The sequence below is a fragment of the Staphylococcus arlettae genome (genome assembly GCF_002902345.1).
GTDB classification, from domain to species: domain Bacteria; phylum Bacillota; class Bacilli; order Staphylococcales; family Staphylococcaceae; genus Staphylococcus; species Staphylococcus arlettae.
Genome location: NZ_PPQB01000005.1, coordinates 561,597 through 603,803, shown reverse-complemented (window position 1 = coordinate 603,803; position 42,207 = coordinate 561,597). Strand labels below are relative to the sequence as shown.

The 42,207-nt window shown below is 33.6% G+C and carries 36 protein-coding genes; 35 read left to right on the top strand and 1 reads right to left on the bottom strand.

The window, feature by feature from the left end; genetic code table 11:
* The first annotated feature begins 81 nt into the window (after positions 1-81).
* From xerC to CD036_RS02945, 19 genes are all read left to right on the top strand, one after another.
* The gene (gene xerC / locus CD036_RS03035) at positions 82-972 is read left to right on the top strand and encodes a tyrosine recombinase XerC (protein ID WP_002510978.1); all 891 of its coding nucleotides are present in this window, start codon (positions 82-84) and stop codon (positions 970-972) included.
* Between the two features lie 2 nt (positions 973-974).
* On the top strand, positions 975-1,517 hold the full coding sequence (gene hslV / locus CD036_RS03030) for an ATP-dependent protease subunit HslV (protein ID WP_002510979.1): 543 nt from the start codon (positions 975-977) through the stop codon (positions 1,515-1,517).
* 116 nt (positions 1,518-1,633) lie between these two features.
* Positions 1,634-3,037 (top strand): ATP-dependent protease ATPase subunit HslU, encoded by a 1,404-nt coding sequence (gene hslU, locus CD036_RS03025; protein WP_103387951.1) that lies wholly within the window; start codon positions 1,634-1,636, stop codon positions 3,035-3,037.
* A gap of 25 nt (positions 3,038-3,062) precedes the next feature.
* A complete protein-coding gene (gene codY / locus CD036_RS03020; protein ID WP_103387950.1) occupies positions 3,063-3,836 on the top strand; it encodes a GTP-sensing pleiotropic transcriptional regulator CodY in 774 nt (257 codons plus the stop codon).
* Positions 3,837-4,055: 219 nt separating this feature from the next.
* A complete protein-coding gene (gene rpsB / locus CD036_RS03015; protein WP_021458857.1) occupies positions 4,056-4,847 on the top strand; it encodes a 30S ribosomal protein S2 in 792 nt (263 codons plus the stop codon).
* A gap of 92 nt (positions 4,848-4,939) precedes the next feature.
* The gene (gene tsf / locus CD036_RS03010; protein WP_002510982.1) at positions 4,940-5,818 is read left to right on the top strand and encodes a translation elongation factor Ts; all 879 of its coding nucleotides are present in this window, start codon (positions 4,940-4,942) and stop codon (positions 5,816-5,818) included.
* A 135-nt stretch (positions 5,819-5,953) separates the two neighbouring features.
* Positions 5,954-6,676 carry a UMP kinase gene (gene pyrH, locus CD036_RS03005; RefSeq protein ID WP_002510983.1) on the top strand — a complete coding sequence of 241 codons (723 nt, stop codon included), beginning with the start codon at positions 5,954-5,956 and terminating at the stop codon, positions 6,674-6,676.
* Positions 6,677-6,691: 15 nt separating this feature from the next.
* Positions 6,692-7,246 carry a ribosome recycling factor gene (gene frr, locus CD036_RS03000; RefSeq protein WP_103387949.1) on the top strand — a complete coding sequence of 185 codons (555 nt, stop codon included), beginning with the start codon at positions 6,692-6,694 and terminating at the stop codon, positions 7,244-7,246.
* Between the two features lie 253 nt (positions 7,247-7,499).
* Positions 7,500-8,264, top strand: coding sequence for an undecaprenyl pyrophosphate synthase (uppS, locus tag CD036_RS02995; RefSeq protein WP_103387948.1), 765 nt, complete (start codon positions 7,500-7,502; stop codon positions 8,262-8,264).
* A 16-nt stretch (positions 8,265-8,280) separates the two neighbouring features.
* Positions 8,281-9,063, top strand: a complete 783-nt coding sequence (locus CD036_RS02990) for a phosphatidate cytidylyltransferase (protein WP_031266489.1) — start codon at positions 8,281-8,283, stop codon at positions 9,061-9,063.
* Between the two features lie 341 nt (positions 9,064-9,404).
* The gene (gene rseP, locus CD036_RS02985; RefSeq protein ID WP_021458855.1) at positions 9,405-10,691 is read left to right on the top strand and encodes an RIP metalloprotease RseP; all 1,287 of its coding nucleotides are present in this window, start codon (positions 9,405-9,407) and stop codon (positions 10,689-10,691) included.
* Positions 10,692-10,710: 19 nt separating this feature from the next.
* A complete protein-coding gene (locus CD036_RS02980) occupies positions 10,711-12,414 on the top strand; it encodes a proline--tRNA ligase (protein ID WP_002510988.1) in 1,704 nt (567 codons plus the stop codon).
* 167 nt (positions 12,415-12,581) lie between these two features.
* On the top strand, positions 12,582-16,898 hold the full coding sequence (locus CD036_RS02975; protein ID WP_103387947.1) for a PolC-type DNA polymerase III: 4,317 nt from the start codon (positions 12,582-12,584) through the stop codon (positions 16,896-16,898).
* 215 nt (positions 16,899-17,113) lie between these two features.
* Complete coding sequence (rimP, locus tag CD036_RS02970; RefSeq protein ID WP_103387946.1) at positions 17,114-17,581, top strand: ribosome maturation factor RimP; 468 nt, start codon at positions 17,114-17,116, stop codon at positions 17,579-17,581.
* A 19-nt stretch (positions 17,582-17,600) separates the two neighbouring features.
* On the top strand, positions 17,601-18,779 hold the full coding sequence (gene nusA / locus CD036_RS02965; protein WP_103387945.1) for a transcription termination factor NusA: 1,179 nt from the start codon (positions 17,601-17,603) through the stop codon (positions 18,777-18,779).
* Positions 18,780-18,795: 16 nt separating this feature from the next.
* Positions 18,796-19,080: an RNase P modulator RnpM gene (gene rnpM, locus CD036_RS02960; protein WP_002510991.1), complete on the top strand. Its 285-nt coding sequence runs from the start codon at positions 18,796-18,798 to the stop codon at positions 19,078-19,080.
* On the top strand, positions 19,077-19,394 hold the full coding sequence (locus CD036_RS02955; RefSeq protein WP_002510992.1) for a L7Ae/L30e/S12e/Gadd45 family ribosomal protein: 318 nt from the start codon (positions 19,077-19,079) through the stop codon (positions 19,392-19,394). Before rnpM ends, CD036_RS02955 begins: the two co-directional genes overlap by 4 nt.
* 4 nt (positions 19,395-19,398) lie before the next feature.
* Positions 19,399-21,489 (top strand): translation initiation factor IF-2, encoded by a 2,091-nt coding sequence (infB, locus tag CD036_RS02950; protein ID WP_002510993.1) that lies wholly within the window; start codon positions 19,399-19,401, stop codon positions 21,487-21,489.
* A gap of 140 nt (positions 21,490-21,629) precedes the next feature.
* Entirely contained in the window at positions 21,630-22,607 is a 978-nt protein-coding gene (locus CD036_RS02945; RefSeq protein WP_103387944.1) for a hypothetical protein, read from the top strand.
* A 45-nt stretch (positions 22,608-22,652) separates the two neighbouring features.
* Here the strand turns inward: CD036_RS02945 and CD036_RS02940 are convergent, their stop codons facing one another.
* A complete protein-coding gene (locus CD036_RS02940; protein WP_103387943.1) occupies positions 22,653-23,522 on the bottom strand; it encodes a hypothetical protein in 870 nt (289 codons plus the stop codon).
* 414 nt (positions 23,523-23,936) lie between these two features.
* On the opposite strand from CD036_RS02940, the gene rbfA reads away from it, so the two are divergent.
* The 16 genes from rbfA to recA all read left to right on the top strand — a co-directional run bounded on the left by rbfA (position 23,937) and on the right by recA (position 42,015).
* Complete coding sequence (rbfA, locus tag CD036_RS02935; RefSeq protein ID WP_172604821.1) at positions 23,937-24,305, top strand: 30S ribosome-binding factor RbfA; 369 nt, start codon at positions 23,937-23,939, stop codon at positions 24,303-24,305.
* Positions 24,306-24,399: 94 nt separating this feature from the next.
* On the top strand, positions 24,400-25,317 hold the full coding sequence (truB, locus tag CD036_RS02930; RefSeq protein ID WP_021458848.1) for a tRNA pseudouridine(55) synthase TruB: 918 nt from the start codon (positions 24,400-24,402) through the stop codon (positions 25,315-25,317).
* Between the two features lie 13 nt (positions 25,318-25,330).
* A complete protein-coding gene (locus tag CD036_RS02925) occupies positions 25,331-26,302 on the top strand; it encodes a bifunctional riboflavin kinase/FAD synthetase (RefSeq protein ID WP_002510998.1) in 972 nt (323 codons plus the stop codon).
* A gap of 106 nt (positions 26,303-26,408) precedes the next feature.
* Positions 26,409-26,678, top strand: coding sequence for a 30S ribosomal protein S15 (rpsO, locus tag CD036_RS02920; protein ID WP_002510999.1), 270 nt, complete (start codon positions 26,409-26,411; stop codon positions 26,676-26,678).
* A 184-nt stretch (positions 26,679-26,862) separates the two neighbouring features.
* Positions 26,863-28,962, top strand: coding sequence for a polyribonucleotide nucleotidyltransferase (gene pnp, locus CD036_RS02915; RefSeq protein WP_002511000.1), 2,100 nt, complete (start codon positions 26,863-26,865; stop codon positions 28,960-28,962).
* 225 nt (positions 28,963-29,187) lie between these two features.
* Positions 29,188-30,861: a ribonuclease J2 gene (gene rnjB, locus CD036_RS02905; protein ID WP_002511001.1), complete on the top strand. Its 1,674-nt coding sequence runs from the start codon at positions 29,188-29,190 to the stop codon at positions 30,859-30,861.
* Between the two features lie 229 nt (positions 30,862-31,090).
* Positions 31,091-33,502: a DNA translocase FtsK gene (locus CD036_RS02900; RefSeq protein WP_002511002.1), complete on the top strand. Its 2,412-nt coding sequence runs from the start codon at positions 31,091-31,093 to the stop codon at positions 33,500-33,502.
* 2 nt (positions 33,503-33,504) lie between these two features.
* Positions 33,505-34,218 (top strand): GntR family transcriptional regulator, encoded by a 714-nt coding sequence (locus CD036_RS02895; protein WP_002511003.1) that lies wholly within the window; start codon positions 33,505-33,507, stop codon positions 34,216-34,218.
* Positions 34,219-34,244: 26 nt separating this feature from the next.
* A complete protein-coding gene (gene yfmF / locus CD036_RS02890) occupies positions 34,245-35,510 on the top strand; it encodes an EF-P 5-aminopentanol modification-associated protein YfmF (RefSeq protein WP_002511004.1) in 1,266 nt (421 codons plus the stop codon).
* Positions 35,510-36,796: an EF-P 5-aminopentanol modification-associated protein YfmH gene (gene yfmH / locus CD036_RS02885; protein WP_021458845.1), complete on the top strand. Its 1,287-nt coding sequence runs from the start codon at positions 35,510-35,512 to the stop codon at positions 36,794-36,796. Before yfmF ends, yfmH begins: the two co-directional genes overlap by 1 nt.
* Before the next feature lie 3 nt (positions 36,797-36,799).
* Complete coding sequence (gene ymfI / locus CD036_RS02880; RefSeq protein ID WP_002511006.1) at positions 36,800-37,504, top strand: elongation factor P 5-aminopentanone reductase; 705 nt, start codon at positions 36,800-36,802, stop codon at positions 37,502-37,504.
* 137 nt (positions 37,505-37,641) lie between these two features.
* Complete coding sequence (locus tag CD036_RS02875) at positions 37,642-38,472, top strand: DUF3388 domain-containing protein (RefSeq protein ID WP_002511007.1); 831 nt, start codon at positions 37,642-37,644, stop codon at positions 38,470-38,472.
* A gap of 33 nt (positions 38,473-38,505) precedes the next feature.
* Positions 38,506-38,898: a helix-turn-helix domain-containing protein gene (locus CD036_RS02870; RefSeq protein ID WP_002511008.1), complete on the top strand. Its 393-nt coding sequence runs from the start codon at positions 38,506-38,508 to the stop codon at positions 38,896-38,898.
* A gap of 44 nt (positions 38,899-38,942) precedes the next feature.
* A complete protein-coding gene (pgsA, locus tag CD036_RS02865; protein ID WP_002511009.1) occupies positions 38,943-39,521 on the top strand; it encodes a CDP-diacylglycerol--glycerol-3-phosphate 3-phosphatidyltransferase in 579 nt (192 codons plus the stop codon).
* 139 nt (positions 39,522-39,660) lie between these two features.
* Entirely contained in the window at positions 39,661-40,809 is a 1,149-nt protein-coding gene (locus CD036_RS02860; RefSeq protein ID WP_002511010.1) for a CinA family nicotinamide mononucleotide deamidase-related protein, read from the top strand.
* Positions 40,810-40,962: 153 nt separating this feature from the next.
* Positions 40,963-42,015 (top strand): recombinase RecA, encoded by a 1,053-nt coding sequence (recA, locus tag CD036_RS02855; protein WP_002511011.1) that lies wholly within the window; start codon positions 40,963-40,965, stop codon positions 42,013-42,015.
* Positions 42,016-42,207 lie beyond the last annotated feature (192 nt).

The following is a 42,207-nucleotide window of genomic DNA, read 5'->3' as shown; positions in this document are numbered from 1 at the left end:
ATATTAGACACAATTTAATAGTTATTTTTAGCAGTCCCCTCCAACAATATGCTACAATGCTACATGATGGAGGGGTTTTTATTGGAAACAATTCAAGAAGCGTATCTTTATATGTTAAAAGTAGAACGTCAATTTTCCGAACATACACTAAAGTCATATTATGACGATATTGTGCAATTCAATTCATTTTTAGAGCAAGAATATTTGAATTTAAATACGTTTGAATATAAAGACGCAAGAAACTTTTTAAGTTTTTTATATTCAAAAAACTTGAAAAGAACTACAGTTTCGCGTAAAATTTCAACGCTGAGAAGTTTTTATGAATACTGGATGACACAAGATGAGACAGTTGTGAATCCATTTGTTCAGCTTGTACACCCTAAAAAAGAACAATATTTACCCCACTTTTTTTATGAAGAAGAAATGGAAGCATTATTTCAAACCGTTTCGACTGATGTTAAAAAAGGTATGAGAGACAGGGTGATATTAGAATTACTATATGCCACAGGTATTCGTGTATCAGAATTGGTAAATATTAAAATACAAGACTTAGATATGCAGACACCAGGAGTTAAGGTGTTAGGAAAAGGTCATAAAGAACGATTTGTACCTTTTGGTGAGTTTTGTAGACAAAGTATTGAAGTTTACTTGCAGGAATTTAAACCTAAACTAAATAGTAATCATGACTTTTTATTAGTTAATATGAATGGGGCACCTATTACTGAGCGTGGTGTACGTTATGTATTAAATGATGTGGTAAAAAGAACGGCAGGAGTTACAGAAATACATCCCCACAAATTACGTCATACATTCGCGACGCATATGCTTAATCAAGGTGCTGATTTGAGAACTGTACAATCGTTATTAGGACATGTAAACCTGTCAACGACGGGACGATATACTCACGTATCTAATGAGCAATTAAAGAAAGTATATTTAAATGCACATCCACGTGCAAAAAAGGAGAGTTAACAATGAGCACTTCATTACATGCAACAACAATTTATGCTGTGCAACACAATGGTCATTCTGCTATGGCCGGAGATGGACAAGTGACTTTGGGAGAACAAGTAATTATGAAGCAAACTGCTAGAAAAGTAAGAAGATTATACGATGGTAAAGTTCTTGCTGGTTTTGCTGGTAGTGTGGCAGATGCTTTTACATTATTTGAAAAATTTGAGACTAAACTCCAACAATTTAGTGGTAATTTAGAACGTGCTGCTGTGGAATTAGCTCAAGAGTGGCGTGGAGATAAACAATTGAGACAATTAGAAGCTATGTTAATCGTCATGGATAAAACTTCTATTCTTGTTGTGAGTGGTACTGGTGAAGTTATTGCTCCAGATGACGATTTAATCGCAATTGGCTCAGGTGGGAATTATGCTTTGAGTGCGGGAAGAGCTTTAAAACGCCATGCAACTCATATGTCAGCTAAGGAAATGGCCTATGAAAGTCTAAAAGTTGCATCTGACATTTGTGTATTTACGAATGACCAAATTATAGTAGAAGAATTATAGTCATAGTTGTTTAACGTAAAAAAAATCAGAATTACATGAAATTTGAAATTAATTCTAAAGTAATTCGTTGTTATAACATCAATTTTTGTGTTTAGAAGATGGAGGGAATCATTACTATGGATGATAATGGAATTAAATTAACGCCGAAAGATATAGTATCAAAATTAGATGAATATATTGTCGGTCAACATGATGCCAAACGAAAAGTAGCCATAGCATTGCGCAATCGTTATAGAAGGAGCTTGCTTTCAGACGAGGAAAAACAAGAAATTGCACCTAAAAATATTTTAATGATTGGACCAACAGGTGTTGGGAAAACAGAAATTGCCCGTCGAATGGCTAAAATTGTAGGCGCACCTTTTATTAAAGTTGAAGCAACAAAATTCACAGAAGTAGGTTATGTTGGTCGTGATGTTGAAAGTATGGTTAGAGATTTAGTTGATGTTGCTATTCGTTTAGTTAAAGAACAAAAGAAATTATTAGTTAAAGACGAAGCTGAACAAAAAGCTAATGATAAACTAGTGAAACTGCTTGTTCCGAGTATGAAGAAGAAAGCAAGTCAAACATCTAATCCGTTAGAATCACTATTTGGTGGTGCCATGTCAAACTTTGGTCAAAATAACGAAGAAGAAGAGGAACCACCTACAGAAGAAATTAAAACTAAAAGATCTGAAATTAAAAGTGAACTGTTGAAAGGTAAACTTGAAGAAGAAAAAGTTAGAATTAAAGTTGAACAAGATCCAGGTGCCATGGGTATGCTTGGTACTAACCAAAATCAGCAAATGCAAGATATGATGAATCAACTTATGCCTAAGAAAAAAGTAGAACGAGAAGTTCCGGTTAAAACAGCACGTAAAATTCTTGCAGATGAATTTGCAGATGAGCTCATTGACCAAGAAACTGCGAATCAAGAAGCGATTAATTTAGCAGAACAAATGGGTATCATTTTTATTGATGAAATCGATAAAGTGGCAACAAGTAACCAAAATTCTGGTCAAGATGTTTCACGTCAAGGTGTACAACGCGATATTTTACCGATTGTTGAGGGTGGCATGGTTCAAACTAAATATGGTACTGTAAGCACGGAGCATATGCTGTTTATAGGTGCCGGAGCCTTTCACGTATCTAAACCAAGTGATTTAATTCCTGAATTACAAGGTAGATTTCCAATTCGTGTTGAATTAGAGAGTTTATCAGTATCTGACTTTGTGAGCATATTAACTGAGCCTAAGTTATCACTTATCAAACAGTATGAAGCATTATTACAAACAGAAGATGTGACAGTGAATTTCACAACAGATGCAGTTCAACGATTAGCGGAAATTGCTTATCAAGTAAATCAAGATACAGATAATATTGGAGCTAGACGTTTACACACTATCTTAGAAAAAATGTTAGAAGATTTATCGTATGAAGCACCAAATATGCCAAACGCTGTTGTAGATATTACACCACAATATGTAGACGATAAATTAAAATCTATTTCAACTAATAAAGATTTAAGTGCATTTATTTTATAATTCAAATTAAAAAGGAGCAGCAATAATGAGTCTATTATTAAAAACAAGAGAGCTTAATACACTTTTACAAAAGCATAAAGGTATTGCAGTTGATTTTAAGGATATGGCGCAAACAATTAGTAGCGTTACAGTGACAAATGTATTTATCGTATCTAGAAAAGGGAAAATATTAGGATCAAGTTTAAATGAACTATTAAAAAACGAACGTATTATTCAAATGCTTGAAAATCGTCACATCCCTACAGAGTATACAGACAAATTAATGGATGTAAAAGAAACTCAATCTAATATCGATATTGCTAACGTATTAACAGTATTCCCACCAGAAAACCAAGAGTTATTTGCACAAAGTAAAACAACTATTTTCCCAATCTTAGGTGGGGGAGAACGTTTAGGTACACTTGTACTTGGACGTGTACAAGATGACTTCTCAGAAAATGATTTAGTCTTAGGTGAATATGCAGCGACAGTAATCGGTATGGAAATTCTACGTGAAAAACATAACGAAGTAGAACAAGAAGCTAGAGACAAAGCTGCAATTAATATGGCGATAAATTCTTTATCTTACTCAGAGAGTGAAGCTATCGATCATATCTTTGAAGAGCTTGGAGGCAAAGAAGGATTATTAATCGCTTCTAAAGTAGCTGATCGTGTAGGTATTACTAGATCAGTAATTGTAAATGCGTTAAGAAAACTTGAAAGTGCCGGAGTTATAGAGTCTCGTTCTTTAGGAATGAAAGGGACATTTATCAAAGTTAAGAAAGAAAAGTTCTTAGATGAACTATCGCGCTTTAAATAATTAAGACTAAAAACGACGTAATATTTTACAATGCGTCGTTTTTAATTTGAAAATCTTTAATATTATTTTATTGCTTTATATATTTTCTTATGATATATTTAATAACGGCTAAAGAGCCAATACGCACATAAACAGTAGAAGTATAAAGGGTGCGCTGTTAATACGTCGTGTTTATACGAGCTGTTTATGGAGGTAAAAACCAATAGGAGGATTTTAATTATGGCAGTAATTTCAATGAAACAATTACTAGAAGCAGGTGTTCATTTCGGTCATCAAACACGCCGTTGGAACCCTAAAATGAAAAGATACATTTTCACTGAAAGAAATGGTATCTACATTATCGATTTACAAAAAACAGTGAAAAAAGTTGAAGAAGCTTATAACTTCATCAAGCAAATCTCTGAAGATGGTGGACGTGTACTATTTGTTGGTACTAAAAAACAAGCACAAGAATCAGTTAAAGCTGAAGCAGAACGTGCTGGTCAATTTTACGTAAACCAAAGATGGTTAGGTGGTATTTTAACTAACTATAAAACAATTTCTAAACGTATCAAACGTATTTCTGAAATTGAAAAAATGGAAGAAGATGGCTTGTTCGAAGTATTACCTAAAAAAGAAGTAGTAGAACTTAAAAAAGAATATGACCGCTTAAACAAATTCTTAGGTGGTATTCGTGATATGAAATCTATGCCTCAAGCATTATTTGTTGTTGACCCTCGTAAAGAGCGTAACGCAATTGCTGAAGCACGTAAACTTAACATCCCAATCGTAGGTATCGTGGATACAAACTGTGATCCTGACGAAATCGATTACGTTATCCCAGCAAACGATGATGCTATCCGTGCCGTTAAATTATTAACTGGTAAAATGGCAGATGCAGTCTTAGAAGGTCAACAAGGTGTATCTAATGAAGAAGTAGCAGCTGAACAAAATATTGATTTAGAAGAATCAAAAGAAGAAGCTACTGAATCAGCATCAACTGAAGAAGACACTTCTGTTGAATCAAACTAAGAATAATGTAAAATGGGTGATAAGATAATGAAGCTTATCACCTTTTTTTAAAAATAAATATTATAATTCATGAAATAATGGAGGAATTCGAAATGGCAATTTCAGCTAAACTTGTTAAAGAATTACGTGAAAAAACTGGCGCTGGTATGATGGACTGTAAAAAAGCGTTAACTGAAACTGATGGAGATATTGATAAAGCAATTGATTACTTACGTGAAAAAGGTATCTCTAAAGCAGCTAAAAAAGCTGATCGTATCGCAGCAGAAGGCTTAGTACATGTAGAAGTTAAAGGAAACGATGCAGCAATCGTTGAAATTAACTCAGAAACTGACTTTGTTGCTCGTAACGAAGGTTTCCAAGCATTAGTTAAAGAAGTTGCTACACAAGTACTTGAAACAAAAGTTGATTCTGTAGAAGCTTTACTTGAAACTAAATTAGCTGATGGTAAATCAGTAGATGAGCGCATGAAAGAATCAATTGCTACAATTGGAGAAAAATTAAGCATTCGTCGTTTCGCAATGAAAACTAAAACTGATAACGATGCTTTCGGTAGTTACAAACATATGGGCGGACGTATTGGTGTGCTTACAGTTGTTGAAGGTACAACAGACGAAGAAGCTGCTAAAGATGTTGCTATGCATATCGCAGCTATTAACCCTAAATATGTTTCATCTGAACAAGTTAATGAAGATGAAATTGCTCACGAAAGAGATGTATTAAAACAACAAGCATTAAATGAAGGTAAACCAGAAAATATCGTTGAAAAAATGGTAGAAGGTCGTTTACGTAAATATTTACAAGAAATTTGTGCTGTAGACCAAAACTTCGTAAAAGATCCAGATCAAACAGTTGAAGCTTACTTAAAATCTAAAGGTGGAAAACTTGTTGACTTCGTACGTTATGAAGTAGGCGAAGGTATGGAAAAACGTGAAGAAAACTTTGCTGATGAAGTTAAAGGGCAAATGAAATAATCTTTCATAATGTTGAACAAGAAAGAAGACACCTTTTGTGCCTCCGTATAAAAGACAACCTTTTGTATTGGAAGACCTATTGTGTCTTCTTTACTTGTATCAATTACATATCATTACAATAGAGAGGATAAGACAATGGCTGAAACTTCAAAATACAAACGTGTTGTTTTAAAATTAAGTGGAGAAGCACTTGCAGGTGATAAGGGTAGTGGTATTAACCCTATGATAATTAAAAGTGTTGCGAGTCAAGTTGCTGAAGTTGCAAAGATGGATTGTGAAATCGCTGTAATTGTAGGTGGAGGTAATATTTGGAGAGGTAAAACAGGTGCCGATTTAGGAATGGACCGTGGTACGGCTGATTATATGGGTATGTTAGCTACAGTAATGAATGCATTAGCATTACAAGATAGTTTAGAACAACTAGAGTGTGATACTCGAGTACTTACATCTATCGAAATGAAACAAGTAGCAGAACCATATATTCGTAGACGTGCGATTAGACACCTAGAGAAAAAGAGAGTAGTCATTTTTGCTGCTGGTATTGGTAATCCATATTTCTCTACAGATACAACAGCGGCATTGCGTGCAGCTGAAGTAGAAGCTGATGTAATTTTAATGGGTAAAAATAATGTTGATGGTGTTTATTCTGCAGATCCGAAAATCGACAAAGATGCGATTAAATACGAACATTTAACACATATCCAAATGTTACAAGAAGGGTTACAAGTAATGGATTCAACTGCTTCTTCTTTCTGTATGGATAATAATATTCCATTAAATGTCTTCTCAATTATGGAAGAAGGAAACATTAAACGTGCTGTAATGGGCGAGAAAATAGGAACATTAATTACAAAATAATTTGAGGTGTAAAAAATGAGTGACATAATTAACGACACTAAAAGTAAGATGACAAAGACTATAGACAGTTTTTCTAGAGAATTAGCTAACATTAGTGCAGGTAGAGCCAACTCAAATCTACTAAATGGTGTAACTGTAGATTATTACGGAGCGGCAACACCAGTTCAACAATTAGCGAGTATCAATGTACCAGAAGCACGTTTATTAGTTATTTCACCTTATGATAAATCATCAGTTGCAGATGTAGAAAAAGCAATCATCGCTGCTAATTTAGGTGTAAATCCTTCAAGTGATGGTGAAGTAATCCGAATTTCAGTTCCAGCTTTAACTGAAGAACGACGTAAAGAGTTAGTTAAAGAAGTTAAAAAAATCGCTGAAAATGCGAAAGTTGCTATTCGTAACGTGCGTCGTGACTCAAACGACTTCTTGAAAAAACAAGAAAAAGATGGCGATATCACTGAAGATGATTTAAGATCACAAACAGATGATGTTCAAAAATTAACTGATGATTCTATTAAAGAAGTTGACAGACTGTTAGAAGAAAAAGAAAACGATATTATGTCAGTATAATCATGGTTATTACTGTACCGATGACGATTTGTTCATGCATAAGTTAGTATACGTATTTGAAACTAGCATGTGTAATAATGCTTTCATACAAGTGTAGAGAGTATTATGTTATATATGGACTGTATCAAATCAGACTTTGGTACAGTTTTTTATTTGTTTATGCAACGTACTTATTTATTATGATAAAATGGTAGATAATTGTATAAATAAGCTATTATAATATACAGAGATGACCATGCTCGGAGGAAATACCATGTTTAAAAATCTTAAAAATAAGAAGAAATCACAGTCAATTCAAGAACATAGTGATTCAGACTTACATAATATACCAGAACATATTGCGATTATTATGGATGGTAATGGTCGTTGGGCAAAAAAACGAAAATTACCACGTATTAAAGGCCACTATGAGGGCATGCAAACAGTAAAGAAAATTACTAAAGCCGCAAGTGATATGGGAATTAAGTATTTAACACTTTATGCGTTTTCGACAGAGAATTGGTCAAGACCTGAAAGTGAAGTTAATTATATTATGAATTTGCCTGTAAACTTTTTGAAAACATTTTTGCCTGAATTAATCGAAAACAATGTTAAAGTAGAAACAATTGGATTCATCGATAATTTACCTTCTTCAACATTAAAAGCCATTGATAAGGCGAAAGAAGATACGAAAAATAATACGGGCATGAAATTAATTTTTGCAATTAATTATGGCGGACGCGCGGAAATTGTGCATAGTGTGAAATCACTATACGAACAGTTGTCAAAAAAACAAGCATGTGCTGAAGACATTACTGAAGCATTAATTTCAGAATATTTATTTACTAATAAGTATCCAGATCCTGACTTATTAATTAGAACATCTGGAGAACAACGTATTAGTAATTTTTTAATTTGGCAAGTGTCATATAGTGAATTTATATTTAATGAGAAACTGTGGCCAGATTTTGATAAAAATGAATTAGAAAATTGTATAAAAATTTATCAGTCACGCCAGAGACGTTTTGGTGGGCTATAAAAGATAGGAGAATAGTATGAAAGTTAGAACTTTAACTGCGATAGTTGCCCTTATTGTCTTTCTACCTATACTACTAAAGGGTGGATTCATACTGATGTTGTTTTCGTATTTGCTTGCTTTTATTGGATTAAAAGAATTGTTGAATATGAATATGATTAAGTTTTTATCAGTTCCTGGTATCATATGTGCACTAGGTATATTAATTATTATGTTGCCGCAAGATGCTGGCACGTGGGTCAATGACTTTCAATTAAAATCTTTAATTGCGATTAGTTTTATACTTTTAAGTTATACAGTATTATCTAAAAACAGATTCAGCTTTATGGATGCAGCTTTCTGTTTGATGTCAGTGGCATACGTAGGAATAGGTTTTATGTATTTGTATGAAACTCGCTCTGAAGGATTACACTTCATATTGTTTGCATTTTTAGTTGTGTGGTTAACTGATACTGGTGCATATATTTTTGGACGCTTAATGGGCAAGCATAAATTATGGCCTGTAATTAGCCCTAACAAAACGATAGAAGGATTTATTGGTGGATTATTCTGTAGTTTATTGGTGCCATTAATAATGATTTTATTTGTGGATTTTCAAACTGTAACATGGTTATTACTGATAATCACAATTATCTTAAGTGCATTTGGACAATTAGGTGATTTAGTAGAATCAGGATTCAAACGCCACTTTGGTGTAAAAGATTCTGGTAGATTGTTACCAGGACATGGTGGGATATTAGATCGTTTTGATAGCTTTATGTTTGTATTACCACTCGTTAACATTTTATTGATACAAGTGTAGGAGTTAATGAAATAGTTCAAGTTAAATGATCTGCACTCGTATGGAAATAAAATTGAATAATGTTTATAAAGTTGTAGCGAAGGAGTTAATGAGGTAAAATAACTAACAGTCATTGTAAAGTTATTTTATTTCTTAACTCCTTTTAACAAGGTGAAATTTAATAGTCACTGATTCATAGTAAAGTACTTTTATGTTAGTGTGAAAATTGCTTAACTAATGAAGTGTTATAATAATATTCATGTGTATAACATGATACAATTACTGTTCAACTTGAATGATTTAGACAGGTTGTAACACACATTTAAACATAATCTTAAATAAAAATACGAGGTGTAGTTAATTTGAGTTTCTTAGTAACGATATTTGCATTTATTGTCGTTTTTGGTGTACTCGTATCTGTTCATGAGTATGGACATATGTTTTTCGCTAAAAGAGCGGGTATTATGTGTCCTGAATTTGCCATAGGTATGGGGCCGAAAATTTTTAGTTTTAGAAAAAATGAAACATTATATACGATTAGATTATTGCCGGTTGGTGGTTATGTTCGTATGGCTGGAGATGGTTTAGAAGAACCGCCAGTCCAACCTGGTATGCATGTTAAAATAAAAACAAATGAGCAAGATGAAATTACGCACATTATTTTAGATGACCAACACAAGTTTCAACAAATCGAAGCGTTAGAAGTAAAACAGTGCGATTTTAAAGCTGGCATGTTTATTGAAGGTGTCACTGCACATGATCAAGAACGTCATCATTTTAATATTGCGAAAAAAGCTTATTTTGTGGAACATGGAAGTTTAATTCAAATTGCGCCACGTAATCGTCAATTCACATATAAAAAGCCATATCAAAAATTCCTTACACTATTTGCTGGGCCACTTTTCAATTTCTTGCTTACTTTAGCATTGTTTATTGGACTTGCCTATTATCAAGGAACACCAACCAATACAGTAGATAATGTACAAGGGAATTCACCAGCCGATAAAGCTGGCTTGCAAAGTGACGATACAATTGTAAAGATTGGTAGTCATAATATAGATGATAAAAGTGATATAGATGAGGCATTGCAAGACAATAAAGACAAAACAACACAACTTACCATTAAACGAGATGGTAAAACCGAAAATTTAAATATAAAACCAAAGAAAATAGAACAGCAATTAACAAAAACTAAAACAGAAACACGATATATTTTAGGTTTTGAATCTCAAACAGAACATACAATATTTAAGCCGATACTGTCAGGAATTACACAATCTGTAGAAGCTGGTAAATTGATATTTACTGCGATTGTAAGTATGATAGCAAGTATTTTTACAGGTAATTTCTCATTCGACATGTTAAATGGTCCGGTAGGTATTTATCACTCGGTAGATTCAGTGGTGAAAACTGGTATTATTAATTTAATTTCATGGACTGCATTATTAAGTGTTAACTTAGGTTTAATGAACTTGTTACCAATTCCGGCGTTAGATGGTGGCCGAATTTTATTTGTTATTTATGAAGCTATTTTTAGAAAACCTGTAAATAAAAAAGCTGAAACAACGATCGTAGCTATTGGCGCAGTCTTTGTTTTAATAATTATGGTATTAGTAACGTGGAATGATATACAACGTTATTTCTTATAAGATTAGGAGGAGCAATTAAATGAAACAATCTAAAGTTTTTATACCAACAATGAAAGAAGTACCTGCTGGTGCAGATGCATTAAGCCATCGTTTATTGTTGAAAGCTGGACTAATAAAACAAAGCACAAGTGGTATTTATAGCTATTTACCATTAGCGGCACGCGTATTAAATAATATTGAAACAATTGTGCGTGAGGAAATGGAAGCTATCGATGCAGTTGAAATTTTAATGCCAGCATTACAACAAGCGGAATTATGGGAAGAATCAGGTCGTTGGGGGTCTTACGGTCCAGAATTGATGCGTTTAACAGACCGTCATGGTAGAGAATTTGCCTTAGGACCTACGCATGAAGAAGTCGTAACATCGATTGTGCGAGATGAACTGAAATCTTATAAGCAATTACCATTAACATTATTCCAAATTCAATCTAAATTTAGAGATGAAAAGAGACCTAGATTTGGGTTATTACGTGGCCGTGAATTTATTATGAAAGATGCTTATTCATTCCATGCAGATGAAGCATCACTAGAAACAACATATCAGGATATGTCACAAGCATATACAAATATATTCCGTCGAGTAGGCTTAAACGTCCGTCCAGTAGTAGCTGATTCTGGTGCTATCGGTGGTAGCCATACACATGAATTTATGGCGTTGAGTGATATTGGAGAGGATACGATTGTTTACAGTGAAACAACAGACTATGCTGCCAACATTGAAAAAGCAGAAGTAGCTTATGTACCGAATGTTAAACACGATGATGTTAAAGAGTTAACAAAAATCGAGACACCTAATGTTCACACTGCTCAAGAGTTAGCTGATTTCTTAAATAAACCATTAGATGAAATTACAAAATCAATGATTTTCAAAGTTGATGGTGAATTTATCATGGTGTTAGTAAGAGGTCATCACGAAATAAATGATGTGAAACTAAAAGCTTACTTTGAAACAGATCACATTGACTTAGCGACACAAGCTGAAATTGTAAATTTACTTGGTGCTAATCCTGGTTCATTAGGTCCGATTTTTGAAAAAGATATTAAAATTTATGCAGATAACGCATTACAAGATTTAAATAATATTGTAGTCGGTGCCAATGAAGATGGTTACCATTTACTAAACGCTAATGTCGATAGAGATTTCACTGTAGAAAATTATGGGGACTTCAGATTTATTCTTGAAGGTGAATCATTAGCAAACGATGCTGGTATTGCAAAATTTGCAGAAGGCATTGAAGTAGGACAAGTGTTTAAATTGGGTACAAAATATTCTGAAGCAATGAATGCAACATTTTTAGATAACCAAGGCAGAGCACAACCATTATTAATGGGTTGTTACGGTATTGGAGTGTCTCGTACGTTGAGTGCAGCTGTTGAGCAAAATAATGATGATAGTGGTATTATCTGGCCAAAAGCAATAGCACCTTTTGATATACACGTCATAACATTGAATCCGAAAAAAGATGAACAACGTGAATTGGGTGACCAATTGTATGATGACTTACGTCAATCTTTTGATGTGTTATATGATGATCGTAAAGAACGTGCGGGTGTTAAATTTAATGATGCTGATTTAATTGGACTTCCAGTTAGAGTAGTCGTTGGTAAAAATGCGGCAGAAGGTATTGTCGAAGTAAAACGTCGTGACACTGGCGAAAGTGAAGATGTAGCTGTGTCTGAATTGGTAGATTATGTTACAGCATTGTATGCTCAAGTAAAATAAAACAGAAGCAAAACATACTAATTTTTGCTATAATATATAACGTATTTTAAATGTTCGAAAGTAAATGCATCATTGTAACTGTACAATGGTGCATTTATTATAGTTATAAATGCTAAATGTAGAGGTTTAATTATAAAAGTGTAATATAAAGTAAGGTGGTTTTCGTCATGACAATGACAAATCAGGAAAAATTTAGAATCCTAGCTGACCAAATAAAAATTGCAAACCAACTTGATTCTACTATCCTAGAAAATGGTGAATTAAAAAGGATAGATGTGTCATCAAAGAATAGGACATGGGAATTTCAAATTGCGTTGCCACATTTTTTATCCATTGAAGATTATCTGTTATTTACGAATGCTATAACTGAAGAATTTAAAACAATAGCCGATGTTAGATGGAGTTTTGAAATTACAGATACGTCACAACAAGATGAATATGTATTGAAGTATTTCAGTCATTGTATCGACCAAACACAACTTTCTCCAAAAGTAAAAGGACAGCTTAAGCAAAAACGTTTAATTATGTCAGGCGATGCTATTAAAGTTATGTGCCAAAATGATGTGGAACGTAACCATTTTGATAAAGCATGTAATGGTAGTTTAGTTAAAGCATTAAAAACATGTGGTTTTAACATTAATAAAGTGATATTTGAAACCGATAATGTCAGTACGGAAGATGATTTAGCTTCATTAGAAGCACATATACAAGAAGAAGATGAGAAAAGTGCTAAGGAAGCCACTGAAAAACTTGAAAAAATGAAAGCTGAAAAAGCCAAACAGCAAGATAATAATGAAAGTGCTGTAAGTAAGTGTCAAATAGGAAAACCAATTCAAGTTGAAAATGTGAGACCTATAGAATCGATTATTGAAGAAGAATTCAAAGTTGCTATTGAAGGTGTTATTTTTGATATTAACTTAAAAGAGTTAAAAAGTGGACGACATATTGTCGAATTAAAAGTAACAGATTACACAGATTCATTAGTATTAAAAATGTTCACACGTAAAAATAAAGATGATTTAGCACACTTCAAGGCATTAAGTGTAGGTAAATGGGTTAGAGCACAAGGTCGTATTGAAGAAGATACTTTTGTGCGTGACTTAGTGATGATGATGGCAGATATTGAAGAAATAAAAAAAGCATCAAAACAAGATAAAGCAGAAGACAAAAGAGTTGAGTTTCATCTACATACAGCAATGAGTCAAATGGATGGCATCCCTAATATTGGATCTTACGTAGAACAGGCTGCTAAATGGGGGCATAAAGCAATTGCTGTTACAGACCATAACGTAGTTCAAGCATTTCCAGATGCACATAATGCAGCTGAAAAGAATGGAATTAAAATGATTTATGGTATGGAAGGTATGTTAGTCGACGATGGTGTACCAATTGCCTATAAACCAACGGATAGAAATTTAAAAGACGCTACGTATGTGGTATTTGACGTTGAGACGACTGGATTATCAAACCAATACGATAAAATTATTGAACTTGCTGCGGTGAAAGTGCATGATGGTGAAATAATTGATAAATTTGAACGCTTTAGTAATCCACATGAGCGTTTATCAGAAACTATTAAAAATTTAACTCATATATCTGATGACATGTTAGTCGATGCGCCAGAAGCGGATGAAGTATTAACAGAATTTAAAGAATGGGTCGGAGATGCTATATTTGTAGCTCATAATGCATCATTTGATATGGGCTTTATCGACACAGGATATGAGCGTGCTGGATTAGGTGCATCAACAAATGGTGTTATTGATACGTTAGAGCTATCCAGAACAATTAATACCGAATACGGTAAACATGGATTGAATTTCTTAGCTAAAAAATACGGCGTAGAATTAACACAGCACCATAGAGCAATTTATGATACCGAAGCAACAGCATACATTTTCATTAAAATGTTGAAACAGTTAGAGTCACTGAATGTATCGAATCATCAAGATATTAATAAATCATTATCAAATGAAGATGCATATAAACGTGCACGTCCAAATCATGTAACATTAATTGTACAAAACCAAGAAGGTTTGAAAAATTTATTTAAAATTGTTAGCGCGTCATTGGTACAGTACTATTACAGAACGCCTCGTATACCGCGTTCTTTATTAGATGAACACCGTGAAGGCTTGTTAGTAGGTTCAGCATGTGATGAAGGTGAAATTTTTACTGCAGTTATGCAAAAAGATCAATCACAAGTGGAAAAAATTGCTAAATACTATGATTTTATTGAAATGCAACCACCTGCACTATATCAAGATCTAATTGATCGAGAATTGATAAGAGATAATAATACTTTACACGAAATATATGAACGTCTTATTCAAGCAGGTGCTGCGGCTAACATACCAGTGATTGCGACAGGTAATGCGCATTATTTATACGAACATGATGCCATCGCACGTAAAATTTTAATTGCCGCTCAACCTGGTAACCCATTAAATCGTTCGACACTACCGGAGGCGCACTTTAGAACTACAGATGAAATGCTTGATGAATTCCATTTTCTAGGTGAAGAAAAAGCTTATGAAGTAGTTGTAGCGAATACTAACGCACTCGCAGATCGTATTGAGCGTGTCGTACCTATTAAAGATGAACTTTATACGCCACGTATGGACGGTGCAAATGAAGAAATTCGCGAAATGAGTTATGGCAATGCTAAAGCGTTATATGGTGAGGATTTACCACAAATAGTTATCGACCGTTTAGAAAAAGAGCTAGCGAGTATTATCGGTAACGGTTTCTCAGTGATTTACTTAATTTCACAACGGTTAGTGAAAAAATCATTGGATGATGGCTATCTTGTAGGTTCTCGTGGTTCTGTAGGTTCAAGCTTTGTTGCTACTATGACAGAAATTACCGAAGTAAACCCATTACCACCTCATTATATTTGTCCTAAATGTAAAACAAGTGAATTCTTTAATGATGGTTCTGTAGGTTCTGGTTTTGATTTACCAGATAAATCTTGTGAAACATGTGGTAGCGAGTTAATTAAAGAAGGACAAGATATTCCATTTGAAACATTTTTAGGTTTTAAAGGCGACAAAGTACCTGATATTGACCTTAACTTCAGTGGTGAATATCAACCAGAGGCACATAACTACACTAAAGTGTTATTTGGTGAAGATAAAGTGTTCCGTGCGGGTACGATAGGTACTGTAGCTGAAAAAACAGCTTTTGGTTTTGTAAAAGGATTTTTAAATGACCAAGGCATCCATAAACGAGGTGCAGAAGTTGATCGTTTAGTAAAAGGATGTACTGGTGTTAAGCGTACAACTGGGCAACATCCAGGTGGTATTATCGTAGTGCCTGATTATATGGATATTTATGATTTTACACCGGTGCAATATCCAGCTGATGATCAATCATCTTCATGGATGACAACACATTTTGATTTCCATTCGATACACGATAATGTATTGAAGTTAGATATTTTAGGACACGATGATCCAACGATGATTCGTATGTTACAAGATTTATCAGGTATTGATCCAAAAACAATACCAGTAGACGATAAAGCAACTATGGGTATATTTAGTTCTCCTGAGCCTTTAGGTGTAACAGAAGATGAAATATTATGTAAAACAGGAACTTTCGGTGTACCAGAGTTTGGTACAGGATTTGTTAGACAAATGTTAGAAGACACAAAACCTACTTCTTTTTCAGAATTAGTTAGAATTTCTGGACTATCCCATGGTACTGACGTGTGGTTAGGTAATGCACAAGATCTTATTAGATCAGGAACATGTGATTTATCCAGCGTTATTTGTTGTCGTGATGATATTATGGTGTATTTAATGTATAACGGCTTAGAGCCATCATTAGCCTTTAAAACAATGGAGTTTGTGCGTAAAGGTAAAGGTTTAACAGATGACATGGTAGAGGCTATGGTAGATAACGAAGTACCAGATTGGTATTTAGATTCATGTCGTAAAATTAAATACATGTTCCCGAAAGCTCACGCAGCTGCATATGTATTAATGGCGGTAAGAATTGCTTACTTTAAAGTACATCATCCATTATTTTATTATGCAAGCTACTTTACAGTAAGAGCTTCTGACTTTGATTTAATTTCTATGATTAAAGATAAAGAAGGTATCAGAAATACGGTTAAAGATATGTATAGTCGATATATGGACTTAGGAAAAAAAGAAAAAGACACACTAACAGTATTAGAAATAATGAATGAAATGGCACAACGTGGCTATAGAATGCAACCTATCAGCTTAGAGAAAAGTAAAGCTTTCGAGTTTGTTATAGAAGAAGATAGTTTAATTCCTCCATTTATTTCGGTACCAGGATTAGGTGAGAATGTTGCGAAACGAATCGTAGATGCACGTGAAGAAGGTCCATTTTTATCGAAGGAAGATTTAAACAAAAAAGCCGGTTTATCACAAAAAGTTATTGACTACCTTGATGAATTAGGTTCATTACCAAATTTACCAGATAAAGCACAACTATCAATTTTTGATATGTAAAATTAAGCATGTATGAAGAAAATAAAGTTAAGCTAAATATTTATGTAAGATATGTAAATATACACTTCAGCTCAACGTTAATACGAGCTTGCATATATACTTATTTGTGCCCATCATGAACATATGGTATAATATATTTGTTAAAAGATTAGACTCAGGCAGGAAGAGTGGGCTTATTACCCGCTCTTTTCTATTTGCCAAAAAAGGAGGTCAGCATGAGTAAAATAATTCAACAAGTTGAAGCATTGATTCAACCTGTATTAACTGACTTAAATTATGAATTAGTGGACGTTGAGTTTACAAAAGAAGGTAAAGATCATTTTTTAAGAGTGTCAATCGATAAAGAAGGCGGCGTAGACTTAAATGATTGTACGTTAGCATCTGAAAAAATAAGTGAAGTTATGGATGAAAATGATCCAATTCAACAAATGTATTATTTAGATGTTGCTTCACCAGGAGCCGAAAGACCAATTAAAAATGAACAAGATTTCCAAAACGCTGTGAATAAACCTATTTTTGTCTCATTGTATGCACCAATCGAAAGTGAAAAAGAATGGTTAGGTACATTACAAGCTGTCAACGAGGAACATATAGTTATGGAAGTTAAAGATAAAGCAAAAACTAAAAATATTGAAATTCCAAGAAACAAAATTGCTAAAGCACGTCATTCTGTAATGCTTTAAGTGATTAGGAGGGGACAAAGTGTCAAGTAACGAGTTATTGTTAGCTACTGAATATTTAGAAAAAGAGAAAAAGATTCCAAGAGAAGTGCTGATTGATGCAATTGAAGCAGCTTTAATTACTGCTTATAAAAAGAACTATGATAGTGCGCGAAATGTTCGTGTTGAATTAAATATGGACGAAGGCGTATTTAAAGTTATAGCGCGCAAAGAAGTTGTTGAGGAAGTATTCGATGATCGTGACGAAATCGATTTAAGCACAGCACTTGTTAAAAACCCAGCGTATGAATTAGGTGATATATATGAAGAAGATGTGACACCTAATGACTTTGGACGTGTGGGCGCACAAGCTGCAAAACAAGCAGTTATGCAACGTTTAAGAGATGCAGAGCGCGAAATTTTATATGATGAATTTATCGATAAAGAAGAAGACATTGTTACTGGTCTAATCGATAGAGTAGATCATCGTTATGTGTATGTTAATTTAGGACGCACTGAAGCAGTACTTTCAGAAGCTGAAAGAAGTCCTAATGAAAAATACATTCCTAATGAGAGAATTAAAGTCTTCGTTAACAAAGTAGAACAAACAACAAAAGGACCTCAAATATATGTGTCTAGAAGTCATCCAGGCTTACTAAAACGTTTATTTGAACAAGAAGTACCAGAAATATTTGATGGCACAGTAGTTGTTAAATCAGTCGCACGTGAAGCGGGTGACCGTTCAAAAATTAGTGTGCACTCAGATAATCCAGACATTGATGCTGTAGGTGCTTGTGTAGGTTCTAAAGGTGCACGTGTAGAAGCAGTAGTTGAAGAGCTTGGTGGCGAAAAAATTGATATAGTGCAGTGGAATGAAGATCCAAAAGTTTTCGTTCAAAATGCGTTAAGTCCATCACAAGTGCTTGAAGTTATTGTAGATACTGAAAACCAATCAACAATAGTTGTAGTACCAGATTATCAACTATCATTAGCAATTGGTAAGCGTGGACAAAATGCACGTTTAGCAGCTAAATTAACTGGTTGGAAAATTGATATCAAATCTGAAAGTGACGCACGTGAAGCAGGTGTATATCCTCATGTTGCAACAGATGAAGATGAGGCAATTGCTGAAGAGGATACATTGTCATTATCTGAAGAAGCAGATGTAGCAATTGAACAAGATATAGACGCAACACCAGACGACGAAGAACAAGAAAAATAATTGGGGTGATTACTTTATGAAAAAGAAAAAAATTCCAATGCGTAAATGTATACTATCCAATGAAATGCACCCGAAAACTGACATGATTAGAGTGGTAATTAATAAAGATAATGAAATCTTCGCTGATGCTACAGGTAAAAAACCGGGACGCGGTGCATATGTTTCTAAAAATGTCCAACAAGTTGAAGAAGCACAGCAAAAAGGTGTATTAGAAAAATACTTTAAAGCTGATGCTGACACTTTAGCACCAGTATACCAAGAAATTATTCGATTGATTTATCGTGAAGAGATTCCAAAATGAATAAAGAAAATATCGTGAATTTTTTAGGATTAGCTATGCGTGCAGGCAAAGTAAAAACAGGTGAAGCTGTAGTTCTTAATGAAATAAAAAAGAACAAAGTTAAGCTTGTTATTATTGCTTCAGATGCTTCTGACAATACTACAAAAGTAGTGCAAAATAAATGTGAAAGTTACCATATATCATTTCGAATATTTGGAACTAGAACGGAATTAGGACAAGCTATAGGAAAATCTGACCGTGTGCACATCGGTATTACTGATCAGGGTTTTGCTAAAAAGCTATTGTCTATGATAGAAGAATATCGTAAGGAGTGACTATATGAGTAAACAAAGAATTTACGAATATGCTAAAGAATTAAATTTAAAAAGTAAAGATGTAATTGATGAATTAAAAAAAATGAATGTGGAAGTATCAAACCACATGCAAGCATTAGAAGACGATCAAATTGCCCAATTAAACAAGAAGTTTAAACCGAGCACTCAATCGAATAATAAAGCTAATGCGTCAAAAGCTGACAAACCAGCTCAAAATAATCAAAAACAACAGCAAAAAAATAACCAAAAACCTAATAAAAACAAAAAGCAACAGAACAAAAAGAATAATGGTAAACAAAATAAAAAACAACAACGTGACAGTCAACCAGAAGTAAAAGAAATTCCAGCTAAAATAACTTATCAAGATGGTATTACTGTTGGTGAATTAGCAGAAAAAATAAATGTAGATTCTTCTGAAATAGTTAAAAAATTATTCTTACTTGGCATTATGGCCAACATTAATCAATCATTAGATGAAGAAACACTTGAATTAATTGTTGATGATTATGGTGTTGAAATTGAAAAAGAGATAGTTATTAATGAAGAAGATTTATCAATTTATTTTGATGATGAAGAAGACGATGAAGATGCAATTGAAAGACCGGCTGTTGTTACAATTATGGGTCATGTTGACCATGGTAAAACGACTTTATTAGATTCAATTCGTCACACGAAAGTAACTGCTGGTGAAGCTGGTGGCATAACTCAGCATATTGGTGCTTATCAAATCGAAAATGATGGCAAGAAAATCACATTTTTAGATACACCAGGTCACGCAGCCTTTACGACGATGCGTGCACGTGGTGCTCAAGTTACGGATATTACTATTTTAGTAGTTGCTGCTGATGATGGTGTAATGCCACAAACAATTGAAGCTATTAATCACGCCAAAGAAGCAAATGTTCCAACAATTGTCGCAGTAAATAAAGTTGATAAGCCGACTGCTAATCCGGATCGTGTGATGCAGGAATTAACAGAATATGGTTTAGTACCTGAAGACTGGGGCGGCGATACGATTTTCGTACCACTTTCAGCATTAAGTGGTGATGGTATCGATAGTTTATTAGAAATGATAGTTTTAGTGTCAGAAGTACAAGAATTAAAAGCTAATCCTGATAAACGCGCAGTAGGAACTGTTATTGAAGCTGAGTTAGATAAATCACGTGGACCTTCTGCTTCTCTACTAGTACAAAATGGTACATTAAATGTTGGAGATTCAATTGTTGTTGGAAATACGTATGGTAGAATTCGTGCAATGGTCAATGATTTAGGTCAACGAATTAAATCAGCTGGACCATCAACACCAGTAGAAATTACAGGTATTAATGATGTGCCACAAGCAGGAGATCGTTTTGTTATTTTCTCAGATGAAAAACAAGCACGTCGTATTGGTGAAGCACGTCATGAAGAAAATATTTTACAACAACGTCAAGAAAGTAAAAATGTATCACTAGATAATTTATTCGAACAAATGAAACAAGGTGAGATGAAAGACCTGAATGTTATCATCAAAGGTGATGTTCAAGGTTCCGTAGAAGCACTTGCAGCATCATTGATGAAAATCGATGTTGAAGGCGTAAATGTACGTATTATTCACACTGCAGTAGGTGCGATTAATGAATCAGACGTAACATTAGCAAATGCTTCAAACGGTATCATTATCGGTTTTAATGTTCGTCCAGATACAGGTGCGAAACGTTCAGCAGAAGCTGAAAACGTAGATATGCGTTTACACCGAGTTATATACACAGTTATCGAAGAAATAGAATCTGCCATGAAAGGTATGCTTGATCCAGAATTCGAAGAACAAGTAATCGGACAAGCAGAAGTTCGTCAAACATTCAAAGTATCAAAAGTAGGTACAATTGCTGGTAGTTATGTTACCGATGGCAAAATCACTCGAAATGCAGGCGTTCGTGTCATCAGAGACGGTGTCGTACAATTTGAAGGTGAATTAGACACACTTAAACGTTATAAAGATGATGTTAAAGAAGTGGCACAAGGATACGAATGTGGTATCACAATTGAAAAATATAATGACCTTAAAGAAGGCGACATTATAGAAGCCTATGAGATGGTAGAAATAAAAAGATAACTTAGATAATGAAAAAATACACTTCTGGTTGTTTAAGAAGTGTATTTTTTCGTTAAAAAGGAATAGTTAATGATCGATTGACAATAAGTGTCTAGGCAATCGTTTAAACTTGTAAGTGAAAATGTGATGGAGGAATTTATATGACAACTAAGCAGTTAAATAATTTAAATCACTTTTGGAAACAATATCTTGCAAATTATAACAATGAGTACAGTGAGAAGACTTTGAATTTAATTGCTGACAATAATGACATTACTGCATTTTTACATCCTGAAGACCTAGAGTATTTTAAATCGCAATTTGGCAATGATTTTACAACTATTCCTAGATTTGAAAAAATGATAAATTTTGCAAATAATAAAATTTTCGTTGATAAGCAGCGACACAATATATTACTAAAAGACAAGCCGATTAATCCAATGATTCCTCAACCTTATTTTGGTAATCCAAAGAAAGCTGACATTATTATTTTAAATAAACAACCTGAAAATGACTTTCGCACAGACAATCCGTTAGTTGACGGTGAACGTAAAATCCGCTTGAGAAATCGTATTTTGCAAGATTTGCGCGGAAATGAGCTGGGATTTGATGAGAAAAAATTTCTACCATATGAAGATCAACACATATGGTTTATGAAATACTTTTACAGTGAATCCTCTATTTTAAAACAATTTAATATAGATCCAAACAGACTTATGTTATTTAACTATTTTCCGTATCAAACCAGTTACCAAGCCGGTGTGCCTAAAGAATTCTTAACACTAAGTGGACATACCTTACCTTCACAACGTAAAATTGGTGAATTATTTGCGAATATGGTAAGAGATGGTCGTAAGAGAATATTTATTGTACGTGAAGAAGAATTTTGGACTTCTAACTTTATAAAAGTATTTACACCTGAAGAATGTCAAATGTTAATAGATAATATGTTTGTTTTTGCTTCAAAACAAAACAAGTATTTAACATTAGGTAATATTTTAAGTTATAGAGAGCAGTTGGAAAAATTAAAACAAAAAAGGACATTGTCAAAAAGTGATTTTTATAAGTGGAAACAACATTTAAAAGAAGATCGCTTAATGGGTAAATCAGATATTTATCAAGCATTAAATAATTTTTAGACTAAAGGGGCGTCTGTACTGACGTCCCTTTATTTAACGTCTGATTTATGATGAATAGTGTGCTAAAGCAGCTGTTAAATGGTTGATATACGCCTCTTTATAATTTTGAGGGCTAATAATTTTAATCTTTTGAGGAAACCGTTTAGCTACAGATAGACATTCTATTTGCGACATAATAACTTCAGCAGTTTTAAAATTTTCGGTGGAATCGTAGTCAAGGATAACATATTCATTTTGTAAACAATGCCATAAGCTATTGTCACATTGAATTGTCACTATATTAGTAAGTTGCATAATGGAAATATCGTAAGATGTAGTAGTTGAAGTTAATTTGACAATATCACTAAAACGTATAGAACTTATTGTGGAGTTATAAATGTATGTCAGCCAATAATTGTCGTCGATATAATGTATGTATAACGGACTGACATAAATTGTAGTATTTTGGGATGTATGAATGTTTATATTAAATTTATTATTGATACATTGGGTTGCTTCAATTAATGTTTCTGAAAATATCTTGTTCTTACTCACCTGAAAATTATTAAGTAAATTATGTATATACCATTTATGATGCTGATTGGATAAAGAATATTGTTTTAAAAATCGATAACTTTCTTCTTGTATAAAGGGTAATGTTTCTTTCATTTGGTATAATAAGGCAATTATCATTTGCTTTCTAATTTTGATAGGTATCGTTTGTAAACTATGCATTGCTGTTGTGGTGTCATATGCTACTTTAGCTTTTTGATCAACCCAAGTGTCATCTTCGAAAATAAAATTATTTATATCACTAAAATCTCTTTGGATTGAACGTTCATTTACGTTTAATTTATGTGCTAACTCACTTTTGTTCAACTTCATTCCATGTAATAAACGAGTATATATGTATAAAACTCTTTCTGTTTTCTCCAACCAATTACTCCTCCCAATAATATTTTGAGCTTTTAAATTATACCACACTTAATTTATTTGGAATATAGTTTTTGTATTTAAAGTTATTTTACATTTTTATAAATAACATAACTTTATTGATATGAAATTGTGGTAAGTTAAAATTGTGATATAACAGTTAAGCAATAAAATTAAACAGTTAGGAAGTTAAATCGTTTTGAAAATCTTAATTTTATGTAACTTTATTACATGATTTAACAGTTAGGAATAAAAATAGTGCTTAACTGTATATATATATAGTACGATATAAATTTTTAGGTGATAGATTTTTACTATGCAAAAGTAAGATTTTATTAAACGAGTTAAATAATGGAGAAATAAGGTTTGACGTTAAAGATTGAACTATCTTATAATTTGAAGTAAGTAGACTATCTCATGAGTATATGCGAGGTGATATTAATGAATATGAGAGCAGAACGTGTCGGAGAACAAATGAAACAAGAAATCATGGACATCGTTAACAATAAAGTGAAAGATCCACGTATCGGATTCTTAACAATTACAGATGTGGAAGTAACGAATGACTTATCCATAGCAAAAGTGTACTTAACTGTATTAGGAAACGATAAACAAGTAGATGATACTTTTAAAGGTCTTGAAAAAGCAAAAGGCTTTATAAAATCTGAGTTAGGTTCAAGAATGAGATTACGTATAATACCTGAATTAAACTTTGAATATGATGAATCTATAGATTACGGTAATAAAATTGAACGTATGATACAAGATTTGCATAAAAAAGATTAATGGTGGGCTGGGACATAAATCAGTAGTGATTTGGAGTTCCAGCTTTTTCAATATTTAAAGCTAGTTGAAATAGAAAGTAAAGGACGTAGTGTATATGTATAATGGTGTATTGCCAGTATTTAAAGCTCGTGGCTTAACTAGTCATGATGTGGTTTTTAAATTGCGGAAAATTTTAGGCACGAAAAAAATTGGACACACTGGAACGCTTGACCCAGAAGTTTCAGGTGTCTTACCAATTTGCATTGGACCTGCAACTAAAGTCAGTGATTATATTATGGATATGGGCAAGACTTATCGTGCTACTGTATCAATTGGACGAAGTACTACGACTGAAGATCAAACAGGGGATATTTTAACTGAACAGCAAGTGGATACAACAATGATTACTACAGCAAAAATTGACGCAGTTCTCAAAGCCTTTGAAGGCACAATTACGCAAATTCCGCCGATGTATTCTTCAGTTAAAGTGAACGGCAAAAAACTATACGAATATGCACGTAACAATGAAGAAGTTGAGCGACCACAAAGACAAGTGGAGATATATGATATAATGAGATTGAGTGATTTAACATTTGACCAAGCACAATGTCATTTTGATATTCGAGTGTCATGTGGCAAAGGTACTTACATACGAACTTTAGCCACAGACATAGGTAAAGCATTAGATTTACCAGCGCATATGTCATTGTTAACGAGAATCAATAGTGGTGGTTTTGATATTGACGAGAGTATGACTTTGGAAACAATAGCGGAATTGCATGAGCAAGAAGCGTTACAAGATAAACTCTTTCCTATAGAATATGGTTTAAAAGGGTTGCAGGCCATTAATGTATCGTCTGAGAAACTAAAATCACAAATTCTAAATGGTCAAAAATTTGCGAAACAAACTTTTGAAGAAGTAATTGATGATACTGTTGTGATGATAGATAGTGCTACAAAAAAAGCACTTGCAATCTATGTACCGCACCCTACCAAATCAGATGAAATAAAACCTAAGAAAGTTTTTAACTAAAGGAGATATACACATGAAAGTGATAGAAGTGACTCATCCAATTCAAGCAGACCAATATATCACAGAGCCAGTAGCAATGGCATTTGGCTTTTTTGATGGTATGCATAAAGGACATGCTAAAGTATTCGAAACGTTGCAACAAAAAGCAGAAGCAAACAATTTGAAAAAAGCTGTCATGACTTTTGATCCCCATCCTTCAGTTGTGTTAAATCCTGAAAAGAAACGTACTGATTATTTAACACCAATAGATGATAAGATTGAAATAATGGATGAATACGGCATTGATTATTGTATTGTTATCAATTTTTCATCAAAATTTGCTGATGTGCTTGCTGAAACATTTGTTGAGGAATACGTTTTAAAAAACAATGTAAAACAAATTATTGCAGGCTTCGATTTTACTTTTGGTAAATTTGGTAAGGGCAATATGATGACTTTAGACCAATTAGAGCAATGTGAAACAACTATTGTCAGTAAACAAGAAATAGAATCAGAAAAAATTTCGACAACAGAAATTCGCAAAGCTTTAAAAGAAGGAAACTTACAAAAGGCAAATAATGAATTGGGCTATCACTATCGCATTAAAGGAACAGTTGTACAAGGCGAAAAAAGAGGTAGAACTATAGGCTTCCCAACAGCCAATATTCAGCCTAGTGGTGATTATGTGTTACCTAAAAAAGGGGTTTACGCTGTTAGTATGAATATTGGGGCTAGTGATAAATATTATCGTGGAGTTGCAAATGTTGGTGTGAAACCAACATTTCATGACCCATCAAAAGCACAAATAGTTATAGAAGTGAATTTGTTTGATTTTAAAGAGGATATCTATGGTGAACGAGTGACTGTTTACTGGCATCATTTTTTACGTCCAGAAGTGAAATTTGATGGTATCGATCCACTAGTAGAACAAATGCACAAAGATAAAGATCAAGCAAAATATTTATTAGCTGTTGATTTTGGTGATGATATATCATATAATATTTAAGTCGAATGTAATTATTTACATTGCAATCCTTTCTCTTGGCAAGTCGAAACTCCGACGCTTTGCTCGGATTGAGGTGTATAGTTTAAATTAAAAGGAGGAAATTGATATGGCAATTTCACAAGAACGTAAAAATGAATTAATTAAAGAATATCGTACACACGAAGCGGACACTGGTTCTCCAGAAGTTCAAATCGCTGTATTAACTGCTGAAATTAACGCTTTAAATACACACTTACGTACGCATAACAAAGACCACCATTCACGTCGTGGTTTATTGAAAATGGTAGGTCGTCGTAGACACTTATTAAACTATTTACGTGGTAAAGATATCCAACGTTACCGTGAATTAATTAAATCATTAGGTATCCGTCGTTAATCTTTTGACGTATGCAAAAGGGAAAGAACCAAAAGGTCCTTTCCCTTTTTTATAATCTTTTGTAGTTTATTATCCATGTAAGTATAAATTTACATAATGAAATATAAAAAAACATTAGACTAATATAAAAATAATTAAATAAATGATATGATAGAAGTAATAGATATAGGAGAGGAGATTCATAATGTCTCAAGAGAAAAAAGTTTTTAAAACTGAATGGGCGAATCGATCATTAACAATAGAGACAGGACAACTAGCGAAACAAGCTAATGGCGCTGCACTTGTCCGTTATGGTGATACAGTTGTACTATCAACTGCTGTTGCTTCCAAAGAACCGCGCGATGGAGATTTTTTCCCATTAATGGTAAATTATGAAGAAAAAATGTATGCAGCAGGTAAAATTCCTGGTGGCTTTAAAAAACGTGAAGGTCGCCCGAGTGATGAAGCTACATTAACAGCAAGATTAATAGATAGACCTATCCGTCCACTATTTCCTAAAGGTTATAAATATGATGTTCAAATTATGAACACTGTACTTAGTGCTGATCCAGATTGTTCTCCAGAAATGGCGGCAATGATTGGTTCATCAGTAGCGTTAAGTGTTTCTGACATCCCATTCCAAGGACCTATTGCAGGTGTTAACGTAGGCTTTATAGATGGAGAATACATTATTAATCCAACAGTTGAACAAAAAGCAGTTTCACGTTTAGATTTAGAAGTTGCTGGTCATAAAGATGCAGTGAACATGGTTGAAGCTGGTGCAAGTGAAATCACTGAAGAAGAAATGCTAGAAGCTATCTTCTTTGGACATGAAGAAATTCAACGTCTAGTTGCTTTCCAACAAGAAATTGTTGACTACATTCAGCCAGTGAAAAAAGAATTTATTCCAGCAGAACAAGATGATTCACTCATAGCCAAAGTAACTCAATTAACTGAAGAACAAGGTCTAAAACAAGCAGTGTTAACATTTGATAAACAACAACGTGATGATAAATTAGACGAGCTAAAAGCGGCAGTGATCGACCAATTTATAGATGAAGAAGACCCAGAAAATGAGACATTAATTAAAGAAGTACAAGGCATTTTAAATGATTTAGTAAAAGCTGAAGTAAGACGATTAATTGCTGAAGAAAAAATCAGACCGGATGGCCGTAAAACAGACGAAATTCGTCCATTAGATTCTGAAGTAGGCTTGTTACCTAGAGCACACGGTTCAGGGCTATTCACACGCGGACAAACGCAAGCACTTTCTGTACTAACATTAGGTTCATTAAGTGAATATCAAATTATTGACGGATTAGGTGAGGAAGCAGAGAAACGCTTTATGCATCATTATAATTTCCCTAACTATTCAGTCGGAGAAACTGGACCAGTACGTTCACCGGGAAGAAGAGAAATCGGACACGGTGCATTAGGCGAAAGAGCATTGAGTCATATTATTCCAGACCCTAAAGATTTCCCTTATACGGTAAGAATTGTAAGTGAAGTACTAGAATCGAACGGTTCTTCTTCACAAGCATCAATTTGTGGCTCTACACTTGCTTTAATGGATGCAGGTGTGCCAATTAAAGCACCGGTTGCTGGTATAGCTATGGGATTAGTAACTCGTGACGATAGTTATACAATTTTAACTGATATTCAAGGTATGGAAGATGCTTTAGGCGATATGGACTTTAAAGTAGCAGGTACATCTGAAGGTATCACTGCAATACAAATGGATATTAAAATTGATGGTTTAACAAAAGAAATCATTAAAGAAGCATTAGAACAAGCACGCGAAGGTCGTTTAGCAATCTTAGATCACATGTTACAAACAATCGATACACCAAGAAGTGAGTTAAGCGCATATGCTCCGAAAGTTGTCACTATGACAATTAAACCAGCAAAAATTAGAGATGTGATTGGGCCTGGTGGTAAAAAAATCAATGAAATTATTGATGAAACAGGTGTTAAATTAGATATTGAACAAGATGGTACAATTTTCATAGGTGCAGTCGATCAAAATGCTATTGATAAAGCAAAATCAATTATTGAAGATATTACACGCGAAGCTGAGGTTGGACAAATTTATGACGCAAAAGTTAAACGTATAGAAAAATATGGTGCTTTTGTAGAATTGTTTGCCGGAAAAGACGCTTTAGTTCACATTTCACAAATTGCACAAGAACGCATTAATAAAGTCGAAGATGTATTAGCATTAGGTGACATTTTGAAAGTTAAAGTTACTGAAATAGATAAACAAGGTAGAGTAAATGCTTCTCATAAAGTATTAGAAACTAAATAATCTATATAAACAAGAAACTAGTATACGTTGTGTTGATTATACACATTTTGAAAGTTGTCAAAAAACATAACGTTAATACTAGTTTCTTTTTTTATGTCACAAAAAGTAGAAGTAAGGATACTTTTAACATGGAAATTACTTTAATAGTGTACACAGAGCCTAATATAACTTATAATATAAAATGAGATTATATATGGTCGGGGATTAAAATTAGGAGGTACCATTTTGAGTTTAATTAAGAAAAATAATAACAATATTCGCATAATCCCCCTTGGTGGAGTTGGAGAAATTGCGAAAAATATGTATATCGTTGAAGTAGACGATGAAATGTTTATGTTAGATGCTGGATTAATGTTTCCAGAAGACGAAATGTTAGGTGTAGATATTGTTATTCCTGATATTCAGTATGTCATTGAAAACAAAGAAAAGTTAAAAGGTATATTTTTAACACATGGTCACGAACATGCCATTGGTGCAGTAACATATGTACTTGAGCAAGTTGATGCACCCGTTTATGGTTCGAAGTTGACTATTGCATTAATAAAAGAAAATATGAAGGCACGTAATATTAATAAAAAAGTAAGATACTATACTGTTAATAATGATTCGATTATGCGTTTCAAAGGGGTAAATATCACTTTCTTTAACACTGCGCATAGTATTCCAGATAGTTTAGGTATATGTATTCATACATCTTATGGTGCAATCGTGTATACAGGAGAGTTTAAATTTGATCAAAGTTTACAAGGTCATTATGCACCAGACTTAAAACGTATGACTGAAATTGGAGACGAAGGTGTCTTTGCCTTAATCAGTGATTCGACGGAAGCTGAAAAACCTGGATACAATACTCCAGAAAATGTTATTGAGTCTCATATGTATGACGCGTTTACAAAAGTAAAAGGTCGTTTGATTGTCTCTTGTTATGCTTCTAACTTCATTAGAATTCAACAAGTGCTTACAGTTGCAAGCAAACTAAACAGAAAAGTGTCATTCTTAGGTCGTTCATTAGAAAGTTCATTTAACACAGCAAGAAAAATGGGCTATTTTGATATTCCCAAAGATTTGTTAATCCCGATCAATGAAGTGGAAAACTATCCTAAGAATGAAGTTATTATTATTGCAACTGGTATGCAAGGTGAACCAGTTGAAGCGTTAAGCCAAATGGCTCAAAAGAAACATAAAATTATGAACATTGAACCTGGAGATTCTGTCTTTTTAGCAATTACAGCATCTGCAAATATGGAAGTAATCATCGGCAACACTTTAAATGAGCTAGTGCGAGCTGGTGCTGAAATTTTACCGAATAATAAAAAGATTCATGCATCAAGCCATGGCTGTATGGAAGAATTAAAGATGATGATAAATATCATGAAACCGGAATATTTCATTCCTGTAAACGGTGAGTTCAAAATGCAAATTGCACATGCTAAATTAGCTAATGAAGCCGGCGTGCAACCTGAAAAAATCTTTTTAGTGGAAAAAGGTGATGTCGTTAATTATGATGGCGAAGCTATGATTCTTAACGAAAAAGTGAATTCAGGAAATGTACTTATTGATGGTATTGGTGTAGGAGATGTTGGTAACATCGTCTTACGAGATAGACATTTATTAGCCGAAGATGGAATATTTATCGCTGTTGTTACGCTAGATCCTAAAAACAGACGTATTGCTGCGGGTCCTGAAATTCAATCACGTGGATTCGTCTACGTGCGAGAAAGTGAAGCACTCCTTAAAGAAGCTGAAGAAAAAGTACGTGAAATAGTAGAGCAAGGACTATTAGAAAAACGTATTGAATGGTCAGAAATCAAGCAAAATATGCGTGATCAAATTAGCAAGCTATTGTTTGAAAGTACGAAAAGACGCCCGATGATTATTCCAGTTATTTCGGAAATTTAATATAAACCTATGAGTAAAAGAGGTTGAGGCTAATGCTTTATAAGCATGTAAAAATAGTGGTTGGGATTGCATAAAAATGTCAATCTACAAAGCTGTTTATACCTGTAGGAGGTAGTCTCTGCCTCTTCTTATTATTCATAACGCTAATTGTGAGATAGAGCATGGTAGATGTTTTTAGCATTTTGCTATGTTTAGATTAGTTTCAACTTTTTAAAAGAGGTGTAAAGTTTTGGCACAAACCAAAAAACGAGCGACGACAAGAAAAAAGGGAGCGACGACGCGTAAAAAGTCTACAAAACAACAAAAGAAACAAAAAGATAATGCGTTAAAATATGTCTTTGCGATAATCATCACTATTTTAACAATATTAGGAGCCTTTCAGTTAGGCATTGTTGGACGAATGATTGATAGCTTTTTCAATTATCTTGTAGGTACGAGTAGATACTTAACGTATATATTAATATTAATAGCTACAGTTTATATTACTTTGTATCGCGGTCTTCCTAAAACACGTAGAACAACTGGAGCAGTGATGCTACAGTTTACTTTGATTCTATTAATGCAAGTGATATATCACTTTACTCATAATAGCCAATCGAAAAGAGAACCAGTCTTATCTTTTGTCTATAAATCTTATGAAAACTCACATTTTCCAAATTTTGGTGGTGGCTTGATTGGCTTTTATTTATTGGAATTATTTATACCATTAATTTCTATTGTAGGTGTAATTATCGTTACACTGTTACTTATAATTTCAAGCGGTATCCTTTTATTAAAGCAAAAGCATCGTGATGTTTCGAAATTATTTTTAGAATCTTTGAAAGTTAAAAGTGAATCAGCATCCGACAATCTAAAAGCAAAAAGACAGCAACAAAAAGTTAAAAAAGAAGCAAAAGCGCGTGTGAAAGCTGAAAAACAAGCACAGCAAGCTGCGAAAAATGAAGAGTTGAAAGATGTATCAAACTTACCTGAAGTTAATGAAGCATCTCAAAAAGCTCAACCGGCAATTCCGATTTATGGACATAGTGATAATGAAGATGAGCACACAGCAACAGCTAAACAACCTAAAGGGCATGGCGATACTCTAACAAATGATGTGTCAGCTACAGAGGAACGTCAGAAGCACAAACAACAAAAACAACTTGCGCCTACTGAAGAAGAAGTAGAGGACAATACCGATAGTGAGTTGTCTGGTTCGATTTCAGAAGCAGGTGAAGTAGAAAACGAAGCTTATAAAGTGCCGCCACTTTCGTTGCTAAATCAACCGGCAAAACAAAAAACGACATCTAAAGCTGAAGTGCAGAAAAAAGGGCAATTGTTAGAAACTACATTAAAAAACTTTGGTGTAGATGCTCGTGTCACACAAATCAAAATTGGACCAGCCGTAACTCAATATGAAATACAACCAGCGCAAGGTGTGAAAGTAAGTAAAATTGTAAACTTGCATAACGATATTGCGCTAGCATTAGCAGCCAAAGATATTCGTATTGAAGCGCCGATTCCAGGTCGTTCGGCAGTCGGCATCGAAGTACCTAATGATAAAATTTCGTTAGTATCCTTAAAAGAAGTATTAGATGAAAAATTTCCAGCTAGCAATAAATTGGAAGTAGGATTGGGCAGAGATATTTCAGGCGACCCTATTACCGTAGAATTAAATAAAATGCCGCATTTATTAGTTGCTGGTTCAACTGGTAGTGGGAAATCAGTATGTATTAATGGTATCATTACCAGTATATTGTTGAATGCTAAACCACACGAAGTAAAACTTATGTTAATAGATCCAAAAATGGTAGAATTAAATGTATATAATGGAATTCCGCATTTATTAATACCAGTTGTAACGAATCCACATAAAGCGTCACAAGCGTTAGAAAAAGTAGTTGCAGAAATGGAAAGACGTTATGATTTATTCCAGCATTCTTCTACACGAAATATAGAAGGCTATAATGAATATATTAAACGTCAAAACCAAGAACTAGATGAAAAACAAGCTGAGTTACCTTACATTGTAGTTATTGTAGATGAGTTAGCTGATTTAATGATGGTTGCAGGAAAAGATGTTGAAAATGCAATACAACGTATTACTCAAATGGCACGTGCTGCTGGTATACATTTAATTATTGCGACACAAAGACCTTCAGTTGATGTCATTACAGGGATTATTAAAAATAATATTCCTTCAAGAATTGCATTTGCTGTTAGTTCACAAACTGACTCTAGAACAATAATAGATAGTGGCGGTGCTGATAAATTATTAGGTAAAGGTGATATGTTATATGTAGCAAATGGTGGTTCGGTAAGGACAAGGGTACAAGGTGCATTTTTAAGCGACCAAGAAGTGCAAGAAGTTGTTAATTATGTTGTGGAGCAACAAAAAGCAAATTATGTTAAGGAAATGGAGCCCGATGCACCCGTAGAAAAATCAGAAATGAAAAGTGAAGACCCACTTTATGATGAGGCATATCTATTTGTTATAGAACAACAAAAAGCAAGCACATCACTACTCCAACGACAATTTAGAATTGGTTATAACAGGGCATCAAGATTGATGGATGATTTAGAGAACAACCAAGTTATTGGACCACAAAAAGGCAGTAAGCCAAGACAAATACTTGTTGATTTAGATAACGATGAGGTGTAAATATGGAATTAACATCAGTTTATAGAGTGAAAGAATGGATAATTAACCAAATTAAAGAAGGTAAATTAGCACATGGAGAAAAACTACCTAGTAATTTAGCAATTGCTAGAGATTTAAAAGTAAAAACAGATGATGTCTATGATGGTGTAGATGAACTAATTACTGAACAAGTCTTAACTAATAATTTAGAAGAAGGTGTGAGCGTTAAATCGCTACACCCTTTCTTCTATCCATTAGGTGAATTAGTAAGTATTAGTGAAATGATTACGAATCAAGGCTATCAAGCAGGTACTGAATTTATCAGCTTAGACGAAAAGCCAGCCACATCATTAGACGCAAAATATTTGACGTTACCTGAAAAAACAATGGTTACTATTATTGAACGTATTCGCACAGCAAACCAGTTTCCTGTGGTGTATTGTTTAGATAAAGTACCCACATCAGAATTGACGTGTTATCAATATCAAACAAATAATCAATCCATTATTAATGCCATCGAGCAAAATTCTAAACGCAAAATTAGTTATGCTGAAACAGAAATAGAAGCAATTAGTTATGAACCACATATTTCAGATATTTTAAATGCGTCACCACATGAAGGACTCATGTTATTAAAGCTTATTCATTATGATAATGAACATAATCCTGTATTTTATTCATTTAATTATTTTAAAAGTAGTTTAGTAAAGTTTAAAACGGTAAGAAATAGACTATAAGCAAAAAGAAAGCGGGGAATGACAATTTGAATAACAAGTCAACGAGCAATCTTCATATTAATGTATTACCAACTTCGAAATTTAAAACCACTACGATTACATTAAAATTTATGGCCCCTTTAAACCAAGATACGGTTACTGAACGCGCTATTTTAAGTAAATTATTAATGCGTGCAACTAAAAAATGGCCGTCAGATAAAGCCTTGAATCGTCGTTTATCAGAATTATATGGCGCTTATGTTAATAGTTTTGTGTCTAAATTTAAAGATAAACATGTTATTACGATTTCATTAGAATTAGTTAATGAAAAATACCTCAAAGATACTACTCCACTGTTTGAACAAGGCATAAAATTATTAACAGAAATTATCTGGAACCCCTTAATAACTAATCAACAATTTGATGAAGGATTTTTAGCACAAGAAAAATCTTTGCTGACAAAAAAATTAGCTGCTATAGAAGATAATAAGTCACAACTCGCTTTTCTAAATTTATTGAAAAACATGTTTGGCGATCAACCATACAGTCAATTAGCGAGTGGACAAGTAGAAAACATAGCTCACATATCAAGTGCAAGTTTATATGATACATATCAATCTATGATTACTAATGATTTCTGTGCAATTTATGTTGTTGGTAATGTAGATGAACGACAAGTTAAGAATTACATACAGCAATATTTCCAAATTCAACCATCTCACTTTGATACATTTGCAACAGTAGAACCAGTCGCTACAGAACACAAGCCGAATGTTATTATCGAATATGATGAAATCGATCAAGCCAAGTTAAATATGGGCTTCGAATTTCCGGTAACTTATGGTAGTGAGGCATATTTTGCATTAGTAGTCTTTAATATGATGTTCGGTGGTGACCCATCATCCGTATTATTTAATGAAGTAAGGGAACGACAAAGTTTAGCGTACTCTATTCATTCGCAACTCGATACAAAAAATGGCTATTTATTCGTTTTAAGTGGAGTTTCAGCTGATAAATATCAAGTTGCACAAGAGACCATTATTAAAGAATTTGAAAAGTTCAAATTTGGAGAATTTAGTGATGAAAAACTTGAGTTAGCGAAAAAAGTTATTATTTCACAGCGCCATGAAGGTGAAGATCGACCAAAAAGTATTATTGAACGGATGAATAACAATCTGTTATTAACAACGGATATGACAGATCAATCGTATGTAGATGCTATTATGCAAGTGACACGAGAACAAATCATTGAGTTAGTGAATGCAGCGACGTTAAATACTATTTATATTTTAACAAAAGGAGGGGAAGCGTAATGCGCGAAAAATATTACCAACAAATCGATGAACGCGTTTTTGAAAGTACCCTTAATAATGGTTTGAAATTATTTGTCATACCAAAACAAGGATTTCAAAAGACATTTGTTACATACACTACACAATTTGGTTCTTTAGATAATAAATTTAAACCGCACAATCAAGATGAATTTGTTACAGTGCCGGATGGTGTGGCACATTTTTTAGAACATAAATTATTTGAAAATGAAGAAGAAGACTTATTTACAGCGTTTGCTGAGGATAATGCTCAAGTTAATGCTTTTACAAGTTTTGATCGTACAAGTTATTTATTTAGTGCGACAGATAATATTGAGCGAAATATTAAACGTTTATTAACTATGGTAGAAACACCTTATTTCACTAAGGAGACTGTAGATAAAGAAAAAGGTATTATCGCTGAAGAAATAAAAATGTATCAAGAACAACCTGGATATAAATTAATGTTTAACACTTTACGTGCTATGTATGATTCACATCCGATAAAAGTTGACATTGCAGGTAGTGTTGAGAGTATTTACGATATTACTAAAGATGATTTATATTTATGTTATGAGACATTTTACCATCCATCAAACATGGTGCTATTTGTTGTAGGTGACGTTGAGCCTAATGCTATTGAACAAATCGTTACAGAACATGAAGATAAACGAGATAAAGAAGCGCAACCAGTTATTCAACGTGATCCTTTAGTTGAAAAAGCTTCTGTTAACGAAAAAGTCGTAACAGAAACTATGAAATTACAGTCACCTAGACTCATGTTAGGATTTAAAAATGATCCGTTAACTAATCTTCAACCAGAGCAATTTGTACGTAAAGATTTGGAAATGACTTTATTTTTTGAATTAGTATTTGGCGAAGAAACTGATTTTTATCAATCACTACTTACAGATGAATTAATAGATGATACTTTCGGCTATCAATTTGTACTTGAACCAACATATAGTTTTTCTATCATAACGAGCGCCACGCAACAACCTGATAAATTAAAAGATTTATTATTAACAGAATTGGAACAAAAAAAAGGTCAACTCGTGGATGAAGAAGCTTTTGAATTGTTGAAAAAACAATTTATTGGAGAATTTATTACAGGTCTAAATTCACCAGAGTACATCGCTAACCAGTATACTAAATTATATTTTGAGGGTGTCAGTCTCTTTGATTTATTGGATATTGTTGAAAATATAACATTAGAGAGTGTCAACAGTACTGTACAAACATGCTTGAATATAGAACAGATGGTTGATAGTCGTTTGGAGATGAAGTAAACTATGAAAGCTGTAGTAATTGGTGGCTCAGGTACGATTGGTAAAGCCATTGTGCAACGTTTATTAGATGATGGATATGAGGTAATTGTGCAGTATCATCGTGCAGAGGTATCGACCTTAATAACGCAATTCAAAGGTTATCCAGTACAATTTGTGCAATGTGATTTAACCGCAAGTCCACAATATGAAGAACTTTTCCAATCTATACAAAATATAGATTGTTTGATTTACGCTAGCGGTACAGCTCTTTATGGTCAACTTCAAGATACTAGTGATGAAGAGATTGATCGTTGCTATCGCATTCACGTCAGAGAATGTATCCGTGTTATTAGATATTTTGTAGATCAATTAAGAATGAGTGAACAAGGCAGAATTATTGTTATTTCATCTATCTGGGGAGAAACAGGAGCCAGTCTCGAAACAGTATATTCATCAATGAAAAGTGCACAGTTAGGATTTGTGAAAGCACTAAGTCAAGAATTAGCGATGACGTCAGTTACTGTTAATGCTATATCACCAGGCATTGTTAGTGGTAATATGTCTACAGTGTGGTCAGACGAAGAATTATCTGCTATTGTGAATGAACTACCACAACAGAGATTAATTGATCCACATGAAATTGCACATACTTGTGCCTACTTATGTCATCCAATGGCTAAAAGTGTGACAGGTACAGTTCAAAAAGTAAACGGAGCCTGGTACTTATAAGTACTTAATATTGATTTACAAATTATTATGTTTCAATGTTATAATGTTCATATAATTATACTTTTTAATAGATGTGTGTGCTATTACAGTTTTATTTACGGTTGTTGTAATGCATGAAAACTAAGGGGTGTTTAGTTATGGCAGTGCCAGTAAAAAAAGAATGGTATTTAGAATATGAAATTACAATGAATAGAGCAGGTTTATTAGGCGACGTTTCCAGTTTATTAGGTATGATGGGTATTAGCATTGTAACTATAAATGGTGTTGAACAAGCGCGTAGAGGTTTGCTTATTAAATCTGATAACTTAGAAAAAGTTAGTAGATTTGAGAACATTGTGACAGAAATAGACGATATCTCAATTACAAAATTACGACAACCTGAACTAAGAGATCGTTTAGCAGTTCGTCATGGCAGATACATAGAACAAGATGCAGACGATAAAAAAACGTTCCGCTTTGAACGTGAAGATTTAGGTTTATTAGTTGATTTTATGGCAGAGCTATTTAAGGAAGAAGGTCATAAACTAATCGGTATTCGCGGAATGCCACGTGTAGGGAAAACAGAATCTATTGTAGCCGGTAGTGTTTGTGCGCATAAACGTTGGTTATTTATTAGTTCCACGCTAATTAAACAAACGGTTAGAAGTTCACTCATCAAAGGTGAATATGATTCGGATCATGTTTATATTATTGATGGCGCCGTTACTGCGCGTGAATCAAGTGAAAAACATCAAGATTTAGTTAAAGAAGTTATGAGCTTACCAGCTATCAAAGTAGTAGAGCACCCAGATTTGTTTGTGGAGGCCAGTGAATATAATATGAGTGATTTTGACTATATTATTGAGTTAAGAGAAGATAAAGACCAAGAAATTCATTATGAAGAAATGAAAAAGAAAACCGTAAAAAGTAAAAATAATTTAGATTTTAATGAAAACGGATTTGGTGATGGTTTTGGTTTCTTTCAATAATACGTACTTTTACTGTCGAGGAGGACTACAACCATGAGCTCTATAGGACAAACTTTAAAAGGTCGACGTGAACGACTTGGTATGACGCTGTATGAATTAGAGTCAAAAACCCAAATTAAACAAGCAACGTTAAAGTTAATCGAAAATAATGATTTTGATGCATTATATAATTCTGCTTATGCTGAAGGTTTTATTGAAAAATATGCTAAAGCTGTGAATATTGATTCAACACAGCTAATAGCCGCGCATAAAGAAGAGATACCACAGCAAGATAACAATATTGATGTTACCATTAATGCATTTGCGCAAGAAGACAAGCCTACTTATAGAAGTAAAAATAAAGAACCGCTACAGTTAATTGTCGTTATTAGTGCTATCGTTATAATTACTGCATTAATATGGATTTCAGCGGTCATTGTGTTGTAAGAAGTATTGATTGTTAGATTTAAATAGAGAAATGAGGATTATACATGAATATACCGAATTGGATAACCGTTTTTAGAGTTATACTAATTCCGATTTTTTTAATTTTCGCATTAGCGGATTTTGGTTTCGGTTCAGTGTCTATAATAGGCGGATATAATATTAGAATAGAATTACTAATTGCTGGAATAATATTTATTGTTGCATCGTTGAGTGACTTTGTGGATGGTTATTTAGCTCGCAAGTGGCAATTAGTAACGAATATGGGGAAATTTTTAGACCCATTAGCAGACAAATTATTGGTGTCTGCAGCATTAGTTGCATTAGTACAAATTGATTTAACAAATTCAATAGTAGCTATAATTATCATTGCTCGTGAATTCGCAGTAACTGGATTACGTTTATTACAAATTGAACAAGGTTTTGTTAGCGCAGCAGGGCAACTAGGTAAAATAAAGACAGCTGTCACAATGGTAGCGTTAGTATGGATCTTATTAGGTGACCCATTAGCTAATTGGATTGGTTTTCCTTTAGGTCAAGTATTACTGTACATTGGAGTATTCTTTACTATATTATCAGGTATCGAATATTTTTATAAAGGACGAGACGTCTTTAAAGCAAAATAATAAGTTAAAGTTTGGAACTCAAGTAAGAAACTTGTATCCAAACTTTTTTTTAGATTTTTAGGAAACATTTGTTTTATAATAAAGTGTATTACATTCAAGTATTTGATAGTGTCATTTTCGACAAGGGGGAAGAACAGCAGTGCAAATTTCAATTATCGCAGTCGGATCAGAATTATTATTAGGACAAATCGCTAATACCAATGGTCAATATCTATCTAAATTGTTTAATGATATTGGTCATAGTGTAGTTGAGCATACGGTGGTTGGTGATAATGTAGAGCGTTTAACGCGTGTAGTAAAACATGCTTTAGACAATTATGATGCTGTCGTTTTGACTGGCGGTTTAGGTCCAACTAAAGATGATTTAACAAAACATACTGTAGCGCAGTTACTTAACCGTGAACTTGTAACTGATCAAAACGCAATGAACTATATTGAACAATTTTTTGCACAACATCAACAAGTAATGACCCCAAATAATAAACAACAAGCGCTAGTTATTGAAGGTTCAAAAGTGTTAGCTAATAAAGTAGGTATGGCGCCTGGAATGTTAGTAGATTACAACGATAAAAAAGTAGTGCTATTACCAGGTCCACCTAAAGAAATGCAACCTATGGCTAAGAATGAATTATTGCCGTATTTTCTAGATGGAGAAAAAAGTATTTATTCTGAATCGTTAAGGTTTGCGGGAATAGGTGAGTCAAGAGTGGAAACGGAGCTTATGGACTTAATAGATAATCAAAGCAATCCAACAATTGCCCCATTAGCTGGTTCGCATGAAGTCAATATCAGATTAACTGCCAATGCACATTCAAAAGCTGAATGTGTTGCCTTAATAGCACCTATCAAACAAGAAATATTAAACCGACTAGGTGATTATTACTATGGCTCTAATGAAATTACATTAGCAGAAGCATTTATGCAACAAATTACTCACTCATTTGCACTTTATGATGGCGTGACTGAAGGGCTTCTATATAGCCAAATGAGTGATTATAATTGTGATCAATTGTTGCAAGGGGTACTTATTCATGCACCACAATTTATCGACAGTACCAAGTCAATAACAGAGCAATTAACAGTTGCGACAACAATCGTTCAAAAACTATATAATACCCAAATAGGTGTAGCAGTATTGCGTCATCAAAATAAAGTTTATATAGGTATATTGAAAAATCAACAATTGCATATCGAGTCATTTAATGTAGCAACACAACAAGTTACACTAAAATCGCGTACACCGAACCAAGTATTAATACGGTTGTTAACTTATATTAAAAAACTTTAAAATAGCGTTATTAAGCACGCATGTTCGATATTTTTGAACATAACGAACATAATACGAACAAATATTCGCAAAATACTTGAAAAAACGATAAATAGATTGTATAGTGTGATTAAGATAATTAATTGAGATGAAACTCATTTAGGAGGTCCAACATTGGATAACGAACGTCAAAAAGCTTTAGATACAGTTATAAAAAATATGGAAAAATCATTTGGTAAAGGTTCAGTGATGAAATTAGGCGACAATAAAGCTCGCAGAGTATCAAGTGTTTCGAGTGGTTCTGTAACATTGGATAATGCCTTAGGAGTAGGTGGTTATCCTAAAGGAAGAATTATTGAAATCTATGGACCAGAAAGTTCAGGTAAAACGACTGTTGCATTACATGCTATAGCTGAAGTACAAAGAAATGGTGGAATTGCAGCATTTATCGATGCCGAACACGCACTTGACCCTGTTTATGCTGAAGCTTTAGGTGTCGATATTGATAATTTATATTTATCACAACCTGACCACGGAGAACAAGGTCTTGAAATCGCAGAGGCTTTTGTTAGAAGTGGTGCGGTAGATATCGTAGTAGTAGACTCAGTTGCAGCATTAACGCCAAAAGCTGAAATTGAAGGTGAAATGGGAGATACTCATGTAGGCTTACAAGCAAGATTAATGTCTCAAGCGTTACGTAAACTATCAGGGGCAATTTCTAAATCTAACACTACTGCAGTATTTATTAACCAAATCCGTGAAAAAGTAGGCGTTATGTTCGGTAATCCTGAAACAACACCTGGTGGACGTGCATTGAAATTCTACAGTTCAGTGCGTTTAGAAGTACGTCGTGCAGAGCAATTAAAACAAGGTCAAGACATTGTAGGTAATAGAACAAAAATTAAAGTTGTTAAAAATAAAGTGGCACCTCCTTTCAGAGTAGCAGAAGTTGATATTATGTACGGGAAAGGTATTTCTAAAGAAGGTGAACTTATCGATTTAGGTGTTGAAAATGATATAGTCGATAAGTCAGGCGCATGGTATTCATATAATGGAGAGCGTATGGGTCAAGGTAAGGAAAATGTAAAAACTTATCTAAAAGAAAACCCTGAAATTAAAAAGGATATTGATCAAAAATTACGTGAAAAATTAGGTATTTTTGATGGTGATATCGAAGAAACCGAAGAATCCGAAGAAGCAACACCGAATTTATTCGATGAAGAATAGTTGAAATTAAAATAAATAATTTTTTAAAGTAAGCTGTATAACTCAAAATATTGTTGTTATACAGCTTTTTTGGTAATCAATTAGAACTGCACACTTGAGCACTAGATAAAATTAAACAGAATATGATTTTTTATCCTAATTATTAATTAACAATGGAAAATTTAGACTGTTATCATTTGTAAAGTTTGTTAT

Coding starts and splice junctions, on each gene's coding strand:
- CD036_RS02955 (WP_002510992.1), top strand. CDS start 19,077: ATGAATAAAGAAAATATCGTGAATTTTTTAGGATTAGCTATGCGTGCA.
- rnpM (WP_002510991.1), top strand. CDS start 18,796: ATGAAAAAGAAAAAAATTCCAATGCGTAAATGTATACTATCCAATGAA.
- CD036_RS02975 (WP_103387947.1), top strand. CDS start 12,582: ATGACAATGACAAATCAGGAAAAATTTAGAATCCTAGCTGACCAAATA.
- pnp (WP_002511000.1), top strand. CDS start 26,863: ATGTCTCAAGAGAAAAAAGTTTTTAAAACTGAATGGGCGAATCGATCA.
- CD036_RS02870 (WP_002511008.1), top strand. CDS start 38,506: ATGAGCTCTATAGGACAAACTTTAAAAGGTCGACGTGAACGACTTGGT.
- truB (WP_021458848.1), top strand. CDS start 24,400: ATGTATAATGGTGTATTGCCAGTATTTAAAGCTCGTGGCTTAACTAGT.
- codY (WP_103387950.1), top strand. CDS start 3,063: ATGAGTCTATTATTAAAAACAAGAGAGCTTAATACACTTTTACAAAAG.
- hslV (WP_002510979.1), top strand. CDS start 975: ATGAGCACTTCATTACATGCAACAACAATTTATGCTGTGCAACACAAT.
- CD036_RS02875 (WP_002511007.1), top strand. CDS start 37,642: ATGGCAGTGCCAGTAAAAAAAGAATGGTATTTAGAATATGAAATTACA.
- rbfA (WP_172604821.1), top strand. CDS start 23,937: ATGAGTATATGCGAGGTGATATTAATGAATATGAGAGCAGAACGTGTC.
- rpsB (WP_021458857.1), top strand. CDS start 4,056: ATGGCAGTAATTTCAATGAAACAATTACTAGAAGCAGGTGTTCATTTC.
- uppS (WP_103387948.1), top strand. CDS start 7,500: ATGTTTAAAAATCTTAAAAATAAGAAGAAATCACAGTCAATTCAAGAA.
- pgsA (WP_002511009.1), top strand. CDS start 38,943: ATGAATATACCGAATTGGATAACCGTTTTTAGAGTTATACTAATTCCG.
- frr (WP_103387949.1), top strand. CDS start 6,692: ATGAGTGACATAATTAACGACACTAAAAGTAAGATGACAAAGACTATA.
- yfmH (WP_021458845.1), top strand. CDS start 35,510: ATGCGCGAAAAATATTACCAACAAATCGATGAACGCGTTTTTGAAAGT.
- CD036_RS02925 (WP_002510998.1), top strand. CDS start 25,331: ATGAAAGTGATAGAAGTGACTCATCCAATTCAAGCAGACCAATATATC.
- CD036_RS02945 (WP_103387944.1), top strand. CDS start 21,630: ATGACAACTAAGCAGTTAAATAATTTAAATCACTTTTGGAAACAATAT.
- CD036_RS02980 (WP_002510988.1), top strand. CDS start 10,711: ATGAAACAATCTAAAGTTTTTATACCAACAATGAAAGAAGTACCTGCT.
- hslU (WP_103387951.1), top strand. CDS start 1,634: ATGGATGATAATGGAATTAAATTAACGCCGAAAGATATAGTATCAAAA.
- rpsO (WP_002510999.1), top strand. CDS start 26,409: ATGGCAATTTCACAAGAACGTAAAAATGAATTAATTAAAGAATATCGT.
- rimP (WP_103387946.1), top strand. CDS start 17,114: ATGAGTAAAATAATTCAACAAGTTGAAGCATTGATTCAACCTGTATTA.
- ymfI (WP_002511006.1), top strand. CDS start 36,800: ATGAAAGCTGTAGTAATTGGTGGCTCAGGTACGATTGGTAAAGCCATT.
- CD036_RS02895 (WP_002511003.1), top strand. CDS start 33,505: ATGGAATTAACATCAGTTTATAGAGTGAAAGAATGGATAATTAACCAA.
- infB (WP_002510993.1), top strand. CDS start 19,399: ATGAGTAAACAAAGAATTTACGAATATGCTAAAGAATTAAATTTAAAA.
- pyrH (WP_002510983.1), top strand. CDS start 5,954: ATGGCTGAAACTTCAAAATACAAACGTGTTGTTTTAAAATTAAGTGGA.
- CD036_RS02990 (WP_031266489.1), top strand. CDS start 8,281: ATGAAAGTTAGAACTTTAACTGCGATAGTTGCCCTTATTGTCTTTCTA.
- tsf (WP_002510982.1), top strand. CDS start 4,940: ATGGCAATTTCAGCTAAACTTGTTAAAGAATTACGTGAAAAAACTGGC.